This is a genomic window from Xanthomonas albilineans, assembly GCF_009931595.1.
GTDB classification, from domain to species: domain Bacteria; phylum Pseudomonadota; class Gammaproteobacteria; order Xanthomonadales; family Xanthomonadaceae; genus Xanthomonas_A; species Xanthomonas_A albilineans.
This window is the reverse complement of sequence record NZ_CP046570.1, coordinates 1821122-1878792: the sequence shown is the minus strand read 5'-3', so window position 1 is coordinate 1878792 and position 57671 is coordinate 1821122. Positions and strand designations below refer to the sequence as shown.

General features: G+C 61.5%; 53 protein-coding genes and 1 other annotated feature (2 of these 54 running past the window's edge). Of the genes, 31 read left to right on the top strand and 22 right to left on the bottom strand.

Going from position 1 to position 57671, the window contains the following annotated elements:
• The 7 genes from XaFJ1_RS07825 to XaFJ1_RS16140 all read left to right on the top strand — a co-directional run.
• Positions 1-638 carry the 3' portion of a hypothetical protein gene (locus XaFJ1_RS07825; protein WP_012916131.1) on the top strand. It extends 127 nt beyond the left edge of the window, so 638 of the gene's 765 nt are visible here — the last part of the coding sequence; its start codon lies off the left edge, out of view; the stop codon is at positions 636-638.
• A gap of 109 nt (positions 639-747) precedes the next feature.
• Positions 748-999, top strand: coding sequence for a helix-turn-helix transcriptional regulator (locus tag XaFJ1_RS07820; RefSeq protein WP_045756875.1), 252 nt, complete (start codon positions 748-750; stop codon positions 997-999).
• Positions 996-1382: a CHC2 zinc finger domain-containing protein gene (locus tag XaFJ1_RS07815; protein WP_012916130.1), complete on the top strand. Its 387-nt coding sequence runs from the start codon at positions 996-998 to the stop codon at positions 1380-1382. The genes XaFJ1_RS07820 and XaFJ1_RS07815 overlap by 4 nt, the downstream gene beginning before the upstream one ends.
• Positions 1379-3157: an AAA family ATPase gene (locus XaFJ1_RS07810; protein ID WP_012916129.1), complete on the top strand. Its 1779-nt coding sequence runs from the start codon at positions 1379-1381 to the stop codon at positions 3155-3157. Before XaFJ1_RS07815 ends, XaFJ1_RS07810 begins: the two co-directional genes overlap by 4 nt.
• A 471-nt stretch (positions 3158-3628) precedes the next feature.
• The gene (locus tag XaFJ1_RS07800; RefSeq protein ID WP_012916128.1) at positions 3629-4216 is read left to right on the top strand and encodes a hypothetical protein; all 588 of its coding nucleotides are present in this window, start codon (positions 3629-3631) and stop codon (positions 4214-4216) included.
• A 25-nt stretch (positions 4217-4241) separates the two neighbouring features.
• Entirely contained in the window at positions 4242-6143 is a 1902-nt protein-coding gene (locus tag XaFJ1_RS07795; protein WP_012916127.1) for a T6SS phospholipase effector Tle1-like catalytic domain-containing protein, read from the top strand.
• Between the two features lie 27 nt (positions 6144-6170).
• Positions 6171-6725, top strand: coding sequence for a hypothetical protein (locus XaFJ1_RS16140; RefSeq protein ID WP_012916126.1), 555 nt, complete (start codon positions 6171-6173; stop codon positions 6723-6725).
• Between the two features lie 196 nt (positions 6726-6921).
• Here XaFJ1_RS16140 and XaFJ1_RS07785 read toward each other — a convergent pair whose 3' ends face one another.
• The 7 genes from XaFJ1_RS07785 to XaFJ1_RS07755 form a co-directional block, all read right to left on the bottom strand.
• Positions 6922-7740 (bottom strand): hypothetical protein, encoded by an 819-nt coding sequence (locus XaFJ1_RS07785; RefSeq protein WP_155394435.1) that lies wholly within the window; start codon positions 7738-7740, stop codon positions 6922-6924.
• A 692-nt stretch (positions 7741-8432) separates the two neighbouring features.
• A protein-coding gene (locus tag XaFJ1_RS07780; RefSeq protein WP_425478926.1) for an IS3 family transposase occupies positions 8433-9664 on the bottom strand; the annotation gives its coding sequence in 2 pieces (ribosomal slippage) (positions 8433-9373 and positions 9373-9664; 1233 coding nt in all).
• Positions 9270-9386: a sequence feature (AL1L pseudoknot), on the bottom strand. Its footprint overlaps the gene before it by 117 nt.
• A complete protein-coding gene (locus tag XaFJ1_RS07775) occupies positions 9564-11186 on the bottom strand; it encodes an MASE1 domain-containing protein (RefSeq protein WP_012916123.1) in 1623 nt (540 codons plus the stop codon). Before XaFJ1_RS07775 ends, XaFJ1_RS07780 begins: the two co-directional genes overlap by 101 nt.
• 152 nt (positions 11187-11338) lie before the next feature.
• On the bottom strand, positions 11339-11899 hold the full coding sequence (locus XaFJ1_RS07770) for a hypothetical protein (protein WP_012916122.1): 561 nt from the start codon (positions 11897-11899) through the stop codon (positions 11339-11341).
• A 68-nt stretch (positions 11900-11967) separates the two neighbouring features.
• Positions 11968-12477, bottom strand: coding sequence for a DUF4189 domain-containing protein (locus XaFJ1_RS07765; protein WP_080929706.1), 510 nt, complete (start codon positions 12475-12477; stop codon positions 11968-11970).
• A gap of 51 nt (positions 12478-12528) precedes the next feature.
• Positions 12529-13641 carry a TrbL/VirB6 family protein gene (locus XaFJ1_RS07760; RefSeq protein WP_012916121.1) on the bottom strand — a complete coding sequence of 371 codons (1113 nt, stop codon included), beginning with the start codon at positions 13639-13641 and terminating at the stop codon, positions 12529-12531.
• Positions 13642-14424: 783 nt separating this feature from the next.
• A complete protein-coding gene (locus XaFJ1_RS07755) occupies positions 14425-14817 on the bottom strand; it encodes a hypothetical protein (RefSeq protein ID WP_155393668.1) in 393 nt (130 codons plus the stop codon).
• Positions 14818-15396: 579 nt separating this feature from the next.
• On the opposite strand from XaFJ1_RS07755, the gene XaFJ1_RS07750 reads away from it, so the two are divergent.
• Positions 15397-16044 (top strand): response regulator, encoded by a 648-nt coding sequence (locus XaFJ1_RS07750; protein ID WP_012916119.1) that lies wholly within the window; start codon positions 15397-15399, stop codon positions 16042-16044.
• Positions 16045-16371: 327 nt separating this feature from the next.
• Here XaFJ1_RS07750 and XaFJ1_RS07745 read toward each other — a convergent pair whose 3' ends face one another.
• Positions 16372-19701, bottom strand: coding sequence for a ribonuclease E/G (locus tag XaFJ1_RS07745; RefSeq protein ID WP_045761472.1), 3330 nt, complete (start codon positions 19699-19701; stop codon positions 16372-16374).
• 402 nt (positions 19702-20103) lie between these two features.
• On the opposite strand from XaFJ1_RS07745, the gene XaFJ1_RS07740 reads away from it, so the two are divergent.
• Positions 20104-21096: an RluA family pseudouridine synthase gene (locus XaFJ1_RS07740; protein WP_012916117.1), complete on the top strand. Its 993-nt coding sequence runs from the start codon at positions 20104-20106 to the stop codon at positions 21094-21096.
• A gap of 44 nt (positions 21097-21140) precedes the next feature.
• On the opposite strand, the gene XaFJ1_RS07735 is transcribed toward XaFJ1_RS07740, so the two are convergent.
• The 3 genes from XaFJ1_RS07735 to XaFJ1_RS07725 form a co-directional block, all read right to left on the bottom strand.
• Positions 21141-22991: a DUF3300 domain-containing protein gene (locus tag XaFJ1_RS07735; RefSeq protein ID WP_012916116.1), complete on the bottom strand. Its 1851-nt coding sequence runs from the start codon at positions 22989-22991 to the stop codon at positions 21141-21143.
• 271 nt (positions 22992-23262) lie between these two features.
• Entirely contained in the window at positions 23263-23655 is a 393-nt protein-coding gene (locus XaFJ1_RS07730; protein ID WP_230598251.1) for an energy transducer TonB, read from the bottom strand.
• A 44-nt stretch (positions 23656-23699) separates the two neighbouring features.
• On the bottom strand, positions 23700-24041 hold the full coding sequence (locus XaFJ1_RS07725) for a 4a-hydroxytetrahydrobiopterin dehydratase (protein WP_012916114.1): 342 nt from the start codon (positions 24039-24041) through the stop codon (positions 23700-23702).
• A gap of 91 nt (positions 24042-24132) precedes the next feature.
• Between XaFJ1_RS07725 and XaFJ1_RS07720 the strand changes: the two genes are divergently transcribed.
• Entirely contained in the window at positions 24133-24729 is a 597-nt protein-coding gene (locus XaFJ1_RS07720; protein WP_012916113.1) for an NfuA family Fe-S biogenesis protein, read from the top strand.
• Positions 24730-24784: 55 nt separating this feature from the next.
• The gene (locus XaFJ1_RS07715) at positions 24785-26419 is read left to right on the top strand and encodes a hypothetical protein (protein ID WP_080931588.1); all 1635 of its coding nucleotides are present in this window, start codon (positions 24785-24787) and stop codon (positions 26417-26419) included.
• Between the two features lie 34 nt (positions 26420-26453).
• Here the strand turns inward: XaFJ1_RS07715 and XaFJ1_RS07710 are convergent, their stop codons facing one another.
• The 7 genes from XaFJ1_RS07710 to ykgO form a co-directional block, all read right to left on the bottom strand.
• On the bottom strand, positions 26454-26915 hold the full coding sequence (locus XaFJ1_RS07710) for a c-type cytochrome (protein ID WP_012916111.1): 462 nt from the start codon (positions 26913-26915) through the stop codon (positions 26454-26456).
• Positions 26916-26923: 8 nt separating this feature from the next.
• Positions 26924-27295 carry a c-type cytochrome gene (locus XaFJ1_RS07705; RefSeq protein WP_045756873.1) on the bottom strand — a complete coding sequence of 124 codons (372 nt, stop codon included), beginning with the start codon at positions 27293-27295 and terminating at the stop codon, positions 26924-26926.
• A gap of 335 nt (positions 27296-27630) precedes the next feature.
• A complete protein-coding gene (locus XaFJ1_RS07700; protein WP_012916109.1) occupies positions 27631-28866 on the bottom strand; it encodes a TraB/GumN family protein in 1236 nt (411 codons plus the stop codon).
• A 144-nt stretch (positions 28867-29010) separates the two neighbouring features.
• Positions 29011-29895: a carbon-nitrogen hydrolase gene (locus XaFJ1_RS07695; protein WP_045756872.1), complete on the bottom strand. Its 885-nt coding sequence runs from the start codon at positions 29893-29895 to the stop codon at positions 29011-29013.
• 241 nt (positions 29896-30136) lie between these two features.
• Positions 30137-31174 (bottom strand): agmatine deiminase family protein, encoded by a 1038-nt coding sequence (locus XaFJ1_RS07690; protein WP_012916107.1) that lies wholly within the window; start codon positions 31172-31174, stop codon positions 30137-30139.
• A gap of 190 nt (positions 31175-31364) precedes the next feature.
• Positions 31365-31694, bottom strand: a complete 330-nt coding sequence (locus tag XaFJ1_RS07685; protein WP_012916106.1) for a hypothetical protein — start codon at positions 31692-31694, stop codon at positions 31365-31367.
• A 124-nt stretch (positions 31695-31818) separates the two neighbouring features.
• Positions 31819-31944, bottom strand: coding sequence for a type B 50S ribosomal protein L36 (gene ykgO / locus XaFJ1_RS07680; RefSeq protein ID WP_003468676.1), 126 nt, complete (start codon positions 31942-31944; stop codon positions 31819-31821).
• A 172-nt stretch (positions 31945-32116) separates the two neighbouring features.
• Between ykgO and cmk the strand changes: the two genes are divergently transcribed.
• From cmk to galU, 8 genes are all read left to right on the top strand, one after another.
• Positions 32117-32788, top strand: a complete 672-nt coding sequence (gene cmk / locus XaFJ1_RS07675) for a (d)CMP kinase (RefSeq protein WP_012916105.1) — start codon at positions 32117-32119, stop codon at positions 32786-32788.
• 235 nt (positions 32789-33023) lie between these two features.
• Entirely contained in the window at positions 33024-34703 is a 1680-nt protein-coding gene (rpsA, locus tag XaFJ1_RS07670) for a 30S ribosomal protein S1 (protein WP_012916104.1), read from the top strand.
• A 78-nt stretch (positions 34704-34781) separates the two neighbouring features.
• Positions 34782-35087 (top strand): integration host factor subunit beta, encoded by a 306-nt coding sequence (locus XaFJ1_RS07665; protein WP_012916103.1) that lies wholly within the window; start codon positions 34782-34784, stop codon positions 35085-35087.
• Between the two features lie 73 nt (positions 35088-35160).
• Positions 35161-35448, top strand: a complete 288-nt coding sequence (locus XaFJ1_RS07660; RefSeq protein WP_012916102.1) for a LapA family protein — start codon at positions 35161-35163, stop codon at positions 35446-35448.
• Between the two features lie 6 nt (positions 35449-35454).
• The gene (gene lapB / locus XaFJ1_RS07655; protein ID WP_012916101.1) at positions 35455-36633 is read left to right on the top strand and encodes a lipopolysaccharide assembly protein LapB; all 1179 of its coding nucleotides are present in this window, start codon (positions 35455-35457) and stop codon (positions 36631-36633) included.
• Entirely contained in the window at positions 36634-37605 is a 972-nt protein-coding gene (locus XaFJ1_RS07650) for an MraY family glycosyltransferase (protein WP_012916100.1), read from the top strand.
• Positions 37606-37625: 20 nt separating this feature from the next.
• On the top strand, positions 37626-39536 hold the full coding sequence (locus tag XaFJ1_RS07645; protein ID WP_012916099.1) for a polysaccharide biosynthesis protein: 1911 nt from the start codon (positions 37626-37628) through the stop codon (positions 39534-39536).
• Positions 39536-40417 (top strand): UTP--glucose-1-phosphate uridylyltransferase GalU, encoded by an 882-nt coding sequence (galU, locus tag XaFJ1_RS07640; protein ID WP_012916098.1) that lies wholly within the window; start codon positions 39536-39538, stop codon positions 40415-40417. Before XaFJ1_RS07645 ends, galU begins: the two co-directional genes overlap by 1 nt.
• A 247-nt stretch (positions 40418-40664) precedes the next feature.
• On the opposite strand, the gene XaFJ1_RS07635 is transcribed toward galU, so the two are convergent.
• Genes XaFJ1_RS07635 through XaFJ1_RS07625 form a run of 3 tightly spaced genes read right to left on the bottom strand, consistent with a single transcriptional unit; the run spans position 40665 to position 44983 of the window.
• On the bottom strand, positions 40665-41870 hold the full coding sequence (locus XaFJ1_RS07635) for an acetyl-CoA C-acyltransferase (RefSeq protein WP_012916097.1): 1206 nt from the start codon (positions 41868-41870) through the stop codon (positions 40665-40667).
• A gap of 57 nt (positions 41871-41927) precedes the next feature.
• Positions 41928-44315 carry a 3-hydroxyacyl-CoA dehydrogenase/enoyl-CoA hydratase family protein gene (locus XaFJ1_RS07630; protein WP_012916096.1) on the bottom strand — a complete coding sequence of 796 codons (2388 nt, stop codon included), beginning with the start codon at positions 44313-44315 and terminating at the stop codon, positions 41928-41930.
• Between the two features lie 35 nt (positions 44316-44350).
• Positions 44351-44983 carry a TetR/AcrR family transcriptional regulator gene (locus XaFJ1_RS07625; RefSeq protein ID WP_012916095.1) on the bottom strand — a complete coding sequence of 211 codons (633 nt, stop codon included), beginning with the start codon at positions 44981-44983 and terminating at the stop codon, positions 44351-44353.
• Between the two features lie 217 nt (positions 44984-45200).
• On the opposite strand from XaFJ1_RS07625, the gene ndk reads away from it, so the two are divergent.
• From ndk to moeB, 10 genes are all read left to right on the top strand, one after another.
• The gene (ndk, locus tag XaFJ1_RS07620; RefSeq protein ID WP_012916094.1) at positions 45201-45626 is read left to right on the top strand and encodes a nucleoside-diphosphate kinase; all 426 of its coding nucleotides are present in this window, start codon (positions 45201-45203) and stop codon (positions 45624-45626) included.
• A gap of 13 nt (positions 45627-45639) precedes the next feature.
• Positions 45640-46845, top strand: coding sequence for a dual-specificity RNA methyltransferase RlmN (gene rlmN, locus XaFJ1_RS07615; RefSeq protein ID WP_012916093.1), 1206 nt, complete (start codon positions 45640-45642; stop codon positions 46843-46845).
• A complete protein-coding gene (gene pilW / locus XaFJ1_RS07610; protein ID WP_012916092.1) occupies positions 46832-47650 on the top strand; it encodes a type IV pilus biogenesis/stability protein PilW in 819 nt (272 codons plus the stop codon). The genes rlmN and pilW overlap by 14 nt, the downstream gene beginning before the upstream one ends.
• Positions 47647-48516, top strand: a complete 870-nt coding sequence (locus tag XaFJ1_RS07605; RefSeq protein ID WP_012916091.1) for a RodZ domain-containing protein — start codon at positions 47647-47649, stop codon at positions 48514-48516. Before pilW ends, XaFJ1_RS07605 begins: the two co-directional genes overlap by 4 nt.
• Positions 48517-48581: 65 nt before the next feature.
• Entirely contained in the window at positions 48582-49220 is a 639-nt protein-coding gene (locus tag XaFJ1_RS07600; RefSeq protein WP_012916090.1) for a YfgM family protein, read from the top strand.
• Positions 49220-50578, top strand: coding sequence for an outer membrane protein assembly factor BamB (gene bamB, locus XaFJ1_RS07595; RefSeq protein WP_045756871.1), 1359 nt, complete (start codon positions 49220-49222; stop codon positions 50576-50578). The genes XaFJ1_RS07600 and bamB overlap by 1 nt, the downstream gene beginning before the upstream one ends.
• 18 nt (positions 50579-50596) lie before the next feature.
• Positions 50597-51994, top strand: coding sequence for a ribosome biogenesis GTPase Der (gene der / locus XaFJ1_RS07590; RefSeq protein WP_012916088.1), 1398 nt, complete (start codon positions 50597-50599; stop codon positions 51992-51994).
• A gap of 7 nt (positions 51995-52001) precedes the next feature.
• Positions 52002-52607, top strand: a complete 606-nt coding sequence (mobA, locus tag XaFJ1_RS07585; RefSeq protein ID WP_012916087.1) for a molybdenum cofactor guanylyltransferase — start codon at positions 52002-52004, stop codon at positions 52605-52607.
• On the top strand, positions 52604-53821 hold the full coding sequence (locus XaFJ1_RS07580; RefSeq protein ID WP_012916086.1) for a molybdopterin molybdotransferase MoeA: 1218 nt from the start codon (positions 52604-52606) through the stop codon (positions 53819-53821). Before mobA ends, XaFJ1_RS07580 begins: the two co-directional genes overlap by 4 nt.
• A gap of 50 nt (positions 53822-53871) precedes the next feature.
• Complete coding sequence (moeB, locus tag XaFJ1_RS07575; protein WP_012916085.1) at positions 53872-55008, top strand: molybdopterin-synthase adenylyltransferase MoeB; 1137 nt, start codon at positions 53872-53874, stop codon at positions 55006-55008.
• A 51-nt stretch (positions 55009-55059) separates the two neighbouring features.
• Here moeB and XaFJ1_RS07570 read toward each other — a convergent pair whose 3' ends face one another.
• Positions 55060-55356 carry a DUF1244 domain-containing protein gene (locus XaFJ1_RS07570; RefSeq protein ID WP_012916084.1) on the bottom strand — a complete coding sequence of 99 codons (297 nt, stop codon included), beginning with the start codon at positions 55354-55356 and terminating at the stop codon, positions 55060-55062.
• 51 nt (positions 55357-55407) lie between these two features.
• On the opposite strand from XaFJ1_RS07570, the gene folD reads away from it, so the two are divergent.
• Together folD and guaB are read left to right on the top strand one after the other, a co-directional pair.
• Complete coding sequence (folD, locus tag XaFJ1_RS07565) at positions 55408-56298, top strand: bifunctional methylenetetrahydrofolate dehydrogenase/methenyltetrahydrofolate cyclohydrolase FolD (protein WP_012916083.1); 891 nt, start codon at positions 55408-55410, stop codon at positions 56296-56298.
• Positions 56299-56428: 130 nt separating this feature from the next.
• On the top strand, positions 56429-57671 hold the 5' portion of the coding sequence (guaB, locus tag XaFJ1_RS07560; RefSeq protein WP_012916082.1) for an IMP dehydrogenase. 215 nt of this gene lie beyond the right edge of the window; 1243 of the gene's 1458 nt are visible here — the first part of the coding sequence; the start codon lies at positions 56429-56431; its stop codon lies off the right edge, out of view.

The window sequence follows — 57671 nt, the reverse complement described above, 5'->3', positions numbered from 1 at the left end:
CCTTGTATGTATGGCTCTGCGAACGCTGGGACAATAACGAAGGAGATACAGAAGGTGCGCTCGCCTACGCACTGGAATGCTACGTGGAATCTGGCCCGGCTTGGGCACGCGAAGAATATTCGCTTGAAGCTGATCTTTCCATTACTGCGGATCCCCCTTGGGAACTGAGCGAGTTCCATCTATTGGTCGCATCATTCTTGGCCGATCAAGCACTTTTGGCCTTCAATCGCGGATCAAAGAAGCAATTAATTTTGGCTGCGATGCTCTATGCCGACGCTGTTGAATGCCGAGAATACTGGAGCCATGTACGCGGACCTGCTGGTGCGCGAAATCCGAAAACCATGCTGGGTGAAGTTCATGCTGCGGCGAGGTTGCTGGATGAAAGGATCGCTGTTGACAAAGAGCAGAGAAGCCGCGCCAGGAGAGCCGTTGCAGCCAAACTCAGGAATGACCCCAAGCAAGTCGCAAAGTCGCAGGCGTTCAAGATGTGGCAGGACTGGCAATTGGGAAAAGTCGTGCATATTTCCGGTGCTGCATTCGCACGCCATGTGGTGGAAACATTGCCCATTGATGACACAAACACGGTACAGCGGTGGATGAGGGCTTGGCGAAAAGTAGGCGCATCCGGTAACGCCTAGGCGCATGCCGTAACGCCTAGGCGTTACGAGTACGACCATATGAACGCTTGTCCGAGGTGTATTTAATAGGTATCGCCCGGCCCAATGGTGGCCGAAACGAGACGATACCGTGCACCACATTTCACTCCCCGAAACCGGGTTTCTGCGACTCCCTCAAATCGTCGGCCGCGCTGCCGATCCCGACACCAACACCACGGCTATCCCGGCACTGATCCCGGTTTCCCGGTCGACCTGGTGGGCCGGCGTGCGGTCTGGCCGATATCCGCAGCCTGTCAAGCTGGGCGAACGCTGTACCGCCTGGCGTGTGGAGGATATCCGCGAGCTGATCGAACGCACTGCCAGTGCAAAGGCGGCGCCATGACCCAAAAACGTCGCAGTCCGCGCAAGGCGGCCCACGATGCACACGCTGGCGCGCTGGGTGCATGGCGAATGTATGGTCAGGCCGACAGGGGCGGCACGTCTCTGCCGGACAACTGGCGCGACCGGCTGCCGGACCCAGCCGATTACTACCGCCAACATGTTGCCAAGCTGGGCAGGCCAAATGGGAGCGGCTGGGCGCAGGGTGTTTCCCCCTTCCGGGATGAGCGTGAGCCGTCCTTTTCCGTCTGCCAGACCAATCCGCGCGGCCCCTGGCGGGACTTCGCTACTGGCGAGACCGGTGACCTGGTGAGCTTCCACATGCGGCTGACCGGCAAGCCGTTCAAGGAAGCCGTGGCCGACCTGCTGGCTGGGGTGCGCCGATGAACGCGATTCCTGTTGAGAACCCGCATGTAGCAGCACGCCACATCCTGGCTCACTTCCTGGCCGAGGGCTACCAGCCGACCGGTCTACACGAATACCGCGATGCTCAGGGCAATCCGGTGTTCTGGCGCGCGCGCTGCAAGCACCCCGATGGCCGGAAGGAAATCCGGCCCTTCCGTTGGAACGGGACGCGCTACGTCCCCGGCGAGCCGCCAGCGCCACCGGAGGGCAAAGTGCTGTACCGCCTGCCAGAACTCCTGGCCGCCAATCCCGGTGCCATCGTCTACGTGGTGGAGGGCGAAGCCTGCGCCGATGTCTTGGCCGCCCTGGGCCTGCTGACCACCACGTCCGGTAGTAGTTCCAGCGCCGGGGCGGCAGACTGGACACCACTGCGCGGTCGTCGGGTGCGCCTGTGGCCCGACAACGACGCGTCGGGGCGCAAGTATGCCGTCGATGTGGCCGAGCACCTGCGCGCGCTGGGCTGCACGGTGGAGGTGATCGACATTGCAGCCATCGTCCCGCCCTTGCCCGATAAGGGCGATTGTGTGGACTGGCTGTCCGTCAACCTGGAAGCTGATGCAGTCGCGATAGGTTCATTGCCACTGGTGCAGAGCGCGCCGGATGCAGCGTGCGCGGATACATGCCACAGGCCACATGTCGAATTGATACGCGGCAACAGTCTGATACCTGAGCCAGTAAAGTGGGTATGGAACGGCTGGCTGGCCGCTGGCAAGCTGCACATCCTGGGAGGCCAGCCGGGGACGGGTAAGACCACTATCGCCATGGCGATGGCCGCAACCGTGAGCAGGGGAGACCCGTGGCCGGACCACTCACCCAGCCGGCGTGGGAATGTGGTGATCTGGTCCGGTGAGGATGATGCGCGCGACACGCTGGCCCCACGCTTGCTCGCCATGGGCGCGGACATGGCCCGCGTCTATTTCGTGCAGGGCGTGCGGGAAAAGGGCGAACGGCGTGCATTCGATCCGGCGATAGACAGCGATGTGTTGCAGGCCGAACTGAATAATATCGGTGACGTGGTGCTGTTGGTCATCGACCCCATCGTCTCTGCCGTGGCTGGCGACTCGCACAAAAACGCCGAGGTACGGCGTGGATTGCAACCGCTGGTCGATCTTGCCCAGAACCAACGCTGTGCCTTGTTGGGTATCACCCACTTCACCAAGGGTACGGCAGGCCGTGAGCCAGTGGAGCGCATTACCGGGTCGCTGGCTTTTGGTGCATTGGCCCGGTTGGTCATGGTGACGGCCATAACCCAAGCGAGAGACGGCGAGGCGGCTAAACGGTTCCTGGCGCGAGCCAAGTCGAACATCGGCCAGGACGGTGGCGGCTACGTGTACGACTTGCAACAGGTGGAACTGCAAGATTTCCAAGGCGTCATTGCATCATCAGTGCGATGGGGCGCAGCCCTGAAAGGAACGGCGCGGGAGTTGCTAGACGATGCCGAACGCCAGGACGACGGCCAACGGCAGGATGCCGCGGACTTCTTGCGCGAGCTATTGCGCGATGGGACGCAATCGGCGAAGGACGTGTATCGGGAAGCCGGTGAGGCCGGGTTCTCGGTCGATACGATTAAACGGGCAAAGGTGAAAATTGGAGTGGTGGCGGTCAAGCGTGGCGGCCACTTTGGCGGTGGCAGGCAGGAATGGTTATGGCAGTTACCGGCTGACAACTGCACTGAAGGGAGTGAAGGGAGCGGACAAAATGATGCGCCCCCTTCAACCTCTTCAGGCGATGGAGTGCTCCCTTCATGGAGTCAATGAACGCCATCGCCTTGCCCGAACTACACCCGCAGGCATCGTGTCGCCATGGTGGCGGATGGGCTTTTCACGATGTTGCTGCCTGCATGCAGTTAGATCGAACGTGACGCCGCCGACACAATGCAATCGGACGCTCAAGAATCTGGTTGCCAGTGTCGTGTTGGTACGAAGCGACACTGTAGGAAAATTCCTACAACACGGCAGTCAGAATCCTGATTCTCCTGGCCTGCCAGCGACGAGAGACTATGCATGCCGGACGCGGGTGCCATGATGGCCACTCATCTCGCGTGGTGCCTGAGCAGCGCCAAGCCGGCACCTCGCTATCGCGATCACGCACTGGGTAGTAGGCTGTTTCTTTCCCTCCCCACTGGTGGAACTATGGCTGTGCGATTTCCTGTTGCCACGCCGTCCCGTGCAGCACTTCCCCTTCTGCTAACCGCCGTCTTCGCCCACTCTCTGACAGGATGTTCGCGCATGAATACGCCGACCAACGCTCCGACCAATGAACCTTCCGGCATCCACCTGATCGGGAATATCCCCGTCGATGCCCATAACACCGTGCATATCGATACGAGTAAGCCGATACCGTTCAGTACGCATACGTTCGGGGCGATGTGTTACGACACCTATGGCTGCAAGGTGCTGTACAACGACAGGTATGAGGCCAACGATCCCGACGATGTCAAACAAATCTCGTCGGCGTCGCTAGGGGGGCGCTACCCCGGCAACCTTCACGCTGGCACGATTGGCATCCGCAACTTCCCACACTTCCCCCCCCCCGCCGAGGTGACATGGCGCTCCAAGGAAGGCCAGCCGCACCATGCACTGGTCGATCTCGAAGCCATCTTCAAGGACAAGGTGATCCTGCATCATGTGCCGCAGAATCAGTTGCCGCCGATCCTGCACGCGGATATGCCTCCAGACATCATCCTGGAAGTGAACGACCGTACCATCAATGTGTATATGCGGGCATTTGTGGAAACATCTGTTCCGCAGCGTCCAGGTAGGCCGGATAGTTATTTCCGCAATGACCTGATCCTCGCCTACACCAAAACCTACTGATGGCGTCCTCGCCAGGGAGCATGCAATGGGCAACGAACAGACCGACCCAAATAAATGGCCGGATGCCGTGGAAGTCTATCCGGCGACAGCGCAAGACTTGGCCATATATGCGCACAGCCGCCATGAGTTGGCGCAGTTCCAGGCGCCGCTGCTGGTCAGTCAACAGAACCCCCACACTCGTTTGTTCGTGGCCTGTTTCGATGGCACCGGTAACGACAAGAACAAAGATCCTCAGCACATCACCAATATCGGCATTCTGTACGACCAGGTGCAAACGGCAGCAAAGAAAGGCTTTGAAAATATCGGAGGCTACTACGTCCCCGGCGTAGGCACTCAGGACAATGCCTTGACGAATACGCTCGATGGTGCGTTTGGCTATAGCTACGGTCCACGGATGGAAGAGATGTACTTGAATTTCATCCTTCAAGCCAGGGCATGGCACGACGAAGACCCCAAAGCCGAAATCAGCATTGTGTCCACCGGCTTCAGCCGTGGCGGGGTCACCGCGGCCATGTTCACTCGCATGGTCCATGAACGTGGCATCCAGGACCCGGTCGGCATGAACATCGACCGTGACTCACACGGCCAAATCCTCAAACTCACCCCCACGCATCCGCCGCTGGTGCCACCAGGCCGCACCGCGCAGACCGTGGGTTTGCTGGACCCGGTTGCCACCGGCGAGATGAATTTACAGGATGTGCGCTTGCCGCCCTCGGTGGTGTCGGGCTTGCAACTCACCGCCCGCGACGAACGCCGCGATCTGTTCCCCGCCAAGGACATCCTGCATCCCGGCCATTCCCATGACGGGCGCTTCCTCAATCTGGTCCACCCCGGCGCGCATTCGGATATCGGCGGTTCCTACCTGCTCAATGGTTTGTCCGTGCGTAACGGCAATCTATTGTTCGATTATGTCAACAGCCTTAGCGATAAACCGTTCCTGCAACCGCGCACTGTGTCCAGCGCGCCGGAAATGAACGTCATTCACCGCTCCGAACAACACGGTTCTTACTACACCACCACCATGGCGACGACCCTCGGGCATCGCGTACATGTGCATAACCTGGATGGCTCGGGCATGACCCAGGCCCCAAACGATGCGCAATCCCTGGATGCCGGGCTGCGCGCGCACTTGCCCTTGCGCCCGGTGGCGGTCTCGACCGAACGCACCGATCCAACGCTGCCGGCGTTCTTCCGGGAGGGACCGCATCCGCATGCGTTAGCGGCACCACCGTTGCCGGCGTACTTGCAGCAAGGCGCAATGCCACCCAAGGCTACCCCGCATGTGGCGGCAGAGCAGGCGAAGGCAGTCGAAGTGCCGCCACGGCCACATTCGCCGGAATATCTGGTTGCCTTGGCTCGGATACAGCGCATTACGACGGCGATAGAAAACGGCGACATGGAAACCCTAAGCAAGGAGAGTGAAGCTTTCACCAACTCCCCGCGTGGCCAGGCCATCATGGCGAAGGCAAGCGCGATCGTGCAGCGGGAAGAACAGGAGCGCGCACGGCAGGAAGCGCAACGACCACCGCGCGACCCGCGCGAAGCCGGCCATCCCGATCATGCCTTGAACCAAAGCATCCGCGCGCAGGTCGAGAGGCTGCATACACGCAATGGAATATGCCCGACGAACAAGACGCTCGATCACCTGACCGCAGGCGTGGCCTTGAATGCGCGGGAACATGGGCTGACGCGCGTGGATCAGTTGCACTTCAACGCCGACAAAAGCGCCATTGTGGCCGAGAGAAAAAGTGACGGCTTCGACTTCCTACCCCGGTTCAGCAGCACGAACATCCAGCAAGCGATGCAGACTCCCCCCGAGCAGGCGTATCAACAGATGGCAGCTGAAACGCAACGTCAGGCGGATGCGCAGCAGATGATCCAACAGCAAATGGCGCAGTCCCGACAGGGGCCATCGCAAGGACGTTAACTGAAATTGATAAGAAGGATTACCTGCATGCACGACGATGAACAGGCCGATTTGGATGTCCACATTGCGGCGATGATCAAGCGGTTCGATGCACGCTGCGACCTGATCGAACACCGTCTTGGCGCACTGGCCGAGCAGCTGCCATCGCAGGCCCAGGAACATCTGGCACGCTGGTTGCAGAGCGCTTCGGGTCAACTGGAAAGCGTCACCCGCGCCGGACTGGAGCCGCCCCTGGCCGAGGCGCGAGGCAGTGTGCAGGGGATTACCACGGCGGCGGATCAGACGGTGCGGGCATTGCAACTCACCCGGCGCGACATGATCTCCATCGTGCGTTGGGTGTGGATCGGGGGCGGCGTGTCGTTGCTGTGTGCGCTCGTCGCTTTGGTGGGAACGTATAAAATGCTTTACGGCGACTACGCGACCCGTTACGACGCACTGAGGACGCAGTTGACTTATCTGGAGGCGATCAATCGCTCGGACATCGTGCCCTGCGGCGATGGCCGCTTATGCGTCAATATCGACGACAAGGCACCCAAACTCGGCGACAAGAAGCAGTATCGGCTGGTGAAACCCAGGCCATAGCGACGACACTCTCATGATCTGTTGCAGATTGTGGAGCGATCTGACCGGAATAGAATGTCAGGCATGATGATGCCCCCACAGAATCGGGAGCGATTGGCGATCTGTCGCCTGTAGAGTTCGAGCGGCGCTACGCGCAACGAGGGTCATGAGTGTCTACAAAAGCCTGGGCGATTCAGGTAGCATGAGGTGTTGCTGGTTATCGTGAAGTGCCTTCAATGATGTTCGCCAGTTCGTCGGGCGTAGCGATCAACACACCGAGAGACTCACGGAGCCAATCCCTGCGGCTGGCATGCAAAACTGATTTAAATCCAGCGTTTCTGCCAAAATCCAGAGTGCAGAACACGTCGTTACCATGGCCATAATGAGCAGCAATCGCATCACCATCTACCCACTCCGCCACCGCATCACTCAACTCCTTCTCCTCCGCATATTCCGCTGCGGCAATCATATAGGGCTGCAACCTTTGGCTTGGATTATTTTTGATAATATTAGCGCCAAGAGCTTGGATCTGATAGCCTCCGAGACCAAGACTTTCAATAGATTCTACTGCCTTGAAGGTGCGATCCAGTCGTTCCGATAGCTCGCTATCGGTCGCTTCCTGTGGCTTGTACCACTCATATGGTAGTCGCATAGCAGCAATGCGCGGAACATTGATAAACAAAAAGCCAAGCTTCCGTGCCTTTCCTAATGCATCTTCCAGCTTTGGATGCAGACTTGGAAAATGGCTGTAATCTGAAATGATATTGCAAGTTATTTCTATCTGGTTGACGCCGTTCTCGAAATTTACCTGCTCTTTCTGCCTTCTAGATATTATCTTGATACCACCAAGGAAGTCTTTCCTATGGGACTTTCGTAACGACTCGAGAGTGACGACCGAATCTAGGATGTATGGAGCAATGCGCTTGCTCTCGATGGCATCACGTATCGCTCTAAGAGAGTTCGCACTGTGGTGCACTTCGAGTTTATCTTGAACGACGATGCTCTCCCAAACATTTGAGTCGAACGTGACAGACATGCTGTGCATTGGATTGCTGCCTAAATGGTGATGAGCCATCCAGCCTATATTGGAGGACGGTTGGTATAAGTCAAACGTTGATGGCCTGGCCTGCTTGCCTCGGCCTCGGCTTAGGCGGTCGGCGGTCGGCACCGTCGTTCGATGCTCCCGCCTCAGACTTGCTTATGAATTCGAATTCATGCTAATGCTTTTGAGGACTGGGTTCAAGGTGAGGCGGCTACTGCACCACCATTCACCCAGAACCCAACTGTTCTCGGTTGAGGTTTTTTTCTGCCCGGAACCTCATGTTGGAGGAGCTTGCGGCATTGGCCTCTTGAACACACAAGAGGCAGAGTCGTGTGTTGATGCGGGTTTACGCGCCATCGGTTTGCTTCTTCGCATGCTCTAGCAGAGGCGACTGAGAATGCGATGCGAGTGGTACAAAAATCGTCTTTTTTGAAGTGTGAAGATTTCATAAATTCCGCCACACTCCGTCAGATCGGACCTATCGTATCGGCCCTGAGTGCATCGCGCATATCGAGGTCCGTCATTGGTAATGCGTTGCCGTCAAGTGGCTGAGCTGCATGGCTGTAGGGTGGTGTCTCTCAGGGGCGACTTGTTGTTGAAACCTTGCCGTTGGTCAAGATTGTCTGCTTCATTTGTCAACAGGTGACTGAACCGCCCCGGTTTCCGCGGAGGCTGTTTGGTTTAAGTCAGGCCGCCACGGCGGCGGTCTGACTGGCGAGTTGCCGGTAGTAGTTTGCCTCGGCCTCGGCTGGCGGGATGTAGCCGATGGGTTGGAGCAGGCGTTGGTGGTTGAACCAGGACACCCACTCCAGCGTGGCGAATTCGACGGCCTCCCTAGTTTTCCAGGGTGCCCGGCGGTGAATCAGCTCGGCTTTGTACAAGCCGTTGATGGTCTCTGCCAGCGCGTTGTCGTAGCTGTCGCCCTTGCTGCCTACCGACGGCTCAATGCCGGCCTCGGCCAGCCGCTCGGTGTAGCGGATGCTGACGTATTGCGAGCCCCTGTCGGAGTGGCAAACCAAGCTGTCATCGCGCTCAGGTTGCCGGGCATACAGGGCCTGCTCCAAAGCATCGAGCACGAAGTCCGTGCGCATAGAACTGCTCACTCGCCAGCCTACGATGCGACGAGCGAACACGTCGATGACGAAGGCCACATACAGCCAGCCCTGCCAGGTTGAGACGTAGGTGAAGTCGCTGACCCACAGCTGGTTCGGCCGCTCGGCACGGAACTGCCGATTGACCCGGTCCAGCGGGCATGGGGCCTTGGCATCGCCGATGGTGGTGCGCACGACCTTGCCGCGCACCACGCCGCGCAGCCCCATGCTGCGCATCAACCGCTCGACCGTGCAGCGGGCCACGACGACGCCTTCGCGTGCCAGTTGCCGCCACACCTTCTCGGCACCGTAGACCTGCATGTTGGCTTGCCAGACGCGCTGAATCTGCGGCATTAGCCGCTCGTCGCGTCTGGCGCGGATACAGCGCCTGCTGGGCTCGCGCAGTAGCGCGGCATGACGTCGATAGGCCGACGGGGCAACCTGCAGAACCTTGCAGAGCGGCTCGACCCCGAAGGCATTGCGATGCTGGTCGATGAAGGCCTTCACGACTTCAGTCGGCGGTCGAGCTCCGCCTGGGCGAAAAACGCACTGGCCAGCTTCAATATCTCGTTGGCCCGGCGCAGCTCCTTGACCTCGCGCTCGAGTTCCTTCATCCGCTGCGCCTCGCTGCTCGTCACGCCCTCACGCGCACCGGCATCGACCTCGGCGCGCTTGACCCATTCGTTCAGGGTCTGCGGCACGCAGCCAATCTTTGGGGCTATGGATTCAATGGCCGCCCACAGCGATTGGTACTCTCCGCGCTGCTCCTGCACCATCCTTACCGCGCGCTCGCGTACCTCGGGCGAGAACTTGTTCGACTTGCTCATGGCTCAATCCTCTCAGAGTGTTGAGCCTCCGCGGAAACCGGGGCGGTTCAAAGAAGCTAATGCTATGGGCATGGCGGCGCCGGCAGGTGCCGCCATGCGTTTTGAGCCTAGCGGCCAGTTCCCAATCCACATCATGTGCAAAGTGCTTCACGGGATTTTGTGGCGACGCGTATGCGATGACGTAGACAGCGATCCCTTGGTGATGTTTCGTTCGCCAGACTCTTGCCTTGATGAGATGTCTATTCGCTAATGGTAGTGAATCGATCACATTGAGTACGCTACGATAAGTGGCCAATTGCAATCCCATCGATAAGCGCTTTGGCTCACCCTTTAGAATGAGCCGGAACTCAGTATTGCACAGGTTGCTAAACGTCGCTGAGCTTAATGTGTCATACAGTCCATGGGTTTCGATGCCGAGCGGGTACAGTGCGTTCACGTACTCGTCGAGCAGCCTGGCCTGGATCATTCCAGTTCGTGTCGTTTCCATCGCTGCAGCATGCTGGCCCTTAGAGCGAAGGTGGGCCACGATGTCCTTACGCAGTTTGTTGATGTGTACAGTGATGTCGGTGTACTCGACGACGCGCCGTCTAAGGGTGCGTTCGGCTTGCAGATAACTGGCTTGTGCAAAATGTAGGGCTTCCTCTCGACCATGACGGAAGTACCGCGCTCTTTCAAACGCGGAGGACAAGCGGGAGCCGAAGACGAACATTCCCGTGGCGATTGCTGCAAGTGCCAGTTGTACGAAAAACGTGTCGTTGTTGTACGCGCCATACGCTTTTGCGTCGGGGAGCATGATGCCGATGGCAACGTTAGCCAGTACGATGCCGATTGCCGCTCCGCTCCAGCCGTGTAGCAGCGTCAACACGATTGCAGGAATAAGCATCATCGACATTAAAATTTGATGCAAGATAGTATCTTGGGCGGTGATTGCCATCATCAAAAGTGCTACCACCATTCCAGTGCCAAGGATGCCGTCCTTCAAAAGCCGGAAATTGGATTCCTTGTGTTCCTTGCGTCGTAGCCACAGCAGTGCAGGCATGATGAACATCAGCATACCCATGTAGTCGCCTAGCCAGTAACGTACAAGCACCTCTATTGGTGGAATATCAAGGACAGTGTAGCCATCGAACAAGGCATTCAAGGCGATGTTGCATAGAGTGCTCCAAAGTGACAGCGTCAATGCCAGCGGCAGCAGCAGGCATTCTTGCTCCAGCAGTCGCGCCATATGACGCCTTGCGGCATGTACGATCAGCGCCACGCATGGCATCAGTAGGAAGGGGCTCGTGTATGCCCACATTCGATTAGCGCCGTGCTCATGCACCATTGGCACGCGGATCATTAGCAGTGCTGCTGCATCGCCAATTAGTAGATAAGGCCATAGCCGGAAAGGCAGGAAGAGTAGAGTCGCTGCGCGCAGTCCTGCTGGTAAGTACCACTGGTCGACAGAGAGCTGCCAAGCGAGCAGAAAGGAAGCGCAGTAAGCCGCACTTAGCAAGAATCCCTTGGCGATGTTTTTTGTCATTCCACGCCTCTGCTGTCCTTGGCTTTTATGGCTGAAATATATTGCAAATTTCTCAGCGCTTGGTAGACATTTATATATTATTATTTTTTAATTCATTAAATATTTTATTCTTATATTTCAGGTGTGACTTGGTACGTATTTTTTTGGCATTCTTAAACGACGAATGTGCGCCTCGCCACTTGTTCGGCGGTTGTGATGGCATGAAGTAATTGGCCGTAGGCTTGCTTGATGAGAATTATTTTCATCAGCAGATAGATCAAGGTAAGGCCCAAAAGGAATGTCAATAGTATTCCAGTTTCAGGCGCCGAATTTACTAATGGTAGTGTAAACGGAAATCCCATCATGCAGATGTTCCATATCCATGTCATCAGCGATATGCGAGCTACACGCATGATGGCTTTGCGCAATTGCTTAGATTGCACCGTGTGCTTGCCACCGGATTGCAAGCACCTCCAAGTCACTGCTGCATGTACCACCAGCCGTGTCAGCATCGCCCCCATGCCAACATGCAGCAGGACCGCCACGCTGGCCAGCGTTTGGGCCAGCAAAAGCAGAAGGCTGTCTGATGCGCGGTAGGCCAGAATGGCCAGGCAGGTGGTGACCGAGAGAGCCAGGATGGTGATGGTCATCAGGTCGATGATCTGATGCACCGCCTTCTGCCACTGGAAGGGAGGTGATGGGACTTGCTCCACGGCCTGTTTGCTGTAGTCCATTGCATGGTTCCTTGTTGATAGGCTTGATTCAGCAGTGGAGAAGAGGCGTTCTGCTTTTTTTTGGAAATTTAGAATCTCTGAAATATCTGTTTTGTGCAATCTGTATAGCCGACTTTGCATTCACTACCGGGGTTATCTTTCTTGCAATTTGCAATGGCTCGGTTGCTTATTTCCTCAAGCGATGGTCCAGATTCGATGTTCGTCACGGCGTGTCCTCTTCGATCTGGCTCAGCAATTGCTATGCATTGATTTTCATAAGTTCGAATGATTTTGCATCTTCCATTATTTGAGCTTTCGCATTTTTCTAAAGCATCATTTTCCGCCTCTGCCTTACTCAGCTTTCCTGTGGATAAGCCAAAATCATCGCCTGTATCCGCCGCAACTGCCCCCCAAGTCTTAAGCCATTTCCCCGTAGGGCGTGGTTGCTGTGGCTGAGGATTGTCCTGCGGAATCGGAACACACGATGCCATGCTGCCATTGGATTGGGCAGGAAGTTGCCCAGGTGGGCAACCACCTTCTGCATTGGCATTCATGGAAAAAAGCAACGTTAAAGAAAAGATATAGGCGATGTATCTCATGGTTATTCCATAATTAAATATTGATATTTCATCATCTCGCTGGTGACAAGATCAAGCGCCATCACGGTTTTTTCCGGCTTGTCCACGTGATCCGGCTGGAGGGGGCGATTGAGTTATATATTTGTTTGCTCCGTGTAAGGCGCTCGAATGAGTGCTTGAAGCATTAGAGGTGTTTTCTCTTGCCTGCGGCGGCGTATACGACCCAGGCGGTTGCCCCTGCGGTCCGGGGACCGAGGCGGGATTGAAGACGGAGAAGTGCATGAAGTTGGCCATGCTGCCTTGCCACAATATTGCCCCGATTGGGGGTAGGACGACGATCAGGGTGGTGGCAATCAATCCTGCCCAGCCTTGCTGCAATGCCTGCGAGGACAAGCCTTCCGCATTGCCTAGCGAGATGACCTTCGCCCCCCAGTAGGCCAGCGCGATCCTGGCCGTCATCTTCAATACGATGGCGGTGACGACCGACAGCACCGACATCGAGAACAACGTGCCGATCACGTAGAACAGCCAGCGTTTGAACAGGTCCTTGGTCTGGTCGAAGATCAGGAACAGGATGAAGATCGGCCCCACCCCGATCAGGAAGGCCATGGTGAACTTGAACATCAGTAGCATCACCCCGGCCATGATCGGCGGGCCGGCGGTGCCGAAGCCGGCCAGCAGCAGCGCGTTTTCTTTCTTTTTGATGGTTTCCGGGTCGTTGGGGTCCACCTGGATCGCGTCCAAGGTGCTCAGCGCCAATTGCGTGTAGGTGAGGTTCTCGTCGATGGCGTCGGCGGCGGTGCTGTCCTTCTGGCCGGTGAACAGCCAATGGATTTCCTTATCCAGACCGTCGGTCATGGTTTTATGCAGCAGCGTGCCGTTGGCGCCGATGCCGGCGGCAATGCCCAGGATCACAGACACTTTGCCGGCCTTGATCATGGTCGCCATGGCCGATTCGCGTAATTGTCCGCTGGCGATGCGATAGCCCAGCAACAGCACCCAGAAGGTGGTGGCGGTCAACGCGATGACGCTTACCCACTGCATCGCGCGGGCCATCACGTCCATGCCGAAGGTGTCGATCTGGTTACTGAGGTAGTTGTTGATCAGCCGGAAGAAGACGTAATCCCCCAGACTGGTATCCGCCAGGGGGTGTAACCAATTCATCGATCCATCGAACATGCTCATGGCCTTGCGCCTTTATTGAGAGTGGTAAACGAAATCTAGTGAAGGGGGCGATCAGTGTGGCCGGGACGAGCCAGTGAGGCGCTGGCACGACCCGAACCAGATGCAACGCGCGTGGCAGATACCTGGCGCAATGGGCGCGCCAGGAACGTAGATTGCCCACACATGCATGCGCCCACGGCCGACGAGGGCTGGGGGTGTCCTGAAGCTGATTCGGGGGTGGGGTGCCTGCTCAAGCCATGGTCCTTATGCGCAGGTGATGCCGACGTGCAAGCCGTTATCCTATTGGATACGACATTGTGCTGGAGCTGTCAAACGCAGGTCCATCCGGGGGATGCAGCGCGCGCATGAGTCCGGCACTGGATCACAGTGCCCACCGCCATGCTGACGCTGCCGGCAATCAGCCGACACGGTTTGGGCGTACTAAGATCGCCATTCAAAATCCGGAGGGACCTCGCTCGATCAGCAGCCAGGGGCAGCGAGGTCCAGACCTTGCGCGGCTACCGACCGACCCTCCTGTACCGACTGGATATAGCCTTAGCAGACATTCCGCCGCAATCGCGCGCGCGCGCGAAAGGGGCGAATCGACTACATGCCCGCTCGGCAGGCGCTGGTGGTGTTCGAGGCAAGGCGGGCGAGGGAGGGCAATCGCAAGATGACGGCAAGACCGTAGCGGTAGGCCACCATGTGCGGAGCCCCCCGCACTGCATGGTGGGCGATCTACTGGCCCGAGAACCGATGCAGGCAGGGCAAGGGTGCTGGCAAACCTGTGGCAGAGCCGCCCGGTCAAGTAATCCAAGCGACCATGTCGTGGCGGTAACTTTGGCGGTATCTTTCGATATGGTTGCGCAAAACTGCTGATATCAATGGGTTTTCGTTGCCCACCTTCGCACCAAAAATCATTGCAACAAAGTCCATGGCATCCCGCTTGGCGTCGTCTTTGTAGGGCGGTGTCTCTGTAAATGAAACTTTGGCATATCCTGCGGTTCCGGTCACGTCGATCCGAAAATCCCCCGCACCCAGTGCGCCGTTCGCCATAGTCGACAGTGGGGATATGTTTGGGCGATAGGCAAATGTTTTCGGTACTGCATGTGGCGATGTGGCCCGAGCCAAGCGATTGGCCGCTTCTTCAGCGCGGATGCTGGGTTGTTCGCATGGGACGTTCGATGCTTTGCTCATTGGAAGTTCTCCAATAGCAGCGACTGCGAATCGATGTTCCACCAAATGGTGTGCCGGTCGGACATTCATGGCTACTCAGTAGCCGCTCTGCGCGTCACGCCTTTCGAACGCTACCTGATTGGAGTGGATCATCACGTCAGGGGCCTGCCTGTGCCGGCAGACATTCACCACTAGCGCCCGCAGCACCAGAAGTGCGCGTGTCGGAAAAGTACGGCTGGTGATACCGCTCGTTTTTAGCGGAACGTTGTCGGGAATCCCCGCCGGAGAGTATCCGGAAATTCTGACTTGAGATCAGGGTCCTCCTGATAATATTTCCTCTTTACGACAGCCATACTAGGTTCACCTAACGTAGGGACCGTCGCGTTTTCCCCGGAAAACAAGTAGGCAGGTCACTCGCCCCTGCGGGCCGAGCCTTGAGTAAGCTCGGCAAGGTACCTTTGATGACAAGATGATGTCTTTTCGCGGCGCATGGATAAATGTGCTTCGCGTCTGTTTTTTTGTCTACAAATGTGTATTGCTCTGAATAATTCACCCGGATAGTCTGCCACCGCGGCATTCGCTGCGATGGAGTTACATGATATGACCATCAGGATTTTTCTGGTCGATGATCACACTCTTGTTCGGACGGGAATGCGCCTGATTCTTTCGAATCAGGCCGACATGAAGATCGTTGGTGAGGCCGAAAGTGGAGAGGCGGCGATCCCGCAGATCCGTCAGTTGAAGCCTCACATCGTACTGTGTGATATGCATATGCCGGGCGTCAGCGGGCTCGAAGTCACCGAACGCATCGTTAAGGGTGACTACGGCACCAAGGTCATCATTGTCTCGGTGCTGGAGGACGGTCCATTGCCCAGGCGCCTGTTGGAAGCTGGTGCATACGGTTACGTTGGTAAGGCCAGCGATGCGCAGGAACTGCTGCGTGCAGTGCGCGATGTGGCGATGGGTAAGCGTTATCTCGGTGCGAACATCGCGCAGAATCTGGCACTGGCGAACCTTGAAGGTGGTGGTTCGCCGTTCGATGCACTGTCCCCACGTGAACTTGAAGTTGCTCTGCTTTTGACTCGTGGCTTGCGTCAGGAGGACATCGCAAAACGCCTGAGTCTCAGTGCCAAGACAGTGAATACGCACAAGGCGCGCTTGTTCGAGAAAGTCGGTATCCAAGACAATATCGCATTGGCACGTTTAGCCGCGCAGTACGGATTATTGGACCCGACGCATCCGCTATAGTGTGGGTGTATGGTTCCAATATAGATCGGAAGTGGCCTGCGCCCGTTTTCTCTTTCGCCATCTTCCGTGTATAGCCATGTTGTCTGGAGCCCGTGCAGGCGGCTTGCATGTTCTCCATCAGCGTCTTGGCCGGTCTGCGTGTGCGGCATGTATACGATGCTCGTTGGCATCGACAGCAGTTCGCCCTGCTGTCGACATGGCGAGATGATGAACGCAAGTCAGTTCCGCGGCGCCAGCATCAGCACGACAAGATGTTGCCTGTTTTGCACTGGGAGAGGGGAGAACAAAAAAGCGGCCCGAAGGTCGCTTTTTTGTGTTGGGGTGGGATCAGCTGCGATCCTGCTGCTCCTTGTTTTCGTCATCTTCGCCTTCTGTTTTGCGGCTGGGCTGGACGACAACAGGCGTGGTACCAGCAACCGGCGTCGACGTCGTGCCGACGTTGTGCCTAGGGACCGTTTCATGCGTGTTGGGCTTGAGTACGTCTAACAGCGTCGTTTGCACTGGGGCGTAGGTCGGCTTGACAGGCGCGGGGTCATCGTGACGCTGCGAGGCATTAGTGGCGGTTTCACGCGTTGCCGCGCTTGCCGGCGCAGTCATGCCGAACGGATCCGCGCCTCTCATCGGCGTCGCCACGACGCCGGCTGCTGGAGCTGGCGTGTCTGCCGCTTTGGGCTGCTCGATCATCTTGACTGGCGCCGTAGGCGCAGCGTCTGATGCGGTGGTGGGCGCGATTGCGGGCAGCTGCTCGGCTGCGCTTTCCATACGCATGGTAGGCGTGGTCTTGTCGACGATGAGCGTTGCCGATGCCGCGTCGGTATGGGCGCCAGACGCGTCGCTTGCCGCGTGGTCAGCAGTGCCCATTGCGGTTGTTAGTTGTGCTATTCCCTCGGCGGTTTCGTGGGTTGGAGGGGGAGCGGCCACTATTGCCTGAGTGAGTGTGACGCCCTGGGGTGGGGCGTTGTCCACGAAAGCTGATGACGCCGTGGCGGTCTGGTGTGTGGCTGCCTGCGTGTCGATGGCAGGCCGTTCGCGCCGGGGCTGCGGCTCGCGCTTTTCCTGCGGCGCAGGGGTTTCCTTGAAGGGTGACTGCGGCTTGACGTTGGTGCTATCGACGGTTACGTCGTCGTCGAAGTCGAATTCCGGCTGACTCCGGTTCGGTGCCGGTGTAGTCTCGCCATCGTTGTCTGCAGCATTCAAATCGATATCGTCTAGACCAGCAACCTCGCCCTCGCCGATAACGCCTGTTTCACCGTTGCCGCGTCGACGGCGGCGTCCGCCGCGGCGTCCGCGTCGGCGGCGGCCACCGGCCTCGCCGTTCACGTCGTCCCCATCGCTGTTCTCGCTTGCCAGCACGGACTGCCCGGTTTCCAGAACGCTTTCGTGCTCGTCGCCGTTGGCGTGTGGGGTGGCAGCGACGAGTGGGGCCAGGCTGGTTACGGCCTGAGCCTCTTGGCGCTGCGGTATATCACCGACCGCGACAGGAGGGGCGAAGGTGGCGGCATCCTGTGCCAGCGCGACAGGCGCCACGGGGACCGACGCAACCTGCTTAGCGTTTTCGTCGGTACGCGCTTGACGCTGCGACTTTTCGTTCTGCACCGCAGCCTGGGACGCTTCCTGTTGTGGTTTAGGCTGGCGTGGTGGGTTCTGCTGTTGCTGTTTCGGCGGCTTTGGAGTCTGCTGCTGCTTGGCTTGCTGCGACGTCTGCTCGTTGCGTGGGAGCTTGGGCGACGGATTCTGCTGGCCACCGCTCTGTACCGCGCCGTTGTTGCCAGTCCGGCGCCCGTTGCCACCGCCGTTGCCACGTCCCGCGTTGCCGCCCTGGCCACCGTTGCGCCGTGCATTGCGGTCATGACGGTCGCCGTTGCGGTTACGGTTTCCATCCTGCGGACGTTGGCGCTGTGCTGGTTCGGGTGCAGTTGGTGCCTGCGCCTGGTTTTCGCTGGCGCCGAAGATACGCTTCAGCCAGCCGACGATACCGATCGCTGGCGTGGCAGTTACCGAAGGGGGGGGCGGCATCAGTGCTGGTGCGGCGGTCGTCGCCTCGGCCGTTTCGCGTAATGGGGCAGGCTGCGAGTGCTGCACATGGGTTACCGCGGGCGCGGGCGGAATGTTGAGCTGTGCCTTGGTCAGGGCATGCACCGGTAGCTTGCGTGGCGTACCGCGCTGGTAACTTGGCTTGGTGCTTTCCTCGCCCAGTTCGTTCTCGCGTAGGCGAGTCACTTCGTAGTGCGGGGTTTGTAATTGCTCGTCTGCGACGATGACGATCGGCGCGTCGTGGCGCTTCTCGATCTCGCTGAGTGCTCGGCGCTTTTCGTTGAGCAGGTAGTTGGCGATCTCCACCGGGGCCTGCACCAGCACTTGCCCGGTGTTTTCCTTCATCGCGTGCTCTTCGGCGACGCGAATGATCGACAGCGACAACGACTCGACGCTGCGCATGCGGCCATGGCCATCACAGCGCGGGCATACGATCTGGCTGGACTCGCCCAGCGACGGACGCAGTCGCTGGCGGCTCATCTCCAACAGGCCAAAGCGCGAGATGCGGCCAATCTGTACGCGCGCGCGGTCGTACTTGAGCGCGTTCTGTAGGCGATTTTCGACCTCGCGTTGATGCTTGTTGGAGGCCATGTCGATGAAGTCGATCACCACCAGACCGCCAAGATCGCGCAGGCGCAATTGGCGCGCGACCTCCTCGGCCGCCTCCAGGTTGGTCTGGAACGCGGTGTCTTCGATGTCGCTGCCCTTGGTCGCGCGCGAGGAATTGACGTCCACCGCAGTCAGTGCCTCGGTCTGGTCGACGACGATCGAGCCGCCGGAAGGCAGGCGCACACTGCGCTCGTAGGCGGCCTCGATCTGCGACTCGATCTGGAAGCGGTTGAACAGCGGGATGTCATCGGTGTAGTGCTTGAGCTTGCGCAGGCTCTGCGGCATCACCTGTTGCATGAACTCCTTGGCATCGCCATACATTTCCACGGTATCGACGAGGATCTCGCCGATATCGGCACGCAGGTAATCGCGCAGGGCGCGAATGATCAGCCGTGATTCCTGGTAGATCAGGAAGGGAGCCGGCTTGGCCAGTGCGGCCTCGGCGATCGATTTCCACACCTGCAGCAGGTATTCCAGGTCCCACTGCAGTTCTTCGGCGTCGCGGCCGACACCGGCTGTGCGGATAATCACTCCCATGTCATCGGGGATGGTCAGCTTGTCCAGTGCTTCCTTCAGCGCAGCGCGGTCTTCGCCCTCGATGCGTCGGGAGACGCCGCCGGCACTGGGTGAATTGGGCATCAGCACCATGTAGCGGCCGGCCAGCGAGATGAAGGTCGTCAGAGCAGCGCCCTTGTTGCCGCGCTCTTCCTTGTCCACCTGCACGACGACTTCCTGGCCTTCGCGCAACAGTTCGCGGATCGTCGCCTTATTGTGGTCGACGCCGGCCTGGAAGTAGTCGCGGGAGATTTCTTTCAGCGGCAGGAAACCGTGACGCTCGCCGCCGTACTCGACGAAGGCTGCTTCCAGCGAGGGTTCGAGCCGGGTGATGCGGCCCTTGTAGATGTTGGATTTCTTCTGTTCCTTGGACGGCTGTTCGATGTCGATGTCGTACAGGGTCTGGCCGTCCACGATAGCCACACGCAGTTCTTCTGCCTGCGTGGCGTTGATCAGCATACGTTTCATTGATTGCGTTCCTCGCGCTGCTACCGCGCGGAACACCATGGGGTTTCGCTTCTGGTCACGCTTCGCCGCCCATCGCGCAGGCGCGGGGAGGGCGGCTTGAGCTTCCAGCGCTACGACACCACGGCGAGCCGCGGGAGCGCTTCTTTTGGGTGGTTCAGGGCCGGTGGCGAACTCCAGCCAGGCTGGGGCGCCGCACGGGGCATGTTCAGCGCGGACGTTGGGGGCGTCCGGCGATGGCGGGGCAGGCCGGTGAGCCGCTAACATGGCCGCCCCGAGGGCGGTGGTCGCGCACTGTGCCGGAAACGTCGCAAGCCGGGCTTCTGGCCCTTAGCTAACTTCGAACGAAATCAAACCCTTATCTCGCCCCCCGAGTGTAACAGAATAAACCGCCCAATGACTTCTCCTCCGGTTCCTCCAAAGTTGCGCGACGTCGCGACCAGTGCGGTGCGCATTCTCAAGGTTCCCGAGGATCGGGCTGGACAGCGGGTGGACAATTTTTTGCTCGGCCAACTCAAGGGCGCGCCGCGTAGCCTGATCTACAAGCTGATGCGCAGCGGTCAGGTGCGGGTCAACGGTGGCCGTACCAAGGCCGAGCGTAAGCTGGAGGTAGGCGACGAGGTGCGCATTCCGCCAGTGCGGTTGCAAGAGGAAGGTGAAAAAACTGCGCCGCCGGCGGCATTCATGGAGCGGTTGGAAGCAGCGATTGTCTATGAGGACGCGCGGCTGCTGGCGCTGAACAAGCCCTCGGGGGTGGCCAGTCACGGCGGCAGCGGGATCAGCTTCGGTGCCATCGAGACCCTGCGCGCCCTACGTCCGAATCAGACGCTGGAACTGGTCCACCGGCTCGATCGCGACACCTCCGGCCTGTTGATCGTGGCCAAGAAGCGCTCGGCATTGACTGAATTACAGGCTTTGATGCGCGAAGACGACCAGGTGCAGGGTCGCGGCATCGGCAAGCGCTACCTGACCTTGTTGGTCGGGCGCTTGCCCGACGGGACGATGACGGTGGAAGTGCCGCTGCATATCGGTCTGCGCCAGGGGGGCGAACGTCATGTGCAGGTGCATGCGGCGGGCAAGCCCTCGTTGAGTCATTTCCGTATGCTGGAACGACGCGGAGGGCATTCTTATTGCGAAGTGCGGATCGAAACCGGCCGAACCCATCAGATCCGCGTTCATGCCCAGCATCTCGGTTACCCGGTTGCTGGTGACGACAAGTATGGCGATCCCGAGGTCAACAAGCGATTGCGCGAGCACATTGGACTCAAACGCCTGTTCTTGCACGCGGCGTCTTTGGAGTTCACTCTGGATGGCGGCAAGGCCCCCTACCTGTTGAATGCGCCGTTGGCTGACGAACTGAGCGAGGCACTGAGCCGATTGGGGGGCTGATCTTGCCGTGCCGGGCGGCGTTGTCGCCGCCCGGCACCGAACATTCAGCCGTTGTGGTGGTCGTGATGCTCGTGGCGCTCGCCGTTATGCGACGGCATCGGTCGCATCGCCTGTTGCGGCTGTTCAGCAGAGCGTGGCATGGCCATCTGCGGCGGCGGGGCGAAGCGAACGACCCGTTGCTCCTGCATCCGCTGTTCCTGCATGTGTTGTTCTTGCAGGTGTTGTTCGGGCATGCGCTGTTGCGGCATGATCGGCCGCATGGCCTCGCGCGGCATTTCTTGCGCACGTGCTTGATATGCAGGTGCTGCGGGTTCGTGCCAGGTTTGTACGTGCTGAGGCTGCGCCACTGTTGCTTGTCGCAGTGGTTGCGTGTGCGCCATATCGCGCGCGAACGTCTCGCGGGCGAAATCCGGCTGCATGCCTGGATTGCCGTGACGGGGAGGCTCGACGATCCGCGAGGAAGGCATGCCGGGGTTTTCGGCGAATGTGCCTGCCTGCCTCGCTTGCGGCATGGGTTGGCCGCGGAAATTCGGCAGCGGCATCGGTTGGGAAGTCCGTAACCCGTTCGGCTGTGCCATCGCCAGAGTGTGCAGGGGCATGCGTGGATCGCGTGCCGCCTGTGCGGTGAATAGTGGGCCTGACGGCTGTAGCCGTTGCGACGGTGGCATCGCCGCTACTGGACGTCCCGCCTGCAGCATCTGCGCGGTGAAGTGCGGCATGGTTTGCGGCATCGATCCGGGCATGATACGGGCATGCGTCGGGGCAAATGTGCTCGTCGGCATGCCCATACGCGTCCCCATCGCCGCTGCGGTGGTCAGCGCAGCAGCCGTTGGCCGCGCCACAGGGCCGGACTGCGACGCGGTGGTGATGCCCACGCCCATCGGAATCGGAGCCGCGTTGTTATGTACGAAGGTGCGTGCGTCGATACGGTTGTTGATGATGGTCGTGCGCGGGGCGTAGACGCTGTTGTTGTACACTACGTAGTTCGGTACCGATGGTGGCGCGTTCCAGTTCACTCCCCAGTTGTTCCAGCCCCAGCTGTGCCAGGCGGGCTCCGGTTCGAACCAGCCGAACATGCGGTGGTGATGGTGTTCGAGCGCCTCGCCGATCAGCACGCCGACCCCGAAGGAAATGATGCCTGTGGTCACCAGGTCGCCGGTATCGTAGTAAGGGCGTGGCGGACGGTAGCGGTACTCGCGGTACACGCCGATCGGTTCGCCGTAGACCACCTCGGGATCGTAGCGCGGCACGTAGACCACGTCCGGTTGCGCCGGTTCGATCACGATGGTGCGGCTCGGTGGCGGCACTGCGTCGGGATAGGGGGCCGGTTCCACGAAGGTACGCTGCACCACGTGTACGCGCTGTTGCGGCGTGTTGCGCAGGTGCCCTTGCGCTTGCGCGCGCTCACGCATGACCTGGACCGCGTCTAGAACCTGGTTGGGATCGTGCGCATAGGCATCGCCAAGTGAGCGGGTCCAGTCGCCGTTGCTTGCCAATTGGTCGACAACATCGGGGAAGGCGGTCAGGGCCTTGACGCTGGGATCCCAGGGTTGCATGGCCGAGGCTTGCAGGCGGTCGGCTGCTCTCATGCTACGGTTGTTGCGTAGCCAGTCCTGTGCCGCCATGACCTGGTCCGGATAGACCGAAGCGGCGAGCGTCTGCGCCAGCAACTTGTCGGGGAACAAGGCGATTGGCGCCACCAACTGGTACAACTGATCTGCCGTTGGCGGGACGTAGGTTGCAGGTGCCGGAGCGGGGGCGCTCTGTGCCGGTACTTGAGCGATGGCGCTCTGTTCTGGTGTCGCAGCGGGTTGCCGCTGGCATGCGCCGAGCGCAAACACGCTCAGGGCAGTGACCAATGCGACTTTGGTGGGAGGCAGTGAGCGGATCTCCATGCGGTACCTCATCAAGCAGGATTGGGGGGCTTGTGTGCGCAGCATGCCTTGCGTCAGGTGTCTGCCAGCTTGCTGAAAACGCACTCTGCGACAACATGCTGGCTTACGTTCAGGTGGTGTCAGCGCACCCTTTCAGGCAGACGCTTTCAGCACGCGCTCATGGTGGCGAGGCCTTGGATGTTGCTCGGATTGGACGCACGTCGATGGCGGATTCGGCATGCAGGCGTGCATCGCCGCAGCCCCCTGCGGCGACCCCATTGACTTGATCGAATCAGCCGCTGTGTTTGGACTGTGCGTCGAGAGCGAAGCAGCGGTCCGGGCGCGGTTGCGGTGGGGTGAAGTTGACCGGCACCTGGATCGTCCACGGTACCGCTTGGCCGTTGCGGGTGGCAGGGTTGAACATCCATCCGCGCACGGCTTGTTGCGCCGCTGCGTCCAATGCGGGCTGTCCGCTGCTGTCGACCACGTTGACGTCGGTGGGTTTGCCCTGCACACCGACCACCACCTTCAGCACGACTTTGCCGCCGAGTCCGGCGCAGGCCAGTTTGATTGGGTAATCCGGCGGTGGCGTTCGCACCGCCGCGACCTCGGTCGGCGCCTGCGTCGCGGCCTGACGCTGGGATTGCGACGATTGACCGCAGCCGCTCAGCAGCAAGGCGCTCATGCAGGCGAGGGGAACAAGAGAGCGGGAAACGGCTGGCATACGGTTCACTCCGAAAGGGCTGACGCTTTGGCGGCGCAGATGAAGTCGTTCTCGCTGAGGCCCCCGACGTCGTGGGTGGAATAGCGCACCACCACGCGGTCGTAGTGCACGCCAAGGTCGGGATGGTGGTCTTCGCGATGCGCGATCCAGGCCAGCGCGTTCACGAACGCGAGTGTGCGGTAGTAATCCGGGAAGCGGAACGTGCGACTGATCGCTATGCCGCTCTCGACCAATTCCCAACCGGGCACCTGCGGTAGCAATTCCGCCAGGCGTGCCTGGGTGAGTTTGTATTCGCTCCCCTTGCGGGGCGAACAATGGGCCTGCGCGAGCGTGATCAGGTCGTTCATGATGGAGTTTTTACGGCGAAGTGGCTGAATATGCCGGAAAAGGACAGTGCTGATGATGAGCCAATGACATGCGAAAGGCTAGAATAGCCCCATGATCCAGATCTCAGACAGCGCCCAGGCCCATTTTCGTAAACTGCTCGAACGCGAGGCGGTGCCTGGCATGGGCGTACGCCTGAGCGCGGTCGATCCGGGAACTGCACGTGCCGACGCGCGACTGGAGTTCGCAGAACCGGCCGACTTGGCCGGCGACGAATGGGCGATTGATTGCGCTGGTTTTACCTTGTATGTGGCCGCCGACAGTGTTGCTTGGCTGGACGGAGCCGAGATCGACTATGTCGCCCAGGGAACCGGCCAGCAATTGACGATCAAGGCGCCCAGGATCAAGGGCGAGGCGCCGGGCGAGGCGGCCTCGCTGGTTGAACGGGTGCGCTGGGTCGTGGAAAACGAGGTCAATCCGCAATTGGCTGAGCATGGCGGCCGCGTCGCGGTGCAGGAAGTGTCTGCCGATGGTGTGGTGGTGTTGCGTTTTGGTGGCGGATGCCACGGTTGCGGTATGGCGGATGTGACGCTGAAACAGGGCATCGAGAAGACCCTGATGGGGCGCGTGTCCGGCGTAACCGCCGTGCGCGACGCGACTGACCACGACAGCGGCAGCGCACCGTACATTCCGCGCGATACGGTTGCCTGACCCTGGGCGCTTGGTGACACGCGCCGCCGACATTCTCGACGCGCTGTTGGCGCGTATGCCAGGTGAGTTGCCGTGCGACCCTCTGACCGGGTTGCCGTACAGTTGGGCGCGTTGGTTCGCATCGCAACCGGTCGCGACACGGACGTTCGTGGCGTCCGAGCTGATCGCGGCATTGCCGCAGCCACTGCCGGCGGTCCCGATGCGCCTGCCTGCACTGAGTCCATGGCAGGCATTCCGCCGGCTATGGTGGCAGCACTGGGATCCGGCACCGCACGACCAGCGTTGGTGGCGATGCACTGCGGTGTTACTCAGCCTGTTGTTGCATCTACTGTTCGCGGTGTTCTTGTTGTGGGTTGCGTTCGTGCGCTGGTTGCCGTTGCATACCGACAATGGCGAGGCAAGCCGCGTGCAGGTGGAGTTCGTCGGTCGCGGTACGCCCGCCGAGACGGGGGGCGGTGCGTCGGCACCGGTGACGACACCGCAAAAGAATGCAGCGCCCGTTAGCGCCACGCGTGTTCCACATCCCGTCGTCAAGCGCACACGCAGCACAGCCAAGACCTCGACATCGCCTGCTGCCGTGGCGACCGACAGCGCCAACGCGCCGATCGCGGCCAACAGTCCGCCGCCGCCAGAGCAGTCGCTGCAGGTCACCGAAACGTCGGTGCCTACCAGCGATTTCGTATTGCCGCCGCCGCCCCGCTTGCGCACACCGGTGCCGACGCCGCGATCGATCGTACCGCCTGAGATTCAGGTGCCGGAACGCGATGTTCAGGTGGTCACCGAAGTACCCGCCTTGGCGCAGATCCGCCCGCGCGAGGTCGTCGTGCCGCGACCGGCCGCGCCGACGCCGCAGGTGCGCGAACGCGAAGTGCCCGCACCACTACCGCAGGTGCAGGTCCAATCACCGCAGATGCCGACCCAGATGCCGATGCCGGAACTGCCTGAACCGCAGACACCGCAGGTGCGGCAGATCGAGGTCCCGACACCTGCGACAGCCAGCGTACCGGGGTCCGCGTTGCCCGCTGCCACGACAGTTAAGGAATCAAGTGCCCCTGCTGTGGCGACGGCGTCGGCGACACAAGCCAGCACTCCAAACACGCAGCAGGCTACACCCGCACCGGCATCCGCGACAGCGCCACCTGGTCAGCGTACCGCTACGCCAGGCAGTGGTCCGGCGACCACCGCTCGCGACGGCGGTTGGGCCACGCCGCAGCGTAGCGACGACTGGGGTGCGGCGGCGCGCAACCGGGCCGGCGATGCCGGCGGCGGCGCGCGTAACGGCTTGTTCAATGGCGACGGCAGTATCCGCTTGGCCGACGGAGCTGGCGCGAACAAGACAGCCGAGCGCGGCGCGCCGGGGGCCGACACCGATACCTGGACGCGCGAGCGCATCGCCAACGCCGGCCAATGGCTCAAACGCCCACCATACGACTACACGCCGACGTCCTTCGACAAGTATTGGCTGCCGAATGCGACCTTGCTGGAGGAGTGGGTGCGACGCGGGATTCAGTCTGTCAGCATCCCTATCCCGGGCACCGGAAGCAGCATCAAGTGTGTGATCTCGATTTTGCAGGTCGGTGGCGGATGCAGCATCACTGATCCCAATCTCAACGATCAGCCGGCGGGTGCGCGGCCGCCGCCAAAAGTACCGTTCAAGCCAGCATTGCAAGAAGACAACGGCAGCCGCTGAGCATGGCCGTCGCGCATGCGCGACGGTCTCGCGCTCAGTTCACACCATGCAGATCGCGCAACTTGGTGGTGCGCGAACCAAAGTAGGCCGCTAGATCGGCGATGTCCTGGTCGCTCAGTTGCGCCGCTTGTTGACTCATCAAGGGGTGCTGGCGGTCGCCGCTGCGGTAGGCCTGCAGCGCATGGGCGAGATAATCGCCGTATTGGCCGCCGAGCTTGGGGTAGGTCGGGTCGATTGGCGCGTTGCCCTCGGCGCCGTGGCAGTTGATGCAGTTCTGCCCTGTGGCCTTGCCCTTGGCCTGGGCGAGTTTTTCGCCGATGGCGATGCGTCCGCCGGGGAGTCCGGCGGAGGAGCCGGCCCCATGCTCGCCACTGGCGTGGCCAGGATCGCCGGCCGAGGTGCTGGAGGATTCCACCTGCGATTGCGAACATGCCCCCAACCACAGGGTTGCAAGCAGGACGATGGCGGGACGCAGAGCGTGCGCGGCGTTCGACATGGGAAAGCCTACTTGAGAGTGGACAGGAAAGCGGCGATGTCGGCGATATCCTGCTCCGAGAAGCTTTCCGCCTGCGCCTGCATGGTTGGGTGCTTGCGCTTGCCGAGTCGGTATTCGGTCAGTGCCTGTGTCAGGTATTGCGCCGATTGCCCGCCGATCTTGGGGATGCGGTAGCTGGGATAGGCATTTTTGTAGCCGGTAACCCCGTGGCAACCCTGGCAGGTGTAGGTCAGCAATCGGCCATTGGCGGCATTGCCTTGCACAGGTGCGGAGGTGGCAGGAGCGGTGGGCGTTGGCGCGCTTTGCGCCATGGCCGGGACGACCCCGATAGAAACAAGTATGGCCAGAGCAAGACAAGCGGCTAGCGGCTGCGTGCGCATGGTTTCGTGGTCCGGAAGGACGGGACGGGTGTACGGCGTGAGGGAATACGGAACGACCCGAGTATAGCCTTACCTTTCGTGGCTCCGAAACTGGCCACGAGCGATATGTGTGGACAGGGCAATTTGCCGCATGTGATGCTAATCAATATCGCATGCGTGGTTCGCTCGCTCGACAATTGCGACTCCACAGCTGCCGCCAGCCATCCAGTGGCTAGATTGGTTTTGGGACACGGCTTCAGCCCCGAAGCGCTGCACTGCCGTTGCTTATAGCGCCGCCATGACACAAGGCGTTGGCGCCGTAGGCCATGAGGAAAAGCCCGGTTGCCATGGTGGACTCAACTGGCCAGTTTGCTCAGGATGCGAAATCCGGCCAGCCATACGCCCAGCATGCTGCCCAGATTGGTCAGCAGGAAGGTCAGCACCACCCGCGAGACCCGGTTGCGGTACCAGCCCCGCAGGCTCTGCGCATCGTCGCGCAGTGCGAGGAAGTCGCCGTAGGCCGGTTTGCGCATGTGTACTTCCACCAGCGCGCTGAATGCACCAGCAGGAACCCCGGGCCGAAATGGTTTCAGCGGTGCGGCGATGGCACCGGCGATCACACTCAGTGGATGGCCGCCGGCCAGCAGGCAGCCCAGCCCGGCCAGCCCGCCAGTGAACAGTACCCACTGCTGGAGCAAATCGGTGCCCAGCGCGAAGCCGCCGTGCCAGTATCCCCAGGCCACGCCACCGAGCACCAGCGTGGTCAGGGTCAGGGTGATCCAGGGAACTTTCTTTTGGGTCGGTGCGTCTTCCAGCGTCTTGCGCAGCGTTGCCGGGTCGTCTTGATCGCTCTGCAGGTGTTTGGCCATACCGGCCAGATGGCCGGCGCCGACGACCGCCAGGACTTCGCGCACGCTGTGGCGATGCGCCTCGCCGTGCGCGTGTTCTTCGCGCAGGCGTGTGGCCATGTAACGGTCGCGCTCGGCAATGATGGTTGCGTATAGCTCTGGGCTTTCGCTGGCGAAATCGCCGAAGCTGGCTTCGAGCATGTCGCCTTGTTTGAGCTTCTCGATCTCTGCTTCGCCGACTTCCTCTGAAGCGAACAGGCCGCCGAGCAGGCCGCTGGCAAGTTTGAGCTTGCCGAACAAGCCGAGTCGGCTGGAAGCACGCTTGAAGGTCAGCCCGACCTCGCGATCCACCAGATATACCGGCAACTGCCGTTCGCGTGCCAGCAGCACCGCGCGTTTGAGTTCGGCGCCAGGTTCGATGCCGAGCTGTTCGGCCAAGCGGCGTTGATAGGCGGCCAGCGCAAGGTTGGCCGCGAACAGGGCCACGCGTCCTTTGCGGATCACCTGCACCAGATCCAGCTTGGTCAGCGCGTCAGGATCGGTGAGCGCCTGCAAGCGTTGCGGATCCAGTTCCACCGCTACCGCGTCGAAGCGGCCGCTCTCGATGGCACGCTCGACAACCGCGACGCTGGCCTGGGAGACGTGCGCAGTCCCGAGCAAGGTGTAGCGGACCCCGTCGCGTTCGACGATGCGGTACGGTTGGTCGGCGAATAGTGCGTCGTCGGCCTGGGGGAGTGCGTTCATGCCATTACTCGTCGGAAGGGCCTGGTCGGCGCCATGGCGCAACAGGCGTTGTGGTGTTGTGTTGAGGTCGGCAGGTACTTAAGACCTAGTGACCGGCTCGGTGTGCTGTACGCGGGAGCATCCCGTTCAATGCGCTCGGCGGGTTCAGTCGATATAACGCTTGAGCAGGTCGCCATACGCGTCGATGCGACGGTCGCGCAGGAACGGCCAGATCCGTCGGACATGTTCGCTGCGCTGCAAGTCCACCTCGCAGACCAGCACCGTCGGGTCGGTTCCGGCCTCGGCGATGAATTCGCCCTGTGGACCCAGCACGTGGCTGTTGCCCCAGAACTGGATGCCCGATGCCCCGAGCGGCGATGGTTCGTGGCCGACCCGATTGCAGCTCAGCACCGGGATGCCATTGGCGACGGCATGGCCGCGGTGACTGAGTACCCAGGCATCGCGCTGGCGTTCCTGTTCGGCCTGCGCGTCGTCGGGGTCCCAGCCGATCGCGGTCGGGTAGAGCAGCAGCTCGGCACCGGCAAGCGCCATCAAGCGTGCCGCCTCCGGATACCATTGGTCCCAGCACACCAGCACGCCGAGACGACCGACCGAAGTCTGGATCGGGGTGAAGCCCAGATCGCCCGGGGTGAAGTAGAACTTCTCGTAGAAGCCCGGATCGTCGGGAATGTGCATCTTGCGGTATTTGCCGAGCAGGTTGCCGTCCTTCTCGAACACCACGGCAGTATTGTGGTACAGGCCCGCAGCGCGGCGCTCGAACAACGAACCGACCAGGACCACGCCGTGGCGCTTGGCCAGCGCGCTCAGGCGCTGGCTGCTGGGACCGGGAATCGGCTCGGCAAGATCGAATGCTTCGACCGACTCGTGCTGGCAAAAATAGGCGCCATTGTGCAATTCCTGCAGCAATACCAGACGCGCGCCCTGCGCGGCTGCTTCGGCGACACGCGATTCGATCGCGCTCAGGTTCGCTGCGGCATCGCCATGGTTACGCTCCTGGATCAGCGCAACGGAAAGAGAATGTCGGGTCATTACGGAGATGAGGGAGATCGGCGAAAGCATGCATGGTAGCGCGGATGGCTGCGCGGCAGCGCCTGGGCAGATGAACTGTGATGCAGGCGCAGAGGCCGGATCGCGGTGTCTCGGTCTGGTATTTGCGTTATACGCACCCAGACGAATCAGGTGCATTGCCATTGGGCGGTACTTGCTGGTCGATGCCGGCTGTGAGCCATGCTCCTCCGCACGCGGCCAAGCCGGCCATGCGAACGCACATTCAGTGCGCAAGTGCCCCAGCGGGCAGTTGCATGGTGATGCAGTGCAGGCTGCCGTTCTGCCAGATCAATGCCCGGCATGGGATCGGCACGATCTCATGCTGCGGGAACGCCTGCGCCATCACCGCTTGCGCCTGTGCATCGGCGGCGTCGCCGTAGGCCGGCATTAGCACTGCGCCATTGACGATTAGAAAATTGGCATAGGACGCGGCCAGACGCCGGTCTTGGTCGATCACCGGCTGCGCCCAGGGGAGCGGGAACAGTCTGTAAGGACGTCCATCGATGGTGCGTAATGCCGCCAGTTCGGCCCCCATCGCCTGCAGTTCGGCGTAATGCGAATCGTCGGCGTCGTCGCAGGCCTGGTAGACGATCACATCCTCACTGGCGAAGCGGGCGAGGGTGTCGATATGCGCATCGGTGTCGTCGCCTTCCAGATAGCCGTGCTCCAACCACAGTACCCGCTGTTGTGCCAGCCAGTCGGCTAGATCGTGGTTAAGCGATGCGCGCGTGCGCTGCGGATGCCGCTCGTGCAGGCATTGCCAGGTGGTCAGCAAGGTGCCGGCGCCGTCGCAATCGATGGCCCCGCCTTCCAGCGCGAAATCGATACGGCGCACTGTGTTGTCGGCGAACAGGCCTTGCGCGGCGAGTAGGCTCACCAGTTGGTCGTCCAGGCTCGCCTGGAATTTCCCGCCCCAGCCGGTGAAGCGGAAATCCAGCAACTGGAAGCCACCGTCCGCACGTGTCAGGGTAATCGGGCCTGAATCGCGCAGCCAAGTGTCATCGTATTGAGCCTCCACGAATCGCACCCGCTGCATGTCTACCCGTGCCGAGCGCAGTCGTGCCTCGGCATAGGTCTGCAAATCTGCGTCGGCGACGCAGATCGCGACGTGCTGAAAACGCACGATCGCCGCGACCAGCGCGATGTACGTCTCCTCGACCTCAGCCAGACGCGCGGCCCAGTCGGTGCCGGCATGCGGCCAGGCGATCAAAATAGCGGATTGGGGCTCCCATTCTGCTGGAAGACGCAGGTTGTCGCTCATGGTGGATCGTCGCTCAGGTACTGCCCGGGCGAAGCCGGGGGAGGGATCAATTTCTCGTATAGCGCCACGCTGGGGCTTGCACGGGGCCGCTCGTCGCGAGAGGCATAGGCTTGGCCGCTCCAGCCAGTGGTGTGCCCTGGCTGGCTTGGTTACGCTGGCCGTTGTTGCGAAAGTTGGCTGCGGCTGCGCGTCAACGGATCGCCGGTTTTGGGCCGATCTCGTTGGGGTCCACCTTATTGGCGACCACGTCGACGACCTTTTGCTTCTCGAAGTACACGGTGAAAGCGGGGTAGACCCAGCGGTTGATGGTCGGCCATTGCCGCTTCTGGCCGCCGCGTGGTTCCAGCGTCTGTTGCGGGGTGCCGTAGCGCGCCTGCACCTGGCTCATGCTCAGCCCACGCGTTGGCATCGACGCGACAGGTTCCTGTCTGACCCGGTCCACAAGAAGCGTCTCGGCGTGGGCGCCGCCGGCTAGGCCTAGGGCGGTCAGCAGCGGCAAGATGAACAGACGGTGCTTCATCACGTGTACTCCCCAGAGGACGGAAGAACGATTACAGCAAACTTCGGCAACAAAAAACCGCCCGAAGGCGGTTTTCGTCGAACGCCAGCCATCGCTACGCACGGCGCGGCGAGCAGTCTTGCAATCAGCGCTGGCGCGCCTTGAAGCGGGGGTTCGTCTTGTTGATCACGAAGACCTTGCCGCGGCGGCGGACAACCTTGCAGTCGCGGTGACGGGCCTTCGCCGACTTCAGGGAGGAAAGGACTTTCATGGCACACCTCGGCGTAAACGTGTGGATTCGAAGGGAGGCGGCACGGACAAAGCCGTGGCGCTAGATGAGTGATCCAGCAATCATAGCCTGTTTTTCTTCATTGTTTCAACTGCTTGCGCCAGTCGGTTGGACGTCGGCGCTACAATGCACCGCCAACGCTCCGAGGAACCGCATGAACGAACCCTCTCCCGTCCTGACCCTCGATGGCCCATCCGGAGCCGGTAAAGGCACCGTCAGTCGCATCGTCGCGGCGCGACTTGGGTGGCATTACTTGGATTCGGGTGCGCTGTATCGGGCGGTCGGAGTCGCGGCTAGTTGGGCCCACCTGGACATCTCCGATGCTGCCGCGCTGGTGCGCTGTACCTTCGATACCCGTGTGGACTTCGAGGAAGTTGCCGACCGTGGTTTGCGGGTTTTGGTCAATGGCGTTGATGCCACCGATGAGCTGCGTTTGGAAACCGCTGGCGGGGTAGCCTCTGCGATCGCCGCCATCCCGGAGGTGCGCTCGGCGCTAAAGCAGCGCCAGCGCGCATTTCGCTGCCCGCCGGGGCTGGTCGCCGATGGTCGTGATATGGGGACAGTGATTTTCCCCGATGCGCCGTACAAGGTCTTCCTGACCGCCAGTGCCGAGGAGCGCGCCCAGCGCCGGCATAAGCAGTTGAAGGAAAAAGGGGTTTCCGTTATATTCGGTGACCTGCTGCGCGAGATCATGGCCCGCGACGCACGCGATGCCCAGCGCGCAGTGGCGCCGCTGAGGCCGGCAGACGATGCCGTCCTCCTGGATACCACTGGCATGGACATCGACCAGGTGGTGGGCCGCGTCATGCAGTTGTTGCACGTTTGAGCGGTGCGGAGGGTGGTGCGGTGGCGAAGCGGGCCATTGTCCGCCTTGCCAGTCGTTCCCAAGACACGCAAGCGTCATGAGTTCTAAACCGTAGTTCCAAGGCTCCGCCGCGCAATCCTGCGTTGCGGTTTTTTCACTCCACACCCGGCCGCAGTTTGGGCCGACTAACCAGGGTGGGCAGTTGCCGTTTCAATCAAGAAACGCCCTGTCCGTGTGTCCACTAGAGTAATTTCAAATGACCGAATCTTTTGCCGAACTGTTCGAAGCCAGCCAAGCCAATCTGGCCAAGCTAAAGCCCGGCGCCATCGTCACCGGCACCGTCGTGGAAGTTCGCGGCGATGTGGTGGTGATCAACGCCGGACTGAAGTCCGAAGGTATTGTGCCGATCGAGCAGTTCCGTAACGAGGCTGGCGAGATCGATGTCGCCGAGGGCGACCTGGTTAAAGTCGTACTCGACTCGCTGGAGAACGGCTTCGGCGAAACCGTGCTGTCGCGCGATAAGGCCAGGCGCGCCATGGTGTGGGACGAGCTGGAAGAGGCGTTGGAGAAGAACGAGACCATCGTCGGCCGCATCAGCGGCAAGGTCAAAGGTGGTTTCACCGTGGATATCAAGGATGTCCGCGCGTTCCTGCCCGGTTCGCTGGTGGATGTGCGCCCTGTGCGCGACCCGTCCTGCCTCGATGGCAAGGAATTGGAATTCAAGCTAATCAAGCTGGATCGCAAGCGCAACAACGTGGTGGTTTCGCGCCGTGCGGTTGTCGAGAGCGAGCACTCGGAAGAGCGCGAGCAGCTGATGGATAAGTTGAATGAGGGTACGATCCTGAAGGGTGTGGTCAAGAATCTGACCGACTACGGCGCGTTCGTGGATTTGGGCGGTATCGACGGCCTGCTGCACATCACCGACATGGCCTGGAAACGTGTGCGCCATCCGTCCGAAGTGGTCAACGTCGGCGACGAGCTGGACGTGCGCGTACTCAAGTTCGATCGTGAGCGTAACCGCGTGAGCCTGGGTCTGAAGCAACTGGGCGAGGATCCGTGGGACAACATCGCCCGTCGTTACCCGGCCAATAGCCGCGTGTTCGGTAAGGTTTCCAACGTCACCGATTACGGCGCGTTCGTGGAGATCGAGCCTGGTGTGGAAGGCTTGGTGCACGTGTCGGAAATGGATTGGACCAACAAGAACGTCAACCCGTCCAAGGTCGTGCAGGTCGGCGACGAGGTCGAAGTGATGGTCCTGGACGTGGACGAAGAGCGTCGCCGCATTTCGCTGGGCATGAAGCAGGTCGCCGCCAATCCGTGGGAAACCTTCGCGGCCACCCACAAGAAGAACGACAAGGTGTCTGGCCAGATCAAGTCGATCACCGATTTCGGTATCTTCATCGGCCTGGATGGCGGCATCGACGGCCTTGTGCACTTGTCCGACATCAGCTGGAACACCACCGGCGAAGACATCGTGCGCAACTTCAAAAAGGGCGACACGCTGGAAGCGGTGGTGTTGGCGGTGGACCCGGAGCGCGAGCGCATCAGCCTGGGCGTCAAGCAGCTGGAGCAAGATCCGTTCGGCCAGTACATGGCAGCCAACCCGAAGGGGTCGAAGGTCGAGGGCGTTGTGCGCGAAGTGGATGCCAAGGGCGCCACGATCGATCTGGCCGATGGCATCGAAGGCTACGTCGCTGCACGCGATATTGCCAACGAGCGCGTCGACGATGCTAGCCAGCACCTGAAGGTCGGCGACAAGATCGAAGCCAAGTTCGTGGGCATGGACCGCAAGGGCCGCACCTTGCAACTGTCGATCAAGGCCAAGGACGATGCCGAAATGCGCGAAGTGCTGGAGGAATACCAGTCCGCGTCTGGCGGCACCACACAGCTGGGCGCGCTGTTGCGTGCACAGTTGAACGGCAACAAGTCCGAGTAATCCGTCAGACACAACGTCACTGGGACGGCCCGGTCATTCCGGGCCGTACTAGGTTTCGCCTCCACTGCACGAATCCGTATGACCAAATCCGAGCTGATCGAAATCCTGGCGCGCAAGCAGGTGCATTTGAAGTCGGATGACGTCGATCTGGCGGTGAAGTCGTTGTTGGAAATGATGGGCGGTGCCTTGTCAGGTGGCGAGCGCATCGAAATACGTGGTTTCGGCAGTTTTTCCCTGCATTACCGGCCGCCGCGCCTAGGCCGCAATCCCAAAACTGGCGAATCCGTTGCGCTTCCGGGCAAGCACGTGCCGCATTTCAAGCCCGGCAAGGAGTTGCGCGAGCGTGTCAGTGCTGTTGTCCCGATTGAGTCGGACGCACTCTAAACCTGCCATCCTGCGTTTGCTGCAATCCACGCACGTTGGGCTAATCTGCTGTCTCCCGGCGCTGGAGTTCCTCATGAAAATCGTCCGACTGCTGATATTGCTGGTGTTTCTACTTGCCGGCCTGGTCATCGGCTCGCTCAATTCGCAGCCGATCGTCATCAATTTCGGTGTCAGTGCCCTTGCCACCACCTCCGGCATCGCCATCATCGTGTCGCTTTTCGCGGGCGTGGTGATCGGTGCGGCCTTGATGCTGACCCTGGTCGCGATCCCGCTGTACGCCAGGCTGCGCCGCGCCAACAAGGCTGCCAATGCCGTTGGTGTGCCGGTTTCCTCTCATCTCCAGGCGATGGATGGGCGCTGATCTTCGATGGACTTTCTGACCGAATGGTTCTGGTTCTTCCTGTTCCTGCCGTTAGCGGCGCTGAGTGGCTGGGTCATTGGTCGTCGTGGCGGCCAGCGCCATGGGGATTCCCAGGTCAGCCGCCTGTCCAGCACGTATTTCCGTGGCCTGAACTACCTACTCAACGAGCAGCCCGACAAAGCGATCGAGCTGTTTTTGCATATCGCCGAACTGGACAAGGAAACTTTCGAGACGCAAGTAGCGCTCGGACATCTGTTCCGTCGCCGGGGTGAAGTGGACCGTGCGATCCGTCTGCATCAGGGGTTGGTACAGCGTACTGACCTCAGTGACGCGCAACGCGTACAGGCGTTGCTGGCCTTGGGCGAGGACTACATGAAGTCCGGCCTGTTGGACCGGGCCGAAACCGTGTTCACAGAACTGGCGCAGATCGACCAGCGCGCCCCACAGGCGCTCAAGCACCTGATCAGCATCTACCAGGCCGAGCGCGACTGGGAAAAAGCCATCGACAATGCTACCCGCTATGAAGAAGTGACTGGCGAGCCGATGGGCAAGCTGATTGCGCAGTTCGAATGCGAGCTGGCCGACCGCTATCGCGCCTCCGGCAAGCCGGATCTGGCGCGCGCGGCGATTGCGCGGGCCTACCAGGCGGACGCAAAGTCGGTGCGTGCCGGGATTCTGGAAGGGCGCATCGATGTCGATGATGGCAATAACGACGGTGCGATCCGCGCTTTCGAGCGCGCGGCCCGCCACGATCCGGATTATTTGCCCGAGATCATGCCGGCATTGATGGAGTGCTATCGCCGTGGCAACGATCTTAGCGGCGCGCGTGCGTTCCTGTCGGAGATGACCGAACACTATCGCGGTATCGCTCCGGTGTTGGCGCTGACCCGCTTGATGGAATCGCAGGAGGGCGCCTCGGCTGCACGGACCTATCTCGGCCGTCAGCTCAAGGATCGGCCGTCGGTGCGTGGCGAGTCGGCCCTGATCGAGCTGACCTTGGCCGAGGGCGCGGACTCCACCGCCACCCTGCAGGATCTCAAGCACATCACCGATCAGTTGCTGGTGCGCAATCCCAGCTACCGCTGCACCCGCTGCGGGTTCGGTGCGCGTACCCATCACTGGCAATGCCCCAGTTGCAAGGAATGGGGGACGGTCAAGCCCCTGCTCAACTACGCGGTGGTGTAAGTGCCGGTCGCATTAGGGACAATGCTTCTCGTGCTGGCGCCGCTTAGTGCTGTCGGTACTTGGTTGTCGTGCCACTACGCGATCAAACGCAAGCTGATGGACGCACCTGGCGAGCGTCGTAGCCATGCCGTGGCGACGCCGCGCGGCGGTGGGATAGCGATCGTAGTGGCGGTATTGGTCGCCTGTGGCTGGGCGGGGGTGCATTGGCCGGACCATGCCTGTGACATTACTGTCTTTACGACCGGCTTGCTCCTTGTCGCGGGAGTCGGTTGGTGGGACGACCACCGCCCCCTGTCGGCCGCTTGGCGTTTGTTGGTGCATGTGCTGGCGGCAAGCCTGCTTGCCGCACTTGTCTATAAATCGAACCAGTCGCTGTGGCTGACAGGATTGATCTGGTTAGCAACGGTTTCGTTGATAAATATCTGGAATTTCATGGATGGTATCAATGGCTTGGCGACCAGCCAAGCGATGCTGGTGGCGTTGGGGTTTGCTTGGCTGCTGCCTGCATGGTCTCGTTGGCCCTGTTGGGTGCTATTGGTGACCTGCGCCGGCTTTTTGCCTTTCAACTATCCGCGAGCACGGATTTTCCTCGGCGATGTCGGCAGCGGCGCAATCGGCTACCTGATCGCCGGACTATTCGCGTGGGGCAGCCTAGTCTCCGAGCGCATACCCTGGTTGTTCGCGATACCGCTCTCGGCGTTCGCTATTGATGCAGGTTTCACACTCTTTTCGCGCATGCTGGCGGGCGAGCGCTGGTGGCAGCCGCATGCGCAACATTTTTATCAGCGTTGGGTACATACCGGGAGTAGCCACACCACCGTCACTCTTGCCTATGCTCTGTTCAGCATATCCTCTATTACAATCGCTGGAATAGGTTTAACCCTGGAAACGGTGGGGCAGGCGAGTTTGGCGATCGCCTGGTTTTTTTCGGCAGCTGTGCTTTGGCTGGCTTTGCGCAAGGGAATACGCTGAACTCTCACGACGGATCACTGATGCTTTCTACCCGCGACCGAATCACCAAGCTGTTGCCCAAGATTTCCGTGGTTGTCCACGATCTGGTCATTGTCTGGATTTGCTGGCAGTTGCTGCATGCTTTGCGCTACACGATGCTGCCTGGCGAGCATCCGCTGCCGCTGTGGAATCTCAATACCGCAATTGTCCTGTTGGCGCAGGGCTTGGTGCTGTGGAAAGTGGGCCTATACCGTGGTCTGTGGCGCTTCGCGAGCGTTCCCGATCTGCTGAATATCTTCAAGGCCAGCTTTTATGGTCTGATCGCGATTGTCCTGGGACTGGCGTACAGCCGTTTCGACGCAATTCCACTATCGGTGCTGATGGTCTACCCGTTCGCGCTCTCGGCGTTGTTGGGCGCGCCGCGCCTGCTGTACCGCGCGTGGAAGGATTACCAGATTGCGCACTCGGACGATACGGCGCGACGTGTGCTGATCGTGGGCGCCGGGCGCGCTGCCGAGGCGTTGGTACGCGATTTGCGTCGTTCCGGTGCCTACTATCCGGTCGGCTTCGTGGACGACGCCGGGCATCTGCATGGAGCCAAGCTGCAGGGCTTGCCGATCCTTGGCCGTATCGACGAGGCTGGGGAGATCGCTAAGGAAACCGCGGCCAAGCTGTTGGTGATCGCAATCCCGTCGTTGGACGCCGTGGGGATGCAGCGGGTGGTTGCGCTCTGCGAAAGCACCGGTCTGCCGTTCCGGACGGTGCCACGGTTGGTCGATGTGCTCGAGGGCCATTACCTGCCTGGCGAACTGAAGGAAGTCGCGATCGAGGACTTGCTCGGTCGCAAGCCGGTGAAGCCCGACTGGAAATTGATCAAAGGCTGGCTCTCAGGGCGAACCGTACTGGTCACTGGTGCCGGCGGTTCGATCGGCTCGGAACTGTGTCGGCAGTGCGCGCGTCATGGTGCCCGCAAGGTGCTGCTGCTGGAGATCGACGAATTGGCCTTGATCACCATCCATGCCGATTTGCGTCGCACCTTCCCCGATCTGGAGATCGACTGCGTCCTCGGCGACTGCGGCGACCCGGCGGTGATCCGTCATGCGATGCGTGTGGCCGAACCGGATGCGGTGTTCCATGCCGCCGCCTACAAGCAGGTTCCGCTGCTGGAGGGGCAGTTCCGCGAAGCGGTCCGTAACAACGTGCTGGCTACCGAGAATGTGGCGCGCGCTTGCGTCGCTGCCAATGTCTCGACCTTCGTGTTCATTTCCACCGACAAGGCTGTCAACCCGGTCAATGTGCTTGGCGCATCCAAGCGCTATGCGGAGATGGTGTGCCAGTCACTGGACGATCAAGCGGTGGGCACGCGTTTCGTGACCGTGCGTTTCGGCAATGTGCTCGATTCGGCTGGCAGTGTGGTGCCGCTATTCCGCGAGCAGATCCGCCAGGGCGGCCCGGTTACGGTGACCGATCCGCAGGTGACGCGTTATTTCATGACCATTCCCGAGGCCTGTCAGTTGATCGTGCAGGCGGCCGCGTCGGCCTCGCGGGGCGCGATCTACACCCTGGACATGGGCGAGCCGGTGCCGATTCGCTTGCTTGCCGAACAGATGATTCGTTTGGCTGGCAAACAGCCCGGGCGCGATATCGCTATCCTCTACACTGGTCTACGTCCGGGCGAAAAGCTGCACGAGACGCTCTTCTATTCCGACGAGGACTATCGGCCCACCTCGCATCCGAAGATTCTCGAGGCCGGTGTGCGCAGTTTTTCCCGTGAAGACGTATTACGGGGTGTACAGCAGTTGCGTGCGGCGGTCGCCGACTACGATAGCGAAACCATCGAACAGGTGCTGCGCACGACCATGCCCGAATTCGCGCCCTTGCGTCAGCAAGGCGCTCACGATGGCTCGGCTACGATTGTTCCATTCCCCGCACGCGAGGCCAGAAGGCTCTGATGAGCAAGAGAATCCGCAAGGCAGTATTCCCGGTCGCAGGTCTGGGTACCCGTTTCCTTCCCGCCACCAAGACCGTACCCAAAGAAATGCTGCCGATCATCGATCGGCCGTTGATCCAGTATGCCGTGGACGAGGCGATCGAGGCCGGGTGCGATACCTTGATCTTCGTGACCAATCGCTACAAGCATGCGGTCGCGGATTATTTCGACAAGGCCTACGAACTAGAGCAAAAGCTAGAGCGGGCTGGCAAGCACGAACAGTTGGAGATGATCCGTCATGTGCTGCCCGATGGCGTGCGCGCGATCTTCGTTACCCAGGCGGAAGCCTTGGGCCTGGGGCATGCGGTACTGTGCGCCAAGTCGGTGGTTGGCGACGAGCCATTCGCGGTGCTGCTGCCGGACGATCTGATCTGGAACCGAGGCGACGGCGCCCTCAAGCAGATGGCCGATCTCAACGCCGCTAGCGGCGCCAGCGTGATTGCCGTGGAGGACGTGCCGCATGAGAACACCGCCAGCTATGGCATCGTGGCTACGGATGCTTTCGATGGCCGCAATGGCCGCATCAAACAGATCGTGGAAAAGCCGAAACCGGCAGACGCGCCGAGCGATCTGGCCGTGGTGGGGCGTTACGTACTCAGCCCGAAGATCTTCGAACTGTTGGAAGGTACCGGGACTGGCGCCGGTGGCGAGATCCAGCTCACCGACGCGATCGCGACGCTGTTGAAGAGCGAACGAGTCGACGCCTATCGTTTCGAAGGGACCCGTTTCGATTGTGGTACTCACCTGGGTCTGGTCGAAGCGACCATTCGTTTCGCGTTGGAAAACAAGAAACTTGCCAAGCCGGCGCGCGAGAAGCTCACCCAGATGCTTGCGGAAGATTAAGCCTAGTTCGGTGCTGCTTCCGGCTTACGTATCATGCATGTCGTCGAGTGGGCGATGGATATAAAAAGCAGCCGCTAGGCTGCTTTTTACCTTCTGCAACTGCTTCCTGCTGGCCCCGTGAGCGAACCTGTCGTGCGTATTGCAAAGAACCTGCACGCACGTACTGACCTGGCCTGCCATCGATACCGCAAACTGGCCTGGACGTCTTCCAGTCCACGATGCCGATGGTTCCCGCCGTGCTGAGGGATCATAGTGCCTCGATGATGCCTGCGGCGCCCATGCCGGTGCCGATACACATAGTGACCATGCCGTACTTTTTCTGATGCCGGCGCAGGCCATGTACCAAGGTCGCGGTGCGAATGGCCCCGGTGGCACCGAGCGGATGGCCCAACGCAATCGCGCCGCCCAGCGGATTGACCTTGGATGAGTCAAGGTTGCTGTCGCGTATCACTGCCAGCGCTTGGGCGGCGAAGGCTTCGTTGAGTTCGATCCAGTCCAGTTGCTCCTTGCGCAGGCCAGCCTGCTTGAGGGCTTTCGGGATCGCTTCGATCGGTCCAATGCCCATCACCTCCGGACGTACGCCAGCGACCGAGAAGCTCACGAAGCGCGCCAGCGGCGTCAGTCCGTAATCCTTGAGCGCCTGTTCCGAGGCCAGTAGCAGCGCACCGGCGCCATCGCTCATCTGCGAGGAATTACCGGCCGTGACGCTACCGCCGAATTGGCCGTTGCGGAATACTGGGCGCAGCTTGGCCAGCCCGTCCAGGGAGCTATCCGGGCGCGGACCTTCGTCGGTGTCGACACGCATGTTGCGCAGCGCGATGACGTTGCCGGCCAGATCGGGTTGATGCGAGACGATGTCGTAGGGCGTGATCTCCTCGCCGAACGCGCCCACGGCGATCGCAGCGATGGCCTTCTGGTGCGAGGCGAGGGCGAAGGCGTCCTGGTCCTCACGCGACACCTTCCATTCCTCTGCCACCTTCTCGGCGGTAATGCCCATGCCGTAGGCGATGGCGACGTGGTCGTCTGCGAATACACGCGGCGACAGGGCGACCTTGTTGCCCATCATCGGCACCATCGACATCGATTCTGTGCCGCCGGCCAGCATCAGGTCGGCGTTGCCCAGGCGAATCTGGTCGGCGGCCAGCGCCACCGCCTGGAGGCCAGAGGAACAAAAACGGTTGATGGTCTGTCCGGCGACCGAGCTGGGCAGCCCGGCCAGTAGTACGCCGATGCGCGCCACGTTCATGCCTTGCTCGCCTTCGGGCATCGCGCAGCCGATGATTGTGTCGTCGATGCGTGCAGGATCGATACCCGGCGCCTGTGCGACCACCGCGCGTAGCACGTGCGCCAGCATGTCGTCCGGACGCGTGTTGCGGAACATGCCCTTGGGCGCTTTGCCGACCGGGGTACGGGTGGCGGCGACGATATAGGCGTCTTGAATTTGTCTGGTCATTTGCTGAGTTCTCGAATGACGGGGAGTGTGGGCGTCTGAATCCGCGGCCGGCTTCAATCAGTTCCTCAACGGCTTGCCCGTCTTGAGCATGTGGCCGATGCGTGCCTGGGTTTTCTCCTGTTGCGCCAGTTCGACGAAGTGCTTGCGTTCGAGCTTGAGCAGCCATTGCTCGTCCACCAGCGCACCGCGATCAACCTCGCCGCCGCACAACACGGTGGCGATACGGGTTGCGATCTCATCGTCGTATTCGCTGATGAAGCGGCCTTCCAGCATGTTGACCAGCAACATCTTGAAGGTGGCGATGCCGACGTCGCCGGCGACCTGAATGCGCCGCGCCGGCAGCGGCGGACGGTAGCCGCCCTCGGCCAGGGCGCGGGCCTCGGCCTTGGCGATGTACAGCAATTCGTTGCTGTTGAACACGACCTTGTCGGTGCTGCGCAGCAGTCCCAGTTCTTTCGCGTTGACGGCCGAGGTCGAGACCTTGGCCATGGCGACGGTCTCGAAGGTCTTCTTCAATTCGGCGAATACGTCGCCACCGGCTCCGCTGGCATTGGCCACGGCCGCTTGCGAGGCGCGCAGCGCGATCTCTTTCAGGCCACCGCCGGCCGGCAGCAGGCCCACGCCGGCCTCGACCAGGCCGATGTAGCTTTCCAGTGTGGCCACGGTCTTGGCGCTGTGCATCTGGAACTCGCATCCGCCGCCCAGGGCCAGCCCGCGCACCGCCGCGACCACGGGTACCAGCGCGTACTTGAGGCACTGACTGGTGGTCTGGAAATTGGCCACCATCGCTTCGAACGCATCGAGCTTCCCGGCTTGCAGCAGGCCCAGGGCGCCCGCCAGGTCGGCACCGGCGGAGAAGGGCTCCTTGTGCTGCCAGAGGACCAGGGCCTTGAAGTCTTTCTCTGCGCGACGGACGGCCTCCTGCAGGCCATCCAGTACTTGGTCGGAGACGGTGTTCATCTTGGTCTTGAAACTGACCACGGCGATGTCGTCGCCGTCGTGCCACAGGTGCAGTCCGTCGTTCTCGAACACGGTTTCGCCTTGCGGGAACGTCTCGCCCAGCAGCGCATCCGGGAAACGCTGGCGCTTGTACACCGGCAGTGCCGAGCGCGGTAGCTTGGTATCGTGCCCGGGACTGTAGGAGCCCTCGGCGGCATGCACGCCGTCGCGGCCATCGAACACCCAGTTCGGCAGCGGCGCGCTGCTCATGCTCTTGCCGGTGGCGATGTCGTCGGCGATCCACTGCGCGACCTGCTTCCAGCCGGCCGCCTGCCAGGTCTCGAAGGGCCCCAACGCCCAGCCGTAGCCCCAGCGCATTGCCAGATCCACGTCGCGCGCGGTCTGCGCGATGTCGGCCAGATGATAGGCGCTGTAGTGGAACAGGTCGCGAAAGGTGGCCCACAGAAACTGCGCCTGCGCATGTGGACTCTCGCGCAGCTTGGCGAACTTTTCCGCCGGATGCTTGATCTTCAAAATCTCGACCACGTCCGCCGTGGCGCCGCGCTCGGCCAGGCGATAGTCCTGTTTTTGCAGGTCCAGCACCACGATGTCCTTGCCGAGCTTACGGAAGAAGCCGGCGCCGCTCTTCTGGCCAAGCGCGCCTTTGCCGATCAGGGCTTCCAGCCACTTCGGCGTTTTGAAGAACGCATGCCAAGGATCCTGCGGCAAGGTGTCCGCCATGGTCTTGACGACGTGCGCAATGGTGTCCAGGCCGACCACGTCGCAGGTGCGGTAGGTGGCCGACTTGGGACGACCGATCAGCGGACCGGTCAAGCCGTCCACCTCGTCCAAGCCCAGGCCGAACTGCTCGGTGTGGTGGATCGTGGACAGGATCGAGAACACGCCGATGCGGTTGCCGATGAAATTCGGGGTGTCCTTGGCGTAGATCACCCCCTTGCCCAGGGTGGTGGTCAGGAAGGTTTCCAGGCCCTTCAGCAACGCCGTGTCGGTGTGCTTGGTCGCAATCAGCTCGGCCAGGTGCATGTAACGTGGCGGATTGAAGAAGTGCACACCGCAGAAGCGCGGGCGCAACGGTGCCGGCAACACCTCCGATAGCGCGTTGATGCCAAGGCCGGACGTATTGGAGGCGAGCACCGCATGCGCGGCCACGAACGGTGCGATCTTTTTGTACAGATCCTGCTTCCAGTCCATGCGCTCGGCGATGGCTTCGATGAGCAGGTCGCAGCCGCGCAGCTGTTCCAGATCCGCATCGTAGTTGGCCGGTAGAATGGATTCGGCCAGGGTAGGGCTAGCCAGCGGCGCAGGGCTCAACTTGGTCAGGTTGGCGATGGCCTTGAGGACGATGCTATTGGGATTGCCGTCCTTGGCGGCAAGGTCGAACAGCAAGGTGTCGATGCCGGCGTTGGTCAGGTGCGCAGCGATCTGTGCGCCCATCACACCTGCGCCGAGGACGGCGGCGCGGCGGACTAGCAGGGGATTGGACATAGCGATCAGCCTCTGTGGGTCAACGTGTGCGGGAGCTAATGTGCGCAGTGGGCAAGGAAGCCCGCTTCGGCGAAACGGATGAGCTCGCCTGCGGCATGGGCGCGGTGTGCGCTTTCGCTGACACCGGCGGGGCGCTTGATCAGGCCGAAATCGGCCATGGCGTAGGTCAGGGCGCCGGCCAGGAAGTCCAGGCGCCAGTAGAGTTCCTGTTTGCTCAGTCCGGGCACGCAGGCCGCGATCGCCTTGGCGAATTCGCGCAATACGTGGCCGTAGTGGTCGGACAGGAACTGGCGCAGGCTGTCGTTGTTCTCGGCATAGGCGCGGGCGATCACCCGAACGAAGGCGCCGCCACTCTGGCTTTCCTGCGCCATTGCAAGTGCCGGTTCCACGAAGGCGGCAAGCACCTGGCCGAGGTCGCCTGGATGCTGCCGCTGGGCGGTTTCCAGTTGGGTCAGGCGCGCCGAGGTCATCTCGTCCATCCGCCTCCGGAATACCTCGTTGACTAGGTTCTCCTTCGAGCCGAAGTGATAATTCACCGCAGCGATATTAACGTCGGCTTGACTGGTGACTTGGCGTAGCGAGGTACCGGAGAAGCCATGCTGGGCGAACAGTTCCTCGGCCGCGCTGAGGATGCGAGCCTTGGTCGAGAAATGCACCTGCTTTGTCATGTGATCGCCAAAATCAATCAAACGATTGTTTGATTGTAGGCTCGGTCGTGGGGGGAGTCATGCTGCCTTGCAGCACAATTCAGCGGCAGCCGTGCAAAGCACGTTGCGATTCGATAGAATCGTCCATCTGAATTCTGGCTAAGCCCGCGTTTTGGCACGGGTTTTTTAATCTTAACTTTTTCGGGTCGCGAGTGGCCCGCCCAACGGAGAACGTCCCATGGCGCTGGAGCGCACCCTGTCTATCATCAAGCCCGACGCCGTCGCCAAGAATGTCATCGGCGAGATTTACTCCCGCTTCGAAAAGGCCGGCCTGAAAGTCGTTGCCGCCAAGTACAAGCAGTTGTCGCGTCGCGAGGCCGAAGGCTTCTACGCGGTACATCGCGAGCGTCCGTTCTTCAATGCGTTGGTCGAGTTCATGATTTCCGGTCCGGTGATGATCCAGGTGTTGGAGGGCGAAAACGCCGTGGCTGCACATCGCGAATTGCTTGGCGCCACTAATCCGAAAGACGCGGCGCCAGGGACCATCCGTGCCGACTTCGCCGATTCGATCGACGCCAATGCGGCGCACGGTTCAGATTCGGTCGAAAACGCCGTCAATGAAGTGTCTTATTTCTTTGCCGCCACCGAAGTGGTGTCGCGCTGATCCGAGGTCCGTCGTGAACGAGGTCGTCCATCCTCCGTTGGTGCTTGCCGATCCGCTTCGCAGCGGTGTCGCAGCCAGACAGAATCTGCTCGACCTCGATCGCGAGGGCCTGGAGCGTTTCTTCGCCGAAACTCTCGGCGAAGCGCGCTATCGCGCCCACCAAGTGATGAAGTGGATCCACCACCGCTACGTCACCGATTTCGAGCAAATGACCGACCTCGGCAAGGCGCTGCGGGCCAAGCTGCAACAACATGCCGAGGTCATCGTCCCCAACATCGTATTCGACAAGCCTTCCGCCGACGGTACCCACAAATGGCTGTTGGCCATGGGCGTGGATGGTAAGAATGCGATCGAGACCGTGTACATCCCGGACAAGGGCCGTGGCACCTTGTGCGTGTCCTCGCAGGTCGGTTGCGGGTTGAATTGCAGTTTCTGTTCCACCGCGACCCAGGGCTTCAATCGCAACCTCTCCACTGCCGAGATCGTCGGGCAGGTGTGGGTGGCGGCGCGGCATCTGGGTAACGTGCCGCACCAGCAACGCCGTCTCACCAACGTGGTGATGATGGGCATGGGCGAGCCGCTGATGAATTTCGACAATGTCGTGCGCGCGATGAGCGTCATGCGCGACGACTTGGGTTACGGCCTGGCCAACAAGCGCGTGACCCTGTCCACCTCGGGCCTGGTGCCGCAAATCGATCGTTTATCCGGCGAGAGCGATGTCTCCTTGGCCGTCTCGCTGCATGCGCCGAACGACACGTTGCGCGAAACCCTGGTGCCGCTCAACAAGAAGTATCCGATCGCCGAATTGATGGCAGCTTGCGCGCGCTATCTGCGTGCCAACAAACGCCGTGAATCGGTGACCTTCGAGTACACCCTGATGAAGGGGATCAATGACCAACCCGAGCACGCGCGGCAATTGGCGCGGCTGATGCGTCAGTTCGATAACGCGGTGCAGGCCGCCAATGCCGGCAAGGTCAATCTGATCCCGTTCAATCCGTTTCCGGGTACACGCTACGCGCGCTCCGGCGAAACAGAGATTCGCGCGTTCCAGAAGATCTTGCTGGATGCCCAGGTGTTGACCATGGTGCGGCGCACGCGCGGCGACGATATCGATGCGGCGTGCGGGCAACTCAAGGGACAGGTCATGGACCGGACCCGTCGTCAGGCCGAGTTCCAGCGCGAACTGCAAACGCGGGTGGAGCAGGATGCGACAACCTAGCTGCCATTTGACCTTCGCCGTGACCTTGACGGCGCTGCTGGCGCTGCCAGGTTGCAACTGGCTTGCCGCCAAGTCTGGCAAATTACGTACCGTTGAGCAGGTGCAGCCGGACTACCGCATCCACGACAGCCACACAGTCAAATCGCGTTTTGCGCTGCAGGAGCAACTTGGGTTGGCTGTGAACCGGCTCGGTTCCGGCGATCTGGACGGCGCCGAGAGGTATGCGAACAAAGCGCTGACGTTGGATGCCAATTCTGTGCAGGCGCACACATTGCTAGCGTTGATCGCGGATCGGCGCGGCGCATACGCCGTTGCCGGCGAGCATTACCGTAAGGCTGCCGAACTGGCCCCTGATAGCGGCGAGACCTTGAATAATTACGGTGCTTGGCTATGCGCGAACGGCGCTGCGGCTGAATCGCTGTCGTGGTTCGACCGCGCACTTGCGTTGCCGGATTACGCCACGCCGGCATCGGCGCTGGCCAATGCCGGCGGCTGCGCGTTGCAGGTCGGGCAGCGCGAACGCGGCCTGCACGACCTGCGCAAAGCGCTGGCAATGGAACCGAATAATCCTTATGCCTTGGAGGCGATGGCGCGAGAGGAAGTTGCACAAGGGCACTTTTTTGAGGCGCGCGCGTTTGCAGAACGGCGTCTTGCCTCTGCGCCTGCTAATTCTTCCGTGCTACAACTCGCCGTGAAAATTGAGCAGAGGCTGGGTGACAAGGTTGCCGCCAGTCGTTACCAACAGAGGTTGCGTAAGGAGTTTCCCAATGCCGCGACCACGATATCTGGGAATAATCCATCGTGAGCAGTGATTCAAATCCTAACGTTTTTGGTTGTGCCAAAGGCTGCGGGCAACAACTCCGCGACGCACGCGAAGCGGCGGGGCTGAGCATCGACGACGTCGGCAGCACTCTGCGTATGCCGATGCATGTCATACAGACGCTCGAATCGGAACAGTGGGAGCGCCTCGGTGCCCCGGTCTTCGTGCGAGGGCAGTTGCGTAGTTATGCGCGTCTGCTCGGCGTGGATCTCGAGCCGCTGTTGCAGGCCGCACAGATTGCACCCGTGCAACCGGTCGATTTGATTAGCCATACGCATACGCGTCCGCTGCGGCGTATCTTCGAGAGCGCTACCCGGCGAATGGTTTACGTGGTGATCACCGCTGGATTGGCGATACCTGTCTGGTATGCCACACACAGCCATTTCGCGGAGGACGGTCCGAATACCGCTTCGCTCGATGTGGTCCCCAGCGAACCAATTGCCACGCAGACGCCTGGGTTGTCACCTGTCGCGAGGGAGCGCTCGGCTACGGCGGCGGGGGCCGAAACGATCAGTCATTCGGCGCCGAGCGCGGCCCCTTACATTGCTTCATTGACCCCACTCCCGCATGAGCAGGAAACCCCAAAGGGCGGGCTGACCTTATCGTTTCAGGGCGACAGTTGGATGCAGGTCAGTGCGCCTGACGGCAGGTTGGTCGAGAAGGCCATGCTGAAGTCTGGTGAGACCCGTTCTTACGCGCCAGGTCAAGTCGGGCGTGTCGTGCTGGGTAATGCCTCTGTGGTTCAGGTTCAGCAATCCGGTAGTACGGTGGACCTGACTCCCTACAGACGCGCGAATGTGGCGCGCTTTGCGGTATCCTCTGACGGTTCCGTGGTGCCTGCCTCCGAGTGACGGCGGCGCCGTTTCCTCATCTTCCACATTCCATGTCCTGTCGTAGCGGCGGGGCGAGAGTACGCATGGCGATCGACGACCTGCTCGACGAGCACGAACAAAGCGAACGCGTTCGCACCTGGCTCAGGAAAAATGGCGCTGGCCTGATCGGTGGCATCGCACTGGGCCTTGGCGCAATCCTTGGCTGGCAGTGGTGGGCCAAGCAGCGGTCCGAAAATCTTGCCCAGGCCAATTCCCGTTACGAAGCAGTGCTCAAGAGCATTGAGGCGAAGCAACTCGACAAGGCAGGCAAGGACCTGACGCAGTTGCAGCAGGGTTCGTCCGATATCTATGTCGTACTGGCTGGGCTACGTCTGGCCAAGGCGCAGGCCGACGCGGGCAAGAGCGATGCGGCGCTGGCAACGCTACGCGCACTCAAAGCCGATGGCGAGATCAAGCGACTGGTGGATCAGCGTATGGCCTTCCTGTTGCTTCAGGCCGGTAAGCCCGAGGATGCGCTGAAGTTGCTCGCCTCTGCCGACGATACACGTAGCCTCGAAATTCGCGGCGATGCGTTGATTGCGCAAGGCAAGCGCGATGCGGCGCGCGATGTGTACGTCAAGTCGCTGGCTGGGCTGGATATCGCGGCGCCGCAGCGGCGTTTGCTGGAAATGAAATTGATGGATGCGGGCGGCACCGTGCCGAATGCCGCGGAGCCGATCTGATGAAGGTAGTTATGTTCAAGCGCGTCGCGACCGTTGTTCTGCTGGGGTTGACGCTGTCGGGTTGCAGTACGGTCAAAGGCTGGTTCGCCGGCAAGGATGCTGCCGCTAAGAAAGCCGCCGAGCCGGCCGAACTGGTCGATTTCAAACCGACTGTCAAAGTCGTCAAACTTTGGTCTACCGATGCCGGGAAAGGCGAACGTCGGATCGGCGTGCGCCAGCATCCGGTGGTGGCCGATGGCAAGGTGTATGTCGCCGCCGCTTCTGGCACGGTGTACGCGCTGGAACTGCAGACAGGCAAGGCGCTGTGGGAATACGACGCCAAGAAGGCGCGCAAGGAGCATCTGTCGCAGGTCGTCGAGCAGCAGCCGAAGAGCCAGGTAGAGAGCGAATCCGGCAAAAACCTGTCCAAGCAGGAGCGCGCGGCCTACAAACAGCGTTTGCGCAATGAGAAGCAACAGGCCAAGGAACGCAAGCGGCTGGAGAAGCACCGTCCGCTGCCGCGCTTCGCTGGCGGTCCGGGTGTGGGTGAGGGGCTGGTGGTCGTCGGTGGCTTGAACGGGGAGGTGCTCGCACTCGATGCCACGAACGGTACCGAGAAGTGGCACGCCAAGGTACACAATGAAGTGATCGCCGCACCGGTGATTGCGCAGAATACGGTGTTCGTGCGCAGCAACGACGGCCGCACCACCGCCTTCGATGCCGCGACTGGCCAGCAGCGTTGGTTCAACGCGCAGGAACTGCCGAGTCTGACCGTACGTGGCAATGCACCGGTGGTCGCCGGCCCCGGTGTGCTGTTCATCGGTAACGACGACGGCACCCTGAGTGCCTTGGCGATGCAGGATGGCCGCGTGCTGTGGCAACAGACCATCGGCGTGCCGGAAGGCCGGACCGAACTCGAGCGCATGGCCGACGTGGATGGTGCGCCGGTGATCGATGGCACAACGCTCTATGCGACCAGCTTCAAGAACCAGACGGTGGCCCTCGACGGCCCGACTGGTCGACCGCTGTGGGACCGCGATCATGGAGGTGCCGGCGGGGTAGGTGTCAGCTCTGGCAGCGTGGTGGTAGCCGATAATGCCGGCACCGTCTGGGCGCTGGACAAGGCATCCGGGTCGGCGATGTGGTCGCAACCGGCGCTGGCACGCCGCTCGCTCACCGGCGTGGCGATCCAGGGAAATTATGCGGTCGTCGGCGACTACAAGGGCTATCTGCATTGGCTCAAGCTCGACAACGGCGAGTTCGCCGCGCGCGAGCGGGTGGGGCGCAAGCCGCTGGTGGCGCAACCGGTGGTCGCCGATGGCATCTTGCTCATAGAAAACACGAAAGGCGACCTGACCGCATTCCGGTTAGGTCAATAAGAAGGGAAGGACGTCGCCATGCTGCCGCTGGTCGCCCTGGTTGGACGGCCGAATGTCGGCAAGTCCACATTGTTCAATGCGCTGACGCGCAGCCGCGACGCGCTGGTTCATGACCAGCCGGGCGTGACCCGCGACCGTCATTACGGTGTGTGCCGGCTGCAGCCGGAGACGCCGTTCGTGATCGTCGATACCGGTGGTATTTCCGGCGAAGAAGAGGGGCTGGCTGGGGCCACGGCCAGTCAGGCGCGTGCCGCCGCTGGCGAGGCCGATCTGGTGCTGTTCGTGGTCGATGGCCGCGAAGGCGCGTCCTCGCTGGACGACGAGATCCTGTCCTGGCTACGCAAGCTGGCGCGGCCGACTATATTGCTCATCAACAAGATTGATGGCACAGATGAAGATCAGGTCCGTGCCGAGTTCGCACGCTACGGCCTGGGCGAGGCGATCGCGGTGTCCGCCGCACACCGCCAGGGCATCGACGACCTGCTCGACCACGTATTGGCACGGTTGCCGGAAGAGGGCGCTGGCGAAACCCTGGACACCGACCCTGGGCGCATGCGTATCGCCTTCGTCGGTCGCCCCAACGTTGGCAAATCGACTCTAGTCAATCGGTTGCTGGGCGAGGAACGCATGATCGCTTCCGACGTGCCCGGCACCACCCGCGATTCGATCGCGGTGGATCTGGAGCGCGATGATCGTCCGTACCGCTTGATCGACACCGCCGGCCTGCGCCGCCGCGGCCGGGTAGAAGAAGCCGTGGAAAAGTTCAGCGTGTTCAAGACGCTGCAAGCGATCGAGCAATGCGAGGTGGCAGTGCTGCTGCTCGACGCCAGCGAAGGCGTCACCGATCAGGATGCTAGCGTGCTTGGGGCGATTCTGGATGCCGGCCGTGCCCTGGTGGTGGCGGTGAATAAGTGGGACGGACTGACCGACTACCAGCGCGAGCAGGCCGAGGCGTTGCTGTCGCGCAAGCTGGGCTTTGTGCCTTGGGCCGAAGCGGTGCGTATTTCTGCCAAGCACGGGTCGGGCTTACGCGAACTGTTTCGCGCCATTCATAACGCGCATGCCTCCGCAGTGCGCGAGTTCAGCACCAGCGAAGTCAATCAGGCGCTGGAAGTGGCTTACGAGAGCAATCCACCGCCAAGCATCCGTGGCCATGTCTCCAAGCTGCGCTATGTCCATCCGGGAGGCAGCAATCCGCCGACCTTCATCGTGCACGGCACCCGCTTGAAGGTTCTGCCGGAGTCGTACAAACGCTATCTGGAGAACTTTTTTCGCAAGCGTTTCAAGTTGGTTGGCACACCGGTGCGCTTCATGTTCCGCGAGGGCGCCAACCCATACGAAGGCAAGAAAAACGTACTGACCGAGCGCCAAATCGCCAAAAAGCGGCGTTTGATGAAGCACGTGCGCGGCAAGTAAGCGCGCGATGGACCCACGGCGTGCGATCACCCTCGGCATCTTGGCCGGTGGCCGCGCGCAACGCCTGGGCGGCCTCGATAAAGCCTGGCTACAGTACGACGGTCAGCCGTTAGTACAGCGTCTTGCACAGACACTAGCGCCGACAGTGGCGGCGGTGCTGGTCAGTGCCAATCGCGATCTGTCGCGTTACGCCGCCATCGGTTTGCGGGCGGTGCCGGACCGAATCCAGGCACCTGCCCAGGCACCGCGTTCGCTGGGGCCGATCGCCGGCGTGGATGCCTTGGCGGCCGCCTGTTTCACGCCCTGGCTGCTGACCGTGCCGGTGGATGCGTGTCAGCTACCACCGGCATTGCCGGCGCTGTTGGCCGCGGTGGGCGTGGCCGGTGATGGTGCTTGGCTTGAGGATGCGGCCGGCGTGCAGCCGCTGGTGGCGTTGTACCGACTCGCCGCGTTGCGACCCGCACTGGACGCGGCGCTGGCGGCGGCGGTCTATGCGCCGTGGCGGCTACAACAAGGCCTGGACATGGTTCCGCTGCGGTTGCCTGATCTTGTTCTGGGCAATCTGAACACGCCCCAGGATTTGTCCGCAGCGGGTATCCTGCCGACGTCATGACCGACTATCCCACCCGAATCACCTACGCGGATGCGCTGGCCATCGTCGTTACCGCCGCGCGCACGCGCCCGGTCAACGCCGAACGCCTGGCGCTGCAACGTACCGATGGTCGCATCCTGCTGGAACCGCTGGATGCGTCGATTGATCTGCCGCCGTTCGCCAACAGCGCGATGGACGGGTTCGCGTTGCGTCATTGTGACCTGACACCTGACGCGCCCAGTGCCTTGCGTCTGGTCGGCGAACAGTTCGCTGGCGCGGACCGGCAACAGGCGATTGCTCCCGGACAGTGCCTGCGGGTGACCACCGGCGCACCGTTGCCGGTGGGGGCGGACACGGTCGTCATCAAGGAAAACGCGGTCGAGCACGACGCTCTGGTGGAGTTTACGGGGATGCCTGCCCGTGGCGAGCACGTGAGGGCTCAGGGCGAGGATGTACGCGTCGGCGAGCGTGTGCTTGAGCCCGGCATGCTGTTGACGCCCTCGCGCATCGGCCTGGCAGCGGCGTTGGGAGTGTCCCAGCTTACCGTCGCGGCACGACCGACCGTGGCGGTGTTTGCGACTGGCGACGAACTGGTCGAGCCAGGCATGCCGTTGCAGCCCGGACAGATCTATAACAGCAACCGCGACCTGTTGATGGCGCAATTGCGCTTGCTCGGCCTGGCACCCACAGCCTGGCCGACTTTGCCGGACGATCCGCTATGTATCCAGGCCATGCTGGCCGACGCGGCGTCGGCATTCGACGTGGTGCTGACCTGCGGTGGCGTGTCCGCCGGCGAGAAGGACTATCTGCCCCGGCTGCTGGCCGAGCGCGGTCGCGTCCATTTCTGGAAGGTGCGCATGCGCCCGGGCATGCCGGTGCTGTTCGGCGAATGGGATCACGCCTTGTTCCTGGGCTTGCCCGGCAATCCGGTCTCGGTGCTGGCGACGTTTTTGGCGATTGGGCGACCATTACTGGACGCGTTGCAGCGGCGGGCCGAGCCACACCGCGCTTGGCGCGCGCGACTTGCAGCCGCGTGGGACAAGCGTCACGATCGACTGGAGTTCCTGCGTGGGCGCATGCGCTGTGACGCATACGGACAACTGTGGGTGGAGCCGAATCCGGCCGATGGCTCGCATCGGTTGCGGGGGGCGGCCGACAGCGATGTGCTGCTGCGACTGGAAGAAGGCGCGCGTCGTTTCGAGGCTGGCGAGGTGGTCGAGGTGGTGCCTTACTGAGCACTCCAGACCGCTGCATCGGCGATACGGTTTACGCCGATAATAGGTTCATGAGCATTCGAGAACTGACGCCGCTACAGGCCCATGCGCGCGTTGCGCAGGGCGCGCGGCTGATCGATATCCGCGAGGAACACGAGTATGCCTCGGGCATGGCCGAGGGTGCGCTTGGTGTGCCCCGTGCGCAGTTGCAAGCCGATCCGGCCGCCTATATCGACATGGGCAACGAGATCCTGTTGATCTGTCAAAGCGGCAGACGTTCGCAGGAAACCGCTGCGTTCTTGCAACAGCTCGGCTATTCCCAGGTCGCCTCGGTCCTGGGCGGCACTACCGGCTGGCAGCGCGAGGGCCTGCCGCTGCAACCTCCCGCGCTACCGCCGGAGCAGCAGGACTTCCTGGAGCGCTATGCGCGCCACCTGCGTCTGCCCGAGGTTGGCATTGAAGGTCAGCGTCGGCTACAGGCCGCACGCGTGCTACTGGTCGGTGCCGGTGGGTTGGGCTCCCCGGCCGGTGTCTATCTGGCGGCGGCCGGCGTCGGACACCTGCGCATCGCCGACGATGACCTGGTCGAGCGCAGTAATCTGCAACGGCAGATCCTGCACAGCGACGCGCGGATCGGGCAGCCCAAAGTGGACTCGGCGGCAACGGCGTTGGCCGCGCTGAACCCCGGCGTGCAGGTGGAAGCGGTGCGCGAGCGGGTCACGGCGGACAACGTCGAACGCCTGTTGCAGGATGTGGACGTGGTGCTGGATGGCTCGGACAATTTCCCCGCGCGCTACCTGCTCAACGACGCTTGCGTGAAGTTGGGCAAGCCGCTGGTGTATGGCGCGGTGCAGCGCTTCGAGGGGCAGGTCAGCGTGTTCGATGCTGGCCGCCAGCGCGGCCTAGCGCCTTGCTACCGTTGTCTGTTCCCGGAACCGCCACCGGCGGAATTCGCGCCCAACTGCGCCGAGGCCGGCGTGCTCGGCGTGCTGCCCGGTATCGTTGGCCTGTTGCAGGCCAACGAGGTGCTGAAATTGTTGCTTGGCATCGGCGAGCCGCTGAGTGGGCGCCTGCTGCATGTCGACGTGCTGGCGATGCGCTTCCGCGAGACCCGCCTGGCGGCCGATCCGCATTGTGCGCTATGCGCGCCGGGACGGCCCTTCCCCGGATACATCGATTACGCGCGGTTCTGCGGCGCGTCGCACTGACGTCGCCACCGCACTTGGCGACGGTTTCTTGCTGTGCCCCGGATTGACCTGTCAGCCGTGCCGACGCTGCGCTTCGGCGAAGGCGGCCAGTTGTTCCGGTGTCGCCTCGGCCTGATACTGCGCTTTCCAATCGGTGAACGGCATACCGTAAACGCGCTCGCGTGCCTGCTCCTTGCTCAGGATCTGGCCTTCGGTCGCTGCCGCCTCGCGGTACCAGTCGGCCAGACAGTTGCGGCAGAAGCCGGCCAGGATCATCAGGTCGATATTCTGCACGTCGGTGCGGTCTTGATTCAGGTGCTGCAACAAGCGACGGAATGCGGCGGCCTCGATGCGGGTGGTGTCGGTCATGATGGAATCGGGGACAATGGGCGTCCCCCGACTCTACACCCGCTCGCCCCGATGACCGACTCTGCGCCTGTCTCCCCCGTTCCGGCCCGCATTCTCGATGGGCGGCGCATCGCCGAAGATTTGCTCGATGAACTGAAGACGCGGGTCGACGCCCGGTTGGCTGCTGGGCAGCCCAGGCCCGGTTTGGCGGTGGTGTTGGTCGGCGGCGATCCGGCTTCCACCGTGTACGTGCGCAACAAGCGGCGCGCAGCAGAGAAGGTCGGCATCGAGGCGTTCGATTACGACCTGCCGGCGGGCACTGGCGAGGCCGAGTTGCTTTCGTTGATCGATCAGCTCAACGCCGATCCCAAGATCCACGGCATTTTGGTGCAGCTGCCGCTCCCCGGCATTGCCGATGCGAGTCGGCTGATCCACCGTATCGACCCGCGCAAGGATGTGGACGGTTTCCATCCGCAGAACGTTGGCCACCTGGCACTGCGCGAATTCGGCCTGCGACCCTGCACCCCCCGCGGCATCGTCACCTTGCTGGCGCACACCGATCAACCGGTGCGCGGCCGCAACGCCACCATCGTCGGGGTCAGCAACCACGTTGGCCGGCCGATGGCGCTGGAACTGCTGATCGCCGGTTGCACGGTCAGTTGCTGCCACAAGTTCACCCCGGCCGACGTGCTGCAGACACACGTCCGCGACGCCGACATCCTGGTGGTGGCGGTGGGCCGGCCGGGGCTGATCCCGGGCGACTGGGTCAAGCCTGGTGCGGTGGTCATCGATGTCGGCATCAACCGCCTGGACGATGGTCGCCTGGTCGGCGATGTCGGCTTCGAAGCGGCGGCGCAGCGCGCCAGTTGGATCACCCCGGTCCCTGGCGGAGTGGGGCCGATGACGGTGGCGACGCTGATGCAGAACACCATCGAGGCTGCGGACGCGGCCTTGCGCCGCTGAGCCGCCGTGCATGCCAATGGCAAGGGCGCGCGCGGTGAAACGCCGCGTCCCGGATCCTGTTGGATGCGCGCATAGCTTCACATCATCTTTCGGGCTAAAATATCCCGCTTCCCCACATTCGGGTCCGCCGATGCTGCGCATCCAGGCTGAAGCTCTCACCTACGACGACGTTTCGCTCGTTCCTTCTCATTCGACCGTCCTGCCCAAGGATGTCAGCCTGGAAACCCGGCTGACACGCGAGTTGCGCCTGAAACTGCCGATCCTATCGGCTGCGATGGATACAGTGACCGAGCACCGTCTTGCGGTGGCCATGGCGCAGCTCGGCGGCATCGGCATCATCCACAAGAACCTGACCCCGGCGCAGCAGGCGGCCGAAGTGGTCAAGGTCAAGAAGTTCGAAGCTGGCGTGATCACCGAACCGTTCACCGTCGGCCCGGAAACCACCATCGGCGAAGTGCTGAAACTGACCCGCGCGCGCAACATCTCCGGCGTGCCGGTGGTGGACGGCAGCGGCCTGGTCGGCATTGTCACCAGCCGCGACATGCGCTTTGAGAAGAAGCTCGACGATCCGGTCCGCCACATCATGACCAAGAAGGATCGCCTGATCACTGTGCGCGAAGGCGCCAGCGACGAGGAAGTGCTGCAATTGCTGCACCGCCACCGCATCGAGAAGATTTTGGTGGTCAACGACAGCTTCGAACTGCGCGGCCTGATCACGGTCAAGGACATCCAGAAGAAGACCGATAACCCCAATGCCGCCAAGGATGCGTCCACGCGCCTGCTGGTCGGCGCCGCTGTGGGCGTTGGCGGCGACACTGAACAACGCGTGGAACTGCTCGCCGCGGCGGGCGTGGATGTGATCATCGTCGATACCGCGCACGGCCACGCGCAGGGCGTGATCGACCGCGTGGCCTGGGTCAAGAAAACCTACCCGCAATTGCAGGTGATCGGCGGCAACATCGTCACCGGCGACGCCGCGCTGGCGTTGATGGACGTCGGCGCCGACGCGGTCAAGGTCGGTGTTGGGCCGGGGTCGATCTGCACTACGCGCGTGGTCGCTGGTGTCGGCGTGCCGCAGATCACCGCGATCGACATGGTCGCCGAGGCGTTGCAAGACCGCATTCCGCTGATCGCCGACGGTGGCATCCGTTATTCCGGCGACATCGGCAAGGCGCTGGTGGCAGGCGCCTCCACGGTCATGGTCGGTGGCCTGTTCGCTGGCACCGAAGAAGCGCCGGGCGAAGTTGAACTATTCCAGGGCCGCAGCTACAAGAGCTACCGCGGCATGGGCAGCCTGGGCGCGATGGAGAAGGGTAGTAAGGACCGCTACTTCCAGGACGCTTCCGATGCCGACAAGCTGGTGCCGGAAGGCA

Coding starts and splice junctions, on each gene's coding strand:
- XaFJ1_RS07815 (WP_012916130.1), top strand. CDS start 996: ATGACCCAAAAACGTCGCAGTCCGCGCAAGGCGGCCCACGATGCACAC.
- XaFJ1_RS07810 (WP_012916129.1), top strand. CDS start 1,379: ATGAACGCGATTCCTGTTGAGAACCCGCATGTAGCAGCACGCCACATC.
- XaFJ1_RS07800 (WP_012916128.1), top strand. CDS start 3,629: ATGAATACGCCGACCAACGCTCCGACCAATGAACCTTCCGGCATCCAC.
- XaFJ1_RS07795 (WP_012916127.1), top strand. CDS start 4,242: ATGGGCAACGAACAGACCGACCCAAATAAATGGCCGGATGCCGTGGAA.
- XaFJ1_RS16140 (WP_012916126.1), top strand. CDS start 6,171: ATGCACGACGATGAACAGGCCGATTTGGATGTCCACATTGCGGCGATG.
- XaFJ1_RS07785 (WP_155394435.1), bottom strand. CDS start 7,740: ATGTCTGTCACGTTCGACTCAAATGTTTGGGAGAGCATCGTCGTTCAA.
- XaFJ1_RS07775 (WP_012916123.1), bottom strand. CDS start 11,186: ATGACAAAAAACATCGCCAAGGGATTCTTGCTAAGTGCGGCTTACTGC.
- XaFJ1_RS07770 (WP_012916122.1), bottom strand. CDS start 11,899: ATGGACTACAGCAAACAGGCCGTGGAGCAAGTCCCATCACCTCCCTTC.
- XaFJ1_RS07765 (WP_080929706.1), bottom strand. CDS start 12,477: ATGAGATACATCGCCTATATCTTTTCTTTAACGTTGCTTTTTTCCATG.
- XaFJ1_RS07760 (WP_012916121.1), bottom strand. CDS start 13,641: ATGAGCATGTTCGATGGATCGATGAATTGGTTACACCCCCTGGCGGAT.
- XaFJ1_RS07755 (WP_155393668.1), bottom strand. CDS start 14,817: ATGAGCAAAGCATCGAACGTCCCATGCGAACAACCCAGCATCCGCGCT.
- XaFJ1_RS07750 (WP_012916119.1), top strand. CDS start 15,397: ATGACCATCAGGATTTTTCTGGTCGATGATCACACTCTTGTTCGGACG.
- XaFJ1_RS07745 (WP_045761472.1), bottom strand. CDS start 19,701: ATGCTGATCAACGCCACGCAGGCAGAAGAACTGCGTGTGGCTATCGTG.
- XaFJ1_RS07740 (WP_012916117.1), top strand. CDS start 20,104: ATGACTTCTCCTCCGGTTCCTCCAAAGTTGCGCGACGTCGCGACCAGT.
- XaFJ1_RS07735 (WP_012916116.1), bottom strand. CDS start 22,991: ATGGAGATCCGCTCACTGCCTCCCACCAAAGTCGCATTGGTCACTGCC.
- XaFJ1_RS07730 (WP_230598251.1), bottom strand. CDS start 23,655: ATGAGCGCCTTGCTGCTGAGCGGCTGCGGTCAATCGTCGCAATCCCAG.
- XaFJ1_RS07725 (WP_012916114.1), bottom strand. CDS start 24,041: ATGAACGACCTGATCACGCTCGCGCAGGCCCATTGTTCGCCCCGCAAG.
- XaFJ1_RS07720 (WP_012916113.1), top strand. CDS start 24,133: ATGATCCAGATCTCAGACAGCGCCCAGGCCCATTTTCGTAAACTGCTC.
- XaFJ1_RS07715 (WP_080931588.1), top strand. CDS start 24,785: ATGCCAGGTGAGTTGCCGTGCGACCCTCTGACCGGGTTGCCGTACAGT.
- XaFJ1_RS07710 (WP_012916111.1), bottom strand. CDS start 26,915: ATGTCGAACGCCGCGCACGCTCTGCGTCCCGCCATCGTCCTGCTTGCA.
- XaFJ1_RS07705 (WP_045756873.1), bottom strand. CDS start 27,295: ATGCGCACGCAGCCGCTAGCCGCTTGTCTTGCTCTGGCCATACTTGTT.
- XaFJ1_RS07700 (WP_012916109.1), bottom strand. CDS start 28,866: ATGAACGCACTCCCCCAGGCCGACGACGCACTATTCGCCGACCAACCG.
- XaFJ1_RS07695 (WP_045756872.1), bottom strand. CDS start 29,895: ATGACCCGACATTCTCTTTCCGTTGCGCTGATCCAGGAGCGTAACCAT.
- XaFJ1_RS07690 (WP_012916107.1), bottom strand. CDS start 31,174: ATGAGCGACAACCTGCGTCTTCCAGCAGAATGGGAGCCCCAATCCGCT.
- XaFJ1_RS07685 (WP_012916106.1), bottom strand. CDS start 31,694: ATGAAGCACCGTCTGTTCATCTTGCCGCTGCTGACCGCCCTAGGCCTA.
- ykgO (WP_003468676.1), bottom strand. CDS start 31,944: ATGAAAGTCCTTTCCTCCCTGAAGTCGGCGAAGGCCCGTCACCGCGAC.
- cmk (WP_012916105.1), top strand. CDS start 32,117: ATGAACGAACCCTCTCCCGTCCTGACCCTCGATGGCCCATCCGGAGCC.
- rpsA (WP_012916104.1), top strand. CDS start 33,024: ATGACCGAATCTTTTGCCGAACTGTTCGAAGCCAGCCAAGCCAATCTG.
- XaFJ1_RS07665 (WP_012916103.1), top strand. CDS start 34,782: ATGACCAAATCCGAGCTGATCGAAATCCTGGCGCGCAAGCAGGTGCAT.
- XaFJ1_RS07660 (WP_012916102.1), top strand. CDS start 35,161: ATGAAAATCGTCCGACTGCTGATATTGCTGGTGTTTCTACTTGCCGGC.
- lapB (WP_012916101.1), top strand. CDS start 35,455: ATGGACTTTCTGACCGAATGGTTCTGGTTCTTCCTGTTCCTGCCGTTA.
- XaFJ1_RS07645 (WP_012916099.1), top strand. CDS start 37,626: ATGCTTTCTACCCGCGACCGAATCACCAAGCTGTTGCCCAAGATTTCC.
- galU (WP_012916098.1), top strand. CDS start 39,536: ATGAGCAAGAGAATCCGCAAGGCAGTATTCCCGGTCGCAGGTCTGGGT.
- XaFJ1_RS07635 (WP_012916097.1), bottom strand. CDS start 41,870: ATGACCAGACAAATTCAAGACGCCTATATCGTCGCCGCCACCCGTACC.
- XaFJ1_RS07630 (WP_012916096.1), bottom strand. CDS start 44,315: ATGTCCAATCCCCTGCTAGTCCGCCGCGCCGCCGTCCTCGGCGCAGGT.
- XaFJ1_RS07625 (WP_012916095.1), bottom strand. CDS start 44,983: ATGACAAAGCAGGTGCATTTCTCGACCAAGGCTCGCATCCTCAGCGCG.
- ndk (WP_012916094.1), top strand. CDS start 45,201: ATGGCGCTGGAGCGCACCCTGTCTATCATCAAGCCCGACGCCGTCGCC.
- pilW (WP_012916092.1), top strand. CDS start 46,832: ATGCGACAACCTAGCTGCCATTTGACCTTCGCCGTGACCTTGACGGCG.
- XaFJ1_RS07600 (WP_012916090.1), top strand. CDS start 48,582: ATGGCGATCGACGACCTGCTCGACGAGCACGAACAAAGCGAACGCGTT.
- bamB (WP_045756871.1), top strand. CDS start 49,220: ATGAAGGTAGTTATGTTCAAGCGCGTCGCGACCGTTGTTCTGCTGGGG.
- der (WP_012916088.1), top strand. CDS start 50,597: ATGCTGCCGCTGGTCGCCCTGGTTGGACGGCCGAATGTCGGCAAGTCC.
- mobA (WP_012916087.1), top strand. CDS start 52,002: ATGGACCCACGGCGTGCGATCACCCTCGGCATCTTGGCCGGTGGCCGC.
- XaFJ1_RS07580 (WP_012916086.1), top strand. CDS start 52,604: ATGACCGACTATCCCACCCGAATCACCTACGCGGATGCGCTGGCCATC.
- moeB (WP_012916085.1), top strand. CDS start 53,872: ATGAGCATTCGAGAACTGACGCCGCTACAGGCCCATGCGCGCGTTGCG.
- XaFJ1_RS07570 (WP_012916084.1), bottom strand. CDS start 55,356: ATGACCGACACCACCCGCATCGAGGCCGCCGCATTCCGTCGCTTGTTG.
- folD (WP_012916083.1), top strand. CDS start 55,408: ATGACCGACTCTGCGCCTGTCTCCCCCGTTCCGGCCCGCATTCTCGAT.